The organism is Roseibium sp. AWQ4_254 (genome assembly GCF_056161025.1).
In genome coordinates, this window is the sequence record NZ_JBSWYH010000002.1 from 1 (window position 1) to 57,671 (window position 57,671).

Annotated in this window: 44 protein-coding genes and 1 tRNA gene (1 of these 45 running past the window's edge); 16 read left to right on the forward strand and 29 right to left on the reverse strand. The window is 57.8% G+C overall.

All coding sequences use genetic code 11. The features are described 5' to 3' along the window. Positions 1-197, forward strand: a 197-nt coding sequence (locus ACXAIC_RS01820; protein WP_475173018.1) for a transposase, incomplete at its 5' end; no start/stop codon positions are given. Positions 198-536: 339 nt separating this feature from the next. Here the strand turns inward: ACXAIC_RS01820 and eno are convergent. After that, positions 537-1,811 (reverse strand): phosphopyruvate hydratase, encoded by a 1,275-nt coding sequence (gene eno / locus ACXAIC_RS01825; protein ID WP_475173019.1) that lies wholly within the window; start codon positions 1,809-1,811, stop codon positions 537-539. Between the two features lie 137 nt (positions 1,812-1,948). Beyond that, a complete protein-coding gene (kdsA, locus tag ACXAIC_RS01830) occupies positions 1,949-2,794 on the reverse strand; it encodes a 3-deoxy-8-phosphooctulonate synthase (protein WP_475173022.1) in 846 nt (281 codons plus the stop codon). Between the two features lie 379 nt (positions 2,795-3,173). On the opposite strand from kdsA, the gene galU reads away from it, so the two are divergent. Both galU and ACXAIC_RS01840 read left to right on the forward strand, forming a co-directional pair. Further along, complete coding sequence (galU, locus tag ACXAIC_RS01835; RefSeq protein WP_475173023.1) at positions 3,174-4,067, forward strand: UTP--glucose-1-phosphate uridylyltransferase GalU; 894 nt, start codon at positions 3,174-3,176, stop codon at positions 4,065-4,067. 275 nt (positions 4,068-4,342) lie between these two features. Next, positions 4,343-4,780, forward strand: coding sequence for a DUF4864 domain-containing protein (locus ACXAIC_RS01840; RefSeq protein ID WP_475173026.1), 438 nt, complete (start codon positions 4,343-4,345; stop codon positions 4,778-4,780). A 14-nt stretch (positions 4,781-4,794) separates the two neighbouring features. Here ACXAIC_RS01840 and tgt read toward each other — a convergent pair whose 3' ends face one another. The 5 genes from tgt to coaD all read right to left on the reverse strand — a co-directional run bounded on the left by tgt (position 4,795) and on the right by coaD (position 8,829). After that, positions 4,795-5,946 (reverse strand): tRNA guanosine(34) transglycosylase Tgt, encoded by a 1,152-nt coding sequence (gene tgt / locus ACXAIC_RS01845; RefSeq protein ID WP_475173027.1) that lies wholly within the window; start codon positions 5,944-5,946, stop codon positions 4,795-4,797. Between the two features lie 8 nt (positions 5,947-5,954). Then, positions 5,955-7,025, reverse strand: coding sequence for a tRNA preQ1(34) S-adenosylmethionine ribosyltransferase-isomerase QueA (gene queA / locus ACXAIC_RS01850; RefSeq protein WP_475173029.1), 1,071 nt, complete (start codon positions 7,023-7,025; stop codon positions 5,955-5,957). Positions 7,026-7,226: 201 nt separating this feature from the next. Next, positions 7,227-7,700, reverse strand: a complete 474-nt coding sequence (locus ACXAIC_RS01855) for a peptidylprolyl isomerase (RefSeq protein ID WP_475173031.1) — start codon at positions 7,698-7,700, stop codon at positions 7,227-7,229. A gap of 44 nt (positions 7,701-7,744) precedes the next feature. Beyond that, positions 7,745-8,284 (reverse strand): peptidylprolyl isomerase, encoded by a 540-nt coding sequence (locus ACXAIC_RS01860; RefSeq protein WP_475173033.1) that lies wholly within the window; start codon positions 8,282-8,284, stop codon positions 7,745-7,747. Between the two features lie 38 nt (positions 8,285-8,322). Beyond that, positions 8,323-8,829, reverse strand: coding sequence for a pantetheine-phosphate adenylyltransferase (gene coaD / locus ACXAIC_RS01865; protein ID WP_475173035.1), 507 nt, complete (start codon positions 8,827-8,829; stop codon positions 8,323-8,325). 475 nt (positions 8,830-9,304) lie between these two features. On the opposite strand from coaD, the gene ACXAIC_RS01870 reads away from it, so the two are divergent. After that, positions 9,305-9,718: a phosphopantetheine adenylyltransferase gene (locus ACXAIC_RS01870; RefSeq protein WP_475173036.1), complete on the forward strand. Its 414-nt coding sequence runs from the start codon at positions 9,305-9,307 to the stop codon at positions 9,716-9,718. Positions 9,719-9,847: 129 nt separating this feature from the next. On the opposite strand, the gene gyrA is transcribed toward ACXAIC_RS01870, so the two are convergent. After that, positions 9,848-12,664 (reverse strand): DNA gyrase subunit A, encoded by a 2,817-nt coding sequence (gene gyrA, locus ACXAIC_RS01875; protein ID WP_475173037.1) that lies wholly within the window; start codon positions 12,662-12,664, stop codon positions 9,848-9,850. Positions 12,665-12,878: 214 nt separating this feature from the next. On the opposite strand from gyrA, the gene ACXAIC_RS01880 reads away from it, so the two are divergent. After that, positions 12,879-13,520, forward strand: coding sequence for a MarC family protein (locus ACXAIC_RS01880; RefSeq protein ID WP_475173040.1), 642 nt, complete (start codon positions 12,879-12,881; stop codon positions 13,518-13,520). Positions 13,521-13,527: 7 nt separating this feature from the next. Here ACXAIC_RS01880 and ACXAIC_RS01885 read toward each other — a convergent pair whose 3' ends face one another. The 3 genes from ACXAIC_RS01885 to guaA all read right to left on the reverse strand — a co-directional run bounded on the left by ACXAIC_RS01885 (position 13,528) and on the right by guaA (position 16,149). Continuing rightward, on the reverse strand, positions 13,528-13,914 hold the full coding sequence (locus tag ACXAIC_RS01885) for a hypothetical protein (protein WP_475173041.1): 387 nt from the start codon (positions 13,912-13,914) through the stop codon (positions 13,528-13,530). A gap of 71 nt (positions 13,915-13,985) precedes the next feature. Next, complete coding sequence (locus ACXAIC_RS01890; protein WP_475173042.1) at positions 13,986-14,519, reverse strand: hypothetical protein; 534 nt, start codon at positions 14,517-14,519, stop codon at positions 13,986-13,988. A gap of 73 nt (positions 14,520-14,592) precedes the next feature. Continuing rightward, positions 14,593-16,149 (reverse strand): glutamine-hydrolyzing GMP synthase, encoded by a 1,557-nt coding sequence (gene guaA, locus ACXAIC_RS01895; RefSeq protein WP_475173044.1) that lies wholly within the window; start codon positions 16,147-16,149, stop codon positions 14,593-14,595. A gap of 250 nt (positions 16,150-16,399) precedes the next feature. On the opposite strand from guaA, the gene ACXAIC_RS01900 reads away from it, so the two are divergent. Beyond that, positions 16,400-17,608: a tetratricopeptide repeat protein gene (locus tag ACXAIC_RS01900; RefSeq protein ID WP_475173046.1), complete on the forward strand. Its 1,209-nt coding sequence runs from the start codon at positions 16,400-16,402 to the stop codon at positions 17,606-17,608. A gap of 188 nt (positions 17,609-17,796) precedes the next feature. Here ACXAIC_RS01900 and ACXAIC_RS01905 read toward each other — a convergent pair whose 3' ends face one another. The 4 genes from ACXAIC_RS01905 to ACXAIC_RS01920 form a co-directional block, all read right to left on the reverse strand. Next, complete coding sequence (locus ACXAIC_RS01905) at positions 17,797-19,086, reverse strand: RsmB/NOP family class I SAM-dependent RNA methyltransferase (RefSeq protein ID WP_475173047.1); 1,290 nt, start codon at positions 19,084-19,086, stop codon at positions 17,797-17,799. 49 nt (positions 19,087-19,135) lie between these two features. Next, positions 19,136-20,638, reverse strand: coding sequence for an IMP dehydrogenase (gene guaB / locus ACXAIC_RS01910; RefSeq protein WP_475173048.1), 1,503 nt, complete (start codon positions 20,636-20,638; stop codon positions 19,136-19,138). A gap of 181 nt (positions 20,639-20,819) precedes the next feature. Then, positions 20,820-21,527, reverse strand: a complete 708-nt coding sequence (locus ACXAIC_RS01915) for an RlmE family RNA methyltransferase (RefSeq protein ID WP_475173050.1) — start codon at positions 21,525-21,527, stop codon at positions 20,820-20,822. Then, positions 21,524-23,182: a Ppx/GppA phosphatase family protein gene (locus ACXAIC_RS01920; RefSeq protein ID WP_475173417.1), complete on the reverse strand. Its 1,659-nt coding sequence runs from the start codon at positions 23,180-23,182 to the stop codon at positions 21,524-21,526. Before ACXAIC_RS01920 ends, ACXAIC_RS01915 begins: the two co-directional genes overlap by 4 nt. A gap of 335 nt (positions 23,183-23,517) precedes the next feature. Here ACXAIC_RS01920 and ACXAIC_RS01925 point away from each other — a divergent pair. Next, positions 23,518-23,591: transfer RNA gene (locus ACXAIC_RS01925), tRNA-Gln, on the forward strand. A gap of 220 nt (positions 23,592-23,811) precedes the next feature. On the opposite strand, the gene ACXAIC_RS01930 is transcribed toward ACXAIC_RS01925, so the two are convergent. Then, positions 23,812-24,447 carry a TetR/AcrR family transcriptional regulator gene (locus ACXAIC_RS01930; protein ID WP_475173051.1) on the reverse strand — a complete coding sequence of 212 codons (636 nt, stop codon included), beginning with the start codon at positions 24,445-24,447 and terminating at the stop codon, positions 23,812-23,814. An 83-nt stretch (positions 24,448-24,530) separates the two neighbouring features. On the opposite strand from ACXAIC_RS01930, the gene ACXAIC_RS01935 reads away from it, so the two are divergent. Both ACXAIC_RS01935 and ACXAIC_RS01940 read left to right on the forward strand, forming a co-directional pair. Continuing rightward, positions 24,531-26,576 (forward strand): oxidoreductase, encoded by a 2,046-nt coding sequence (locus tag ACXAIC_RS01935; protein ID WP_475173052.1) that lies wholly within the window; start codon positions 24,531-24,533, stop codon positions 26,574-26,576. A gap of 573 nt (positions 26,577-27,149) precedes the next feature. After that, positions 27,150-27,734, forward strand: coding sequence for a VPLPA-CTERM sorting domain-containing protein (locus tag ACXAIC_RS01940; RefSeq protein WP_475173053.1), 585 nt, complete (start codon positions 27,150-27,152; stop codon positions 27,732-27,734). Between the two features lie 91 nt (positions 27,735-27,825). Here ACXAIC_RS01940 and ACXAIC_RS01945 read toward each other — a convergent pair whose 3' ends face one another. Genes ACXAIC_RS01945 through dctP form a run of 4 tightly spaced genes read right to left on the reverse strand, consistent with a single transcriptional unit; the run spans position 27,826 to position 31,719 of the window. Then, the gene (locus ACXAIC_RS01945) at positions 27,826-28,764 is read right to left on the reverse strand and encodes a dihydrodipicolinate synthase family protein (RefSeq protein WP_475173055.1); all 939 of its coding nucleotides are present in this window, start codon (positions 28,762-28,764) and stop codon (positions 27,826-27,828) included. Between the two features lie 44 nt (positions 28,765-28,808). After that, on the reverse strand, positions 28,809-30,104 hold the full coding sequence (locus tag ACXAIC_RS01950; protein WP_475173057.1) for a TRAP transporter large permease: 1,296 nt from the start codon (positions 30,102-30,104) through the stop codon (positions 28,809-28,811). Then, positions 30,101-30,667: a TRAP transporter small permease gene (locus ACXAIC_RS01955; protein WP_475173058.1), complete on the reverse strand. Its 567-nt coding sequence runs from the start codon at positions 30,665-30,667 to the stop codon at positions 30,101-30,103. The genes ACXAIC_RS01950 and ACXAIC_RS01955 overlap by 4 nt, the downstream gene beginning before the upstream one ends. A 32-nt stretch (positions 30,668-30,699) precedes the next feature. Beyond that, positions 30,700-31,719 (reverse strand): TRAP transporter substrate-binding protein DctP, encoded by a 1,020-nt coding sequence (dctP, locus tag ACXAIC_RS01960; RefSeq protein WP_475173061.1) that lies wholly within the window; start codon positions 31,717-31,719, stop codon positions 30,700-30,702. A 506-nt stretch (positions 31,720-32,225) separates the two neighbouring features. Here dctP and ACXAIC_RS01965 point away from each other — a divergent pair. Then, the gene (locus tag ACXAIC_RS01965; RefSeq protein WP_475173064.1) at positions 32,226-32,885 is read left to right on the forward strand and encodes a GntR family transcriptional regulator; all 660 of its coding nucleotides are present in this window, start codon (positions 32,226-32,228) and stop codon (positions 32,883-32,885) included. Between the two features lie 350 nt (positions 32,886-33,235). Here ACXAIC_RS01965 and ACXAIC_RS01970 read toward each other — a convergent pair whose 3' ends face one another. Both ACXAIC_RS01970 and ACXAIC_RS01975 read right to left on the reverse strand, forming a co-directional pair. Further along, positions 33,236-35,458, reverse strand: coding sequence for a peptidase domain-containing ABC transporter (locus ACXAIC_RS01970; protein WP_475173065.1), 2,223 nt, complete (start codon positions 35,456-35,458; stop codon positions 33,236-33,238). After that, positions 35,455-37,113, reverse strand: coding sequence for a peptidase domain-containing ABC transporter (locus tag ACXAIC_RS01975; protein WP_475173066.1), 1,659 nt, complete (start codon positions 37,111-37,113; stop codon positions 35,455-35,457). Before ACXAIC_RS01975 ends, ACXAIC_RS01970 begins: the two co-directional genes overlap by 4 nt. A 270-nt stretch (positions 37,114-37,383) precedes the next feature. Between ACXAIC_RS01975 and ACXAIC_RS01980 the strand changes: the two genes are divergently transcribed. Next, entirely contained in the window at positions 37,384-42,342 is a 4,959-nt protein-coding gene (locus ACXAIC_RS01980) for a cadherin domain-containing protein (RefSeq protein ID WP_475173068.1), read from the forward strand. A 59-nt stretch (positions 42,343-42,401) separates the two neighbouring features. Here ACXAIC_RS01980 and ACXAIC_RS01985 read toward each other — a convergent pair whose 3' ends face one another. Further along, a complete protein-coding gene (locus ACXAIC_RS01985; RefSeq protein WP_475173070.1) occupies positions 42,402-43,640 on the reverse strand; it encodes an HlyD family type I secretion periplasmic adaptor subunit in 1,239 nt (412 codons plus the stop codon). A gap of 288 nt (positions 43,641-43,928) precedes the next feature. Between ACXAIC_RS01985 and ACXAIC_RS01990 the strand changes: the two genes are divergently transcribed. Then, positions 43,929-45,143 carry a zinc ABC transporter substrate-binding protein gene (locus ACXAIC_RS01990; RefSeq protein WP_475173071.1) on the forward strand — a complete coding sequence of 405 codons (1,215 nt, stop codon included), beginning with the start codon at positions 43,929-43,931 and terminating at the stop codon, positions 45,141-45,143. Positions 45,144-45,434: 291 nt separating this feature from the next. Here the strand turns inward: ACXAIC_RS01990 and ACXAIC_RS01995 are convergent, their stop codons facing one another. Next, entirely contained in the window at positions 45,435-47,330 is a 1,896-nt protein-coding gene (locus tag ACXAIC_RS01995; RefSeq protein WP_475173419.1) for a L,D-transpeptidase family protein, read from the reverse strand. Positions 47,331-47,912: 582 nt separating this feature from the next. Continuing rightward, positions 47,913-48,467 carry a single-stranded DNA-binding protein gene (locus tag ACXAIC_RS02000; RefSeq protein ID WP_475173074.1) on the reverse strand — a complete coding sequence of 185 codons (555 nt, stop codon included), beginning with the start codon at positions 48,465-48,467 and terminating at the stop codon, positions 47,913-47,915. 458 nt (positions 48,468-48,925) lie between these two features. On the opposite strand from ACXAIC_RS02000, the gene uvrA reads away from it, so the two are divergent. The 4 genes from uvrA to trmFO all read left to right on the forward strand — a co-directional run bounded on the left by uvrA (position 48,926) and on the right by trmFO (position 54,744). Then, positions 48,926-51,856, forward strand: coding sequence for an excinuclease ABC subunit UvrA (gene uvrA / locus ACXAIC_RS02005; protein WP_475173076.1), 2,931 nt, complete (start codon positions 48,926-48,928; stop codon positions 51,854-51,856). A 347-nt stretch (positions 51,857-52,203) separates the two neighbouring features. Next, positions 52,204-52,356, forward strand: coding sequence for a DUF1127 domain-containing protein (locus ACXAIC_RS02010; protein WP_475173078.1), 153 nt, complete (start codon positions 52,204-52,206; stop codon positions 52,354-52,356). 480 nt (positions 52,357-52,836) lie between these two features. Beyond that, positions 52,837-52,986, forward strand: a complete 150-nt coding sequence (locus ACXAIC_RS02015; protein ID WP_475173080.1) for a DUF1127 domain-containing protein — start codon at positions 52,837-52,839, stop codon at positions 52,984-52,986. A 339-nt stretch (positions 52,987-53,325) separates the two neighbouring features. Beyond that, positions 53,326-54,744 carry a methylenetetrahydrofolate--tRNA-(uracil(54)-C(5))-methyltransferase (FADH(2)-oxidizing) TrmFO gene (gene trmFO, locus ACXAIC_RS02020; protein ID WP_475173082.1) on the forward strand — a complete coding sequence of 473 codons (1,419 nt, stop codon included), beginning with the start codon at positions 53,326-53,328 and terminating at the stop codon, positions 54,742-54,744. Positions 54,745-54,800: 56 nt separating this feature from the next. Here trmFO and ACXAIC_RS02025 read toward each other — a convergent pair whose 3' ends face one another. The 4 genes from ACXAIC_RS02025 to secD form a co-directional block, all read right to left on the reverse strand. After that, positions 54,801-55,664, reverse strand: a complete 864-nt coding sequence (locus tag ACXAIC_RS02025; protein ID WP_475173084.1) for a phytoene/squalene synthase family protein — start codon at positions 55,662-55,664, stop codon at positions 54,801-54,803. Positions 55,665-55,767: 103 nt separating this feature from the next. Next, positions 55,768-56,145 carry an Mth938-like domain-containing protein gene (locus tag ACXAIC_RS02030; protein WP_475173087.1) on the reverse strand — a complete coding sequence of 126 codons (378 nt, stop codon included), beginning with the start codon at positions 56,143-56,145 and terminating at the stop codon, positions 55,768-55,770. Between the two features lie 139 nt (positions 56,146-56,284). Next, positions 56,285-57,235, reverse strand: coding sequence for a protein translocase subunit SecF (secF, locus tag ACXAIC_RS02035; protein WP_475173088.1), 951 nt, complete (start codon positions 57,233-57,235; stop codon positions 56,285-56,287). A gap of 15 nt (positions 57,236-57,250) precedes the next feature. Next, positions 57,251-57,671, reverse strand: partial view of a protein translocase subunit SecD gene (gene secD, locus ACXAIC_RS02040; RefSeq protein ID WP_475173090.1) — the 3' portion only. It continues 1,193 nt past the right edge of the window; only the last 421 of its 1,614 coding nucleotides appear in the window; the start codon falls outside the window, past its right edge; it ends in the stop codon at positions 57,251-57,253.

Sequence of the window (57,671 nt, forward strand, 5' to 3'; positions counted from 1 at the left end):
CGATTGAGGCGCTCAACTCGAAAATCCGGCGTGCGGTACGAACCCGCGGCCATTTCCCAAGTGATGACGCGGCCGCAAAATTGATCTATCTCGCGCTGAATGCTACTTCTCAGGAGTGGAAGCGCTCAGTCCGAGAATGGCACGCCGTGAAAAGCCAGCTCGCAATCATGTTCGAAGACCGCTTCCTAATGGCGTAATCAAAGCGCCAGGGCACAGAATTCCGGACAGTCTCATCGAAATGGGTCGGGCAGCAGCCTTTGGTTGTGTTTTCCAACCCGTCTGACGGTGTTGCGATGTCTGAACGGCCAACCAAGGCCATCTTGCACACCGCGCCTTGCCTGCAAGCTGGAAAATGCCATCAAGTAGGTCTCTATCGAATTTGATTGGTATGATCCATCGTTCTGGCGCCAAATCTTCTGGCTTCGTCAAGTCTACGCCATCTGCCCGAGCTGCGGCCAGCGATGCAAAAGGCAAAAAAACCCCGCCGGAGCGGGGCTTTTCATATCGGGCATCTTTGGCCGAGACGGGACGGGGCTTTAGCCCTTCAGGACGGAGCGGCCGGCATAGACTGCCTGCGGCCCGAGTTCTTCCTCAATCCGGATCAGCTGATTGTATTTGGCGAGCCGGTCGGAGCGGGCCAGAGAACCGGTTTTGATCTGACCACAATTGGTCGCAACAGCCAGATCAGCAATGGTTGCGTCCTCCGTTTCCCCCGAGCGGTGCGACATGACGGCGGTATAGGCGGCTTTATGGGCAGTTTCGACAGCGTCGAGGGTCTCTGAGAGGGTGCCGATCTGGTTGACCTTGATCAGAATGGAATTTGCGACCCCAAGATCGATGCCTTTGTTGAGGCGCTCGGAGTTGGTGACAAACAGATCGTCGCCGACGAGCTGGCAAGTATTGCCGATCAGATCCGTCGTGGCTTTCCAGCCATCCCAGTCGTCTTCTGCAAGGCCGTCTTCAATGGAAATAATCGGATAGCGGGATACAAGATCCCCGAGATATTTGGCCATTTCTTCAGGTGCGAGCGTCTTGCCTTCGCCTTCCAGAACGTATTTTCCGTCCTTGAAGAATTCGGTCGAGGCAGCATCCAGAGCAAGATACACATCTTCACCCGGCTTGTAGCCTGCGGTTTCGATGGCTGTCATGACAAACCCGATGGCCGCATCCGTGGATTCCAGATTGGGGGCGAAACCGCCCTCGTCTCCCACATTGGTGTTGTGGCCAGCCGCATTCAGGGATTTCTTCAGGGTGTGGAAGATTTCCGAGCCCATGCGCACTGCGTCAGAGAACGAGTCTGCGCCCACCGGCATGATCATGAATTCCTGGAAATCGATCGGATTGTCCGCATGGGCGCCGCCATTGATGATGTTCATCATCGGAACCGGCAGGGTTCTGGCTGAAGTGCCTCCGACATAGCGGTAAAGTGGCAGGCCGGATGCCTGGGCCGCAGCCCGTGCAACGGCCAGGGACACGCCGAGAATGGCATTGGCGCCAACGCGCGCCTTGTTGCTTGTTCCGTCCAGACCGATCATGGCCTGGTCTATCTGGAGCTGGTCCTCGGCGTCCAAACCGCCAACCGTTTCAAAAATTTCGCCGTTGACGGCTTCCACCGCCTTGGCAACCCCCTTGCCCATATAGCGGTCACCGCCATCGCGCAGCTCGACCGCTTCATGCGCGCCGGTGGAGGCGCCGGAGGGGACCGCTGCCCGGCCGAATGAACCGTCTTCCAGGAAGACATCGACTTCAACAGTCGGATTGCCGCGGCTGTCAAAAATCTGACGTCCGACGATATCGATGATGGCGGTCATGGAAAAACTCCCCTGTCGCATGGACCTTATAGACTGAGCGCCGGCGGAAAGGCCTGCACATGATGGACCGGCGCGCCGGTGTTGATATTGGAGCCTTTCAGCTCCCTCAAAACCCGCGCGGCGGCATGGTTCTGAACTTAACTGGCAGCTGGTGTCGTCTTGACCACGGCGTCAATGGCCTGCAACTTGCGCAGCAAATCTTCAAGCTGATGCATCGGCACCATATTGGGCCCGTCAGACGGGGCCTTGTCAGGGTCCGGATGCGTTTCGATAAAGAGACCGGCAATGCCGACAGCCACCGCCGCACGGGCCAGAACCGGCACCATCGTCCGGTCACCGCCGGTCGAGCCCCCCTGCCCGCCCGGCTGTTGAACCGAATGGGTTGCGTCGAAGACAACCGGGGCACCTGTTTCCGCCATGATGGGCAGAGCGCGCATGTCGCTGACGAGGGTGTTGTATCCAAAGCTCGCTCCCCGTTCGGTCAGGAGCACATTGGGATTTCCGGATCCGGTGACTTTTGCCAGAACGTTTTTCATGTCCCAGGGGGCCAGGAATTGCCCTTTCTTGATATTCACGGCCTTGCCGGTGCGGGCGGCAGCGATCAGGAGATCTGTCTGACGGCACAAAAAGGCCGGGATCTGAAGCATGTCGACTGCGTCCGCGACGGGCGCACATTGCTCTGCGGAATGGACATCCGTCACCACAGGCATTCCAAAGGTCTCGTGTATTTCGGCGAAGATCGGAAGGGCTTCCTTCAGCCCCACTCCGCGTCCTCCGCTCAAGGAAGTCCGATTGGCCTTGTCAAAGGAGGATTTGTAGACGGTTTTGATGCCGAGCCTTCCGGTAATTTCCTTGATGGCGGCAGCACATTCAAGCGCGTGGGCTCTGCTTTCCAGCGCGCAAGGCCCGGCGATGAGGCTGAACGGCGCTTCATTGTCAAAAGAGACGTTTCCAACTGCAACAATGCGGTTTGCTTCGGCCATTCCTCACCTTGCATGTCTCGACGGCGGTGACCGTCCGTGTATCCAATTGCCGCTCGGCACCAATTGGGTGTTCCATAGCCTTCTTTTGCGTACGCTGCAACCGCAGCTCTGTTGCCAGGATGAAACTTGTTTCAAACGTTTAAAAGTCTTTGTAATCAGATACTTTCCGGCTTATCTCACACACTTGCCATAGTTTCATGCTAGGCTGCCATGGTTGACTATGCGGGGGTAATGCCATGTTGAAATTAACCGTGATCCCATTTTGGGTGTCCCGGTGCTGATCTAAACCTGCCAAGAACCCTGAGTTTATTGTCCCCAAGGTCAGTTTGTGACCAGATTGGGGGAGTGACCTTTGCCAATCAGTATCGAAAGGCCTGATATGAACAAGCCCATTCGTAAAGCCATTTTGCCTGTCGCCGGGCTAGGCACCAGATTTTTGCCGGCCACAAAGGCCGTGCCCAAGGAAATGCTTACAATCGTCGACCGGCCGATCATTCAATATGTTGTCGATGAGGCCAGGGCCGCCGGAATCGAGCACATTGTGTTCGTTACCGGTAGAAACAAGCATGTGATCGAAGACCATTTCGACATGGCTTATGAGCTGGAGGATACGCTCAAGGCGCGCAACAAGACGGCCGCGCTGGAGCTGCTTGAAAAGCACCGTCCTCAGCCCGGCTCCACCAGTTTCACCCGCCAGCAGGCCCCTCTTGGCCTCGGTCATGCCATCTGGTGCGCCCGGGACATTATCGGGGAGGAACCTTTCGCGATCCTCCTGCCCGATGTCATCATCAAATCGAAGGTGAGTTGCCTTAAGCAGATGGTTGATCTTTATGATCAGACGGGGGGCAACATCATTGCGGTGGAAGAAGTTCCCGAAGATCAGACCCATCAATATGGCATTGTTGAATTGTCGGAAACGATCAACGTGAATTCCAGCCGGATCTCCAATATGGTCGAAAAACCGGCTCCTGGCACGGCACCGTCCAACCTGATGATCACGGGCCGCTACATTCTGCAGCCGGACATTTTTGAGTTGCTGTCCAATCAGGCAACCGGCGCTGGTGGGGAGATCCAGCTGACCGACAGCATGATTTCCCTGATGTCCAAGCAGGTCTTCTCGTCCCTGAAGTTTGAAGGCCGCAGTTACGATTGTGGCAACAAGGCCGGGTTCTTGAGTGCAAACATTGCTTTCGGAATGGACGATCCCAAGCTTGCCGAAGAGCTGGTGCCGTTCATGCAGGGCATGATTCAGCAGCCTTTGGCCGCTGAATAAGAAGGGTTCTGACCCTCTTTCAAAGAAACGGCCGGACTGATCCGTCAGTCCGGCCGTTTTCATGCCGTTCTGCAAGATGGCCTTCTGTCCCGGCAGGATCTATTGTGATCCGGCTAAGTCAAAGAACTTACGAGGTGAATTTAAAAACGACTGGTTTTTCAGCATAAACAGTCTGAAATTTAAGCGGTCACAATGGTGGATAAAGCCAAGCTTTTCGATCCGCATGCCTGCAATCATCGTAAACTTTTCAAGTAACCTTTGAAAAGGAGACGGCAATGGCGGTGTACAAGCATTTGCGGAAGATCCTGGCAGGCGCATCCGTTGCGGTGCTGGTGATGTGCGGATCAGGCCTGGCTGAAGACAAGGTGGATAGCCGGACGTTTCAATCCATCATAAAGGATCAGATGAGCGCCTTTGCTTCGGGCAATGCCCGTGCCGCCTTTTCATTTGCCACCAATGGACTGAAACAGCGGTTTCAATCCCCCGAACTCTTCATGGAAATGGTCCGGCAAGGTTATCAGCCGGTCTATAACCCCAAAAGCGTCACCTTCGGACGCTCCAAAATGACCCAGTTTGGCCCAACCCAGGAAGTCTATGTGGTGGGACCCAAGGGTCAGAACTGGCTCGCGCTCTATAGTTTCGAGCAACAGGGTGACGGCAGCTGGCGCATCTCAGGCTGCTACCTGACCAAATCCGACGGGTTTGCAGCCTGAGGCTTTCAGACGGATCAGAGTGCGGGAATGTCGCCCCGGGCCCAGTCTTCCTTGGTCCGGGCATAGAAATCCTCGAACGTGCCGGCTTCGATCGCTTCGCGCATACCCTTCATCAACTGCTGGTAATAGGCGATGTTGTTCCAGGTGAGCAGCATCCCGGCAAGGCCCTCGCCTGCCCGCACCAGATGGTGCAGATAGGCACGGCTGTAGGTGCAGGTTGCCGGACAGTCGCTGAGTTCGTCCAGTGGGCGCGGATCTTCCTGATGGCGCGCATTTTTCAGGTTCACCTTGCCATAGCGGGTATAGGCCAGCCCGTGGCGTCCGGCCCGGGTGGGCATGACACAATCGAATTGGTCTATCCCCCGTTTCACGCTTTCCAGAAGATCGTCCGGGGTTCCCACGCCCATGAGGTAGCGCGGCTTGTCCTCAGGCATGACAGGGGTGGTGATGTCGAGCATGGCCAGCATGACCTCTTGCGGTTCGCCCACCGCCAGCCCGCCCACCGAATAGCCTTCAAAGGGAAGCTTACCGAGTTCTTCCGCTGAACGGATACGCAGATCCGGCTGGTCTCCGCCCTGCACAATGCCATAGAGCCCTTGCCCCTTCGCTGGACCGCCCATGGCCTCGAACTGGGTTCTTGAGCGCTCGGCCCACCTGAGCGACAGTTCCATGGCCCGCTGCACTTCTTCCTTCGGGCTCGGGAGCTTGATGCACTCATCCAGCTGCATCTGGATATCTGAGCCCAAAAGCCCCTGGATTTCCACGGACCGTTCCGGAGTCAGATGGTATTTGCGCCCGTCAATATGGCTTTGGAACCGGACACCATCTTCATCCAGTTTCCGGAGCTGTGCCAGGGACATGACCTGAAACCCGCCGCTGTCGGTGAGGATCGTATGCGGCCAGTTCATGAATGTGTGCAGGCCGCCTAGTTTGGCCACCCGCTCTGCCGTTGGCCGCAGCATCAGGTGATAGGTGTTGCCCAGCACCACGTCCGCGCCGGTCTCCCGCACCTGTCCCGGATACATGGCCTTGACGGTTGCCTGTGTTCCAACAGGCATGAAGGCCGGTGTGCGCACCACCCCATGGGGCGTGGTGATCTCGCCGCGCCTCGCCATACCATCCCTGGCCAGAAGTTTGAAGCCGAATTGCTTTTGAGTTTCAGGCATGAGTGTCCTCAGGGCGTCGTCTTGGGAAACAGCAAAGACGCATCGCCATAGCTGTAAAACCGGTAGTGCTGCTGAATGGCATGGGCATAGGCCTGGCGCATTGTCTCCAGGCCTGACAAGGCCGACACCAGCATGAACAGGGTTGATCTGGGCAGGTGAAAATTGGTCATCAAGGCATCGATGACCTTGAACCGGTAGCCGGGCGTGATGAAAATCGAAGTCTCCCCTGCAAAGGGGACGATGTGACCGCTCTCTTGCGCAGCGCTTTCAAGGATCCGCAAGGAGGTCGTACCGATGCTGACGACTTTGTTGCCCCGTGCCTTGACCGCCTGAAGGGCTGTTGCCGTTTCTTCCGGCACCTGCCCCCATTCGGCATGCATCTTGTGGTCGCTGGTGTCGTCCGCCTTGACGGGCAAGAAGGTGCCGGCACCCACATGAAGCGTGACCCGGTGGCGTTCGATTCCGCGTTTATCAAGGGCTGTCAGGAGCTCCGGGGTAAAATGCAGCCCGGCTGTCGGAGCGGCCACAGCCCCGTCCTTCGTGGCAAAGATTGTCTGGTAGTCGCGCCGGTCTTCAGCGTCTTCAGACCTTTTATGGGCAATATAGGGGGGGAGCGGCACGTGGCCGACAGCTGCGATGGCCTCATCCAGCTGCGGCCCTGAGGCGTCGAACAGAATCAGGATTTCGCCGCTGTCCGTCTTGTCCGCAACTTCCCCCGTCAGAGACGTTGTGGGTCCCTCGAACACCAGCTTGTCGCCGAGCTGCAATTTCTTTGCCGGTCGGGCAAAGGCGCGCCAGCGGTCCGGACCGGTGCGCATGTGAAGGGTCAGGCTGATCCCTGCGCTGATGTCAGCGCGCAGCCGCTTTCCTTCCAGCTGTGCCGGAACGACTTTCGTGTCGTTAAAGACAAGCGCGTCTCCGGGCTGCAGCAGGGCTGGAAGATCCCGCACACCTGCGTCGCGCAAGGGGGCTGCGTCTCCGGGCCGAACCACCAGCATGCGGGCCGCATCGCGCGGCCGGGCGGGCCGCAGCGCAATGCGCTCATTGGGAAGCTCAAAATCAAAATCGTCTACGCGCATGGGGCAGATGCCAATCGAATTTTCAGAGGCTGGTGGACCAAAAGCGGCCAAGTCTGCAATTTGCCAGGCAGCCAGTGAGCGGCTCTTAAAGGCGCAACACAAGGCGGTCAACCGCTGAGCCGCTTGAAGGGGCGGCTTTTGAAAGCAAAAACAGCGCGAAGAAGCCCTCCGCGCTGTTTGAAACGTCAGGATCTTTTGTCTTTAGGCTGCGTCGGCAGCGACTTTCAAAGACACGATATTGTCCGGATTGGAGACCGGCTCACCGCGTTTGATCTTGTCGATATTGTCCATGCCGTCGATCACATTGCCCCAGACCGTATACTGACCGTCTAGCCAGGGTGCATCGGTGAAGCAGATGAAGAATTGGCTGTCGCCGGAATTCGGGTCCATGGCACGGGCCATGGAGCAGGTGCCGCGCACATGTTTTTCTTTGCTAAATTCGGCCTTCAGTTTCTGGCCGGAGCCACCCGTGCCGGTGCCTTGCGGGCAGCCGGTCTGGGCCATGAACCCATCAATCACCCGGTGAAAGACAATGCCGTCGTAAAAGCCCTCCCGCACCAGCTCCTTGATCCGGGCCACGTGGCCGGGTGCCAGGTCCGGTTTCATTTCGATCACAACGGAGCCCTGGCTCGTTTCCATGAGAAGGGTGTGTTCAGCATCCTTGATTTCGGCCATGTCGTACTCCTTGAGGTCTTTTAAACGGGCCAGTGATATCGGTGTTATTGCGTGTCTGCGGCGACTTGCATCTTGATGATCTTGTCGGGATTCGCAGGCGGCTCGCCGCGGGTGATATTGTCGATATATTTCATCCCGTCAACGACCTGCCCGAAAACAGTGTATTGGCCGTTCAGCCAGTCGCCGTCATTGAACATGATGAAAAACTGGGAATTGGCACTGTCCGGGCTGGCGGCGCGGGCCATACCAAGGGTTCCGCGCCTGAACGGCGCCTTGGAAAATTCCGCCTTTAGATCGGGCAGATCGGAGCCGCCCATTCCGGTACCGGTCGGATCGCCGGTCTGCGCCATGAAACCGTCAATCACCCGGTGAAAGACAATGCCGTCGTAAAACCCTTCCCGGGTCAGTTTCTTGATCCGCTCCACATGTTTGGGGGCAAGATCCGGGCGCAGCTCAATGACGACACGTCCATCCTTGAGATCGAGATATAGCGTGTTTTCAAGATCGGCAGCCTGGGCCATTGTCACGGCCGGCAGGATCAGTAGTGCCGCCAGAAGCGAGCAAAGAGCGAGTATGCGAGACACTGGAAACTCCTGATTGTCAGAACAGAAATGCAATGTGTTCACGGCGCGGGTCTGGCGCGTTCGCGCACAGGGTCCGCCACCGGCGCCGGCACAAAGGCGGCAATTTCGCCACCCATTTTGGCGATCTGACGCACCAAGGTGGCGGTGATGTGGCGGACATTGGGCGAAGCTGGCAAAAACACGGTGCGGATATCGGGTTCGAGGGTGGCGTTCATCCCGGCCATCTGCATTTCGTAATCCAGATCCGTGCCGTCCCGAAGTCCGCGCACGAGATAGGCCGCCCCCTGCTCCCGGGCCGTGTCTATGACCAGATTTGAAAAGGAAATCACTTCGATCCGCCGGGCTTCATCTGCGGCAAATTCCGCTTCGGCGGATGCATGGATCAGGCCGACGCGCTCTTCAAAGGAAAACAGCGGCGATTTTCCGGGGTGAATGCCAATCGCCACCACGACCTTGTCCGCCAGGGCCAGTGCCTGATGGAGAATATCCATGTGTCCGTTTGTCACCGGATCAAAAGACCCTGGATAGAGCGCAATGCGTGTCATGGCCAATTCCATACCCTCCATGTGAACCGGCGACAAGAAAAACCCAAAGAGAATATCTGTCTCTGCCGTGCACACTCACAAGGAACTGTATTATCCGGCATGGCCAGGCCAGGGTGGCGGCGACGTTGTCAACCAAAAGGATCTATTTCTTCAGCTGTCATCCAGTGTATGCCGTCTGCCGGTTAAATTTTGCAGGTGTCTCGCCGATTGTCTGTCAGCTTGCCAACAGGCAGCCCATGCACGGCCTTTGCCGAAGACAAGTCTGGTCCACATTCTCTCGGGTCTCCTGAACGGGATGCATCCGGATTGTCTTGTCGCCGTGGTTAGAGTTTTGTGGGCGGAAGCGGCTGCAAACAGCCGGCTTTCAGGTGGCTTTGGCGACAGGCGCACTTTTGTGATGGCGATCACATCTCACTTTACAGAGCTGGTCCAAGGTGCACGCATCGAAACAAGGGCGTGAGCAGGAGCCAGGACCATGAGGAGTTTCAAGACAATCCCCGCACACAAGCGTGAGGCAAACGGGCACTCGTTTCAATTCGAAGGCAAGGCGTTTCATCCGTCTTCGCAGATCAAGATGGTGGCCATCTTTGTTGTTGCGCTGGCCACTGTGATTGCAGCCGGTTTGATCACTCTGCACCCGAGCAATGCATCTCATGCGGAAGGCCTGACCAGTCTGGCGACCCAAGGCCTTGCATCGACCAAAACGGACCGGGTACATGGCAAGGCACGTGCGAAAAACTGCGCAGCCCAGACCTGGGGTGCATGGAGCGACGACTGCGCCGCCGCCCTGACCGGTGCGGGTAAAGTCCGTACGGTGTCTTTTGTGACAGTTGAGAAAGCAACTCCAACCGTGAATGAGACCATTCTGGCGCGCTATCCGTCCAACTAGTGCAAACCTGTCTGAAACCATAGAACGCGGCAAGGTCATCCAAACAGACCTCCCAGAACGACAAACAGCGGCGCAGATTTCTCTGGCCGCTGTTGCCGTCTTCAGCGCCTTGGTCTCAGCGCTGGCTGCTCAACTCTCGGGTGTTTCGGGTCCGCTGCCATCTCCAGCCTCCTGGGTCCCGTCGTCCGGATTGCCTTCAGCGTTGCCACCTTCTTCGCTGCCTTCGGGCAGATCATCCTCGTCGTCGACTTCCGAGATGCCTTCAACGGCAACCACTTTTTCATCTGAGGCGGTCTTGAACACAATCACACCCTGGGTGGCGCGCCCGGCAATCCGGATCCCGTCGACCGGACAGCGGATCAACTGGCCGCCATCGGTAACCAGCATGATCTGATGACTGTCTTCGACCGGGAAGGAGGCGATCAGCCCACCATTGCGGTCGTTCACAGCCATGGCCGTGATGCCTTTGCCCCCCCTGCCCGTCACTCGGTATTCAAAGGACGATGTCCTTTTGCCATAACCGTTTTCCGAAACCGTTAGGATGATCTGCTCAGCTGCGCTCATCTGGGCGTAGCGTTCCTGAGGCAGATCTCCGGCCACGACACCGTCTTCATCGGCGCCATTGCCATTCTCGTCGGTTTCGCCGCGCATGGCTCTGGAGAGCTTCAGATAAGCAGCCCGCTCCTCGGCATCCACATCGATGTGATGCAGGATCTGCATGGAGATGACCCGGTCTTCATCAGCCAGACGAATGCCACGCACCCCGACGGAGTTGCGGCCTGCAAAAACACGCACATCCGTGACGGGGAACCGGATACACTGGCCGGAATTTGTGGTCAGCATGACGTCCGCATGTTCTGAACAGGTGTCGACACTGACAATGCCGTCGCCTTCGTCCAGTTTCATGGCGATCTTGCCATTCCGGTTGATGTTGACGAAATCGGACAGTTTGTTGCGCCGGACCGTGCCGCGCACGGTGGCGAACATCACATCAAGATTTGCCCAGGTGTCCTCATCTTCCGGCAGCGGCAGAATGGAGGTGATCTGTTCGCCCTGTTCCAGAGGCAGCATGTTGACCAAAGCCTTGCCGCGTGACGTCGGGCCGCCAAGCGGCAGACGCCAGACTTTCATCTTGTAGCAAATGCCCCTGGAGGAGAAGAACAGAACCGGCGTATGAGTGTTGGCCACGAACAACCGGGTGACGAAATCCTCGTTCTTCGTTGCCATGCCGGACCGGCCCTTGCCGCCCCGGCGCTGCGCCCGGTAAGTAGCCAGCGGCACGCGTTTGATATAGCCGCCATGGGAGACGGTGACGACCATGTCTTCCCGCTGGATCAGGTCTTCATCATCAAAATCCGCGCCGCCTTCCACGATTTCCGTGCGCCGGGGGGTTGCGAATTCTTCCTTGATCTCCAGCATCTCGGTGCGGACGATCTCCTGAATCCGGGCACGGGAGCGCAGAATGTCCAGATAATCGGAAATCTCGGCGCCGATCTTCTTCAACTCGTCGTCGATTTCATCGCGGCCAAGGGCTGTCAGACGTTGCAGACGCAGATCCAGAATGGCCCGGGCCTGCTCCTCCGACAGCTTGTAGGTGCCGTCTTCCTGAACCTTGTGGTGGGGATCGTCGATCAGCTGGATCAGCGGTTCGACATCATGGGCTGGCCAGTCCCGCTCCATCAATTGCGCCCGGGCGGTTGCCGGATCGGGTGCGGTGCGGATCAGGTGGATAACCTCATCGATATTGGCAACAGCAATGCCAAGGCCGACCAGGATATGGGCCCGGTCCCTGGCTTTCTTGAGCAGATAGCGGGTGCGCCGCTGAACCACTTCTTCCCGGAAAGCGACAAAGGCGGTGAGCATGTCGGAGAGGTTCATCTGCTCCGGCTTGCCGCCATTCAGGGCCACCATATTGGCGCCAAACGAGGTCTGCAGCTGGCTGAAACGGTAGAGCTGGTTCAGCACAACATCGGGCACCGCGTCCCGTTTCAATTCGATCACCACCCGCATGCCGGAGCGGTCACTCTCGTCGCGGATGTCGGAAATACCCTCAATGCGCTTATCGCGCACCAGTTCGGCGATTTTCTCGATCATGGTCGATTTGTTGACCTGATACGGGATTTCCGAAACGATCAGGGCGTTGCGGTCCTTGCGCACCTCTTCGATGTCGACCTTCGCCCGCATGGCGATGGATCCGCGCCCGGTTTCATAGGCATTGCGGATGCCGGACCGGCCCAGGATCGTGCCTCCGGTCGGGAAATCCGGGCCTGGGACGATGTCCATCAGCTCGGCCAGGGTCATCGCTGGATTTTCCATAATGGCGATGGCCGCATCAATCACTTCACCGAGATTATGCGGCGGGATGTTGGTCGCCATCCCCACGGCGATGCCGCCTGCTCCGTTAACGAGAAGGTTGGGGAATTTTGCCGGAAGGACAACGGGCTCGCTTTCCGAATTATCGTAGTTCTCCTGAAAATCGACTGTTTCCTTGTCGATGTCGTCCAGAAGCTTGTGAGCCACTTTTTCCAGGCGGCACTCGGTGTAGCGCATGGCCGCGGCCGGATCACCGTCAATGGAGCCGAAATTGCCCTGCCCGTCAATCAGCGGCAGCCGCAGCGAAAAGTTCTGCGCCATCCGCACCAGGGCATCATAGATCGCGCTGTCGCCATGGGGGTGGTATTTACCCATCACATCCCCGACCACACGGGCCGACTTGCGGTAGGGCTTGTTCCACTCATAGCCGTTTTCATGCATCGAATAGAGGATGCGGCGATGGACCGGTTTCAGCCCGTCGCGGACATCGGGAAGCGCGCGGGACACGATCACACTCATTGCGTAATCGAGATAGCTGCGCTTCATTTCGTCGACGATGGAGACCGGTTTGATATCGGACGGCAAACCGTCAGAAGGGGTGCTGTTGTCCTGGTCAGCCAAGGATGAACTCATTTCATTGTTATAGCTGCTTCTTTTATAGCCGATTCAAGGCTTTGCACCAAATTCGCAGCCTTTTTCCGCCTAAGTATTCTGTGTTCAATATCAATATGTTATGACCTCTGTACACAGGCGGCTAAAATGATTTGGCAGAACGGTGCTGCCCTTGCAGCCAAAGCACTGGAATCACCTCTTGCCCGGAGGCGGAAAAGCATAGCGGGAGCAGTGGATGCTGGACTATTTCATCAACGCATTTGCCATGCTTTTTGTCACGATTGACCCGGTCGGTCTGGCCCCGATGTTCCTGGCTGTGACCGCCGGCATGAGCGCGGCGGACAGGCGCCGGGTGGCCGTGCGCGCCACACTGACGGCGGCCGGAATTCTGCTGGTTTTCTATGTCTCCGGCCAGACCGTGCTCAATGTCCTGGGCATTTCGGTGTCGGCCTTCCGGGTGGCGGGCGGAATTCTTCTGTTTCTGATTGCCATAGAAATGATTTTTGGCAAACGGCAGGAGCGCAAGGCGGAAACGGCTGAAAAGGCGGTCGAATCCCAAGGCCATCACGGATCAGTCAATGAGATCGCCATCTTTCCTCTGGCAATCCCGCTCATCTCCGGCCCGGCCACCATCTCGGCCATCATTCTTCTGTCCAGCCAGGCGCCGGACACCATGACCTATGTGGGACTTGGCGGCGTGATTGCCGTCATTTTGCTGAGCTGCATGGGCGCGTTTCTGCTGGCAGACAAAATGGAACGGCTCCTGGGGGACACCGCCCAACTGGTGATCACCCGGCTTCTGGGTGTCCTTCTGGCCGCCCTCTCGGTGCAGTTTGTGGCCGATGGTGTCTTGGCGCTTGTTCAGGTCCAGGCGTAAGACGGGTTTATTCCGGCAGTTCCAGTTCGAACGTCTTGTCCGAAAAGCCATTCACCGTGTCCCGCGCGCGGATGATGACATGATCCAGTCCTTCAGGAACGGGAACGCCTGACAAGGACCTGGTAAAGGGCTGCTCGTCCACATGGGGGTGCAGAAGAACGCGCTGCCCAAGAACCTCTCCCTCCGGCGTCTCCACCTGCCACAGATCCGCATAATGGTCCCAACCGGTATCTGCATGTTCCAGCGTTACCGAAAAGGTCCATGTTTCACCGGTCTTACTGGCCTTGGCCGCCAGAATATCCACATCATCTGCCAAGGCAGCGGCACTGGAGAATGAGAGCCCCAGGGAAAGGGCAATACCGCAGGACGCGGCAGGTGTCAGTCGATGGATCATCGAGGGTCCTTTCGGGTTCAGATCGCTCCAATCCTTGAAGCTTTTGTTCGAATCCGAAAGTCACGATCCCGTCAGGAATGCGCGTCGGAGGGGCACTGAACGTAGGCGGCAAGGTCCCGCAATAGTAAATGCACCTCCCGTTCTGCCGTCTCCAGCTGAAATGCACGCAGGCTCTGTTCCGTCCAGCCATCTGAAGACAAGTGCTCTTGCAGCGTCGTGAGTGCCGATACATGGTTGGGGGCCAGGGGCAAGCTGGCGGCTGTTTCCAAAAGACCCAGAAGAGCATGGATTCGCCTCAAGACGGACAACGCCTCGCCCATCGCCGGAATAAGAGCCGTATCGTCGCGCCAGTGGCGGCCGCCAAACACTTCCTGGGTCACCCGCTGACCGGCACCCTGGCAATCATAGGTGATGCAGCCTTTGAAACCGGCTTGCTCCCGCGTCTCGAAAATCGAACAAAGCCCTGTTGGCGCAAGGTTCGGGCAGACCTCTCCGGCCCCTTTGTCGATCCCGAAGGATTCAGATCGATCAAAGGCAAAGACCACACAGCAAAGCGAGGCGCAGGCGCTGCAATCGGGGGTTAGACTGACCGGTGATGGTGCCATGAGCGTTGCCTAGCTGGCCACCCCGTTTCGAACGAAGCTGATTTGCCGTTCAAAGCCCATATCCGGTGCGGGATCACTCCCACTCGATGGTGCCGGGAGGCTTAGAGGTGATGTCGTAGGTGACCCTGTTGATGCCTTCCACCTCGTTGATGATACGTGTGGCCGTTTCTCCCAAGAATTCATGGGAGAATGGGTAATAATCCGCTGTCATGCCGTCGACCGAGGTGACGGCGCGCAGGGCGCAGGCATAGTCATAGGTGCGGCCGTCGCCCATCACACCAACGGTGCGCACCGGCAAGATGGCGACAAAGGCCTGCCAGATCTCGTCGTAAAGACCGTGTTTGCGGATCTGGTCGATATAGACTGCATCCGCCTTGCGCAGAATATCGAGCTTGCTGCGGGTGATTTCGCCTGGGCAGCGGATGGCAAGACCCGGTCCGGGGAACGGATGGCGGCCGATGAAACTGTCCGGAAGACCAAGTTCCCGGCCAAGTGCCCTCACCTCGTCCTTGAACAGTTCGCGCAGCGGTTCCACCAGTTTCAATCCCATTTTTTCCGGCAGTCCGCCGACATTGTGGTGGGACTTGATGGTTACAGACGGACCACCGGAAAAACTGACACTTTCAATCACATCCGGATAAAGCGTGCCCTGGGCGAGGAACTCGGCTCCATCGATTTCGTTCGCATATTTCTGGAAGACGTCGATAAAGAGTTTGCCGATGGTCTTGCGTTTTTGCTCCGGGTCGGAGACGCCGTCCAAGTTCGAGAGAAACAGCTCGGATTCATCCGCGTGGATAAGCGGAATATTGTAGTGATCCCGGAACATGGAGACCACCTCGTCCGCCTCGTTCTGACGCAGCAAACCATGATCGACAAAGACGCAGGTCAGTTGGTCGCCAATGGCCTCGTGAATGAGCACGGCGGCCACGGAACTGTCGACACCACCGGACAGGCCGCAGATGACCTTCTTGGCGCCTACCTGGTCCCGGATCTTGGCAATCGCATCTTCGCGGTAGGCGCCCATGGTCCAATCCCCCGAAAACCCGGCCAGACGGACAAAATTCTCATAGAGCTTGCGCCCATTGGGCGTGTGATGCACCTCCGGATGGAACTGAACTGCATAGAAATGCCGTGCGAGGTCTGCAGTGATAGCAAATGGCGCATTCGGCGAAGTCCCATAGACCTCAAAGCCTGGTGCGATTTCGCTCACGTGATCGCCATGGCTCATCCAGACTTGCTCCTTGTCCTCAAGGAACCAGCCGTCGAGCAAGGGCAGTTTTGCCTCTTTCGGCGTCACAAAGGCGCGGCCGAATTCGGCTGTGCCCTGCCCCCGGTCCACCTTGCCGCCAAGGCAGTGCATCATCACCTGCTGGCCGTAGCAGATCCCCAGGATCGGCACACCCAGATCAAACACCGTTTCCGGAGGCATCGGCGCGCCCTCGGCGAAGACCGACGAAGGACCTCCGGAGAAGATGACTGCCTTTGGACGAAAGTGTTCCAGAAAGCTGTCAGTCACATTCTGGAACGGGTGAATTTCGCAATAGACGTTCAGTTCGCGCAGGCGGCGGGCAATGAGCTGGGTGACCTGGGACCCGAAGTCGATGATGAGGAGGCGATCATGATCAGTCATGGGCCGCTTCTAACCGGGTTCACCGCCAAATTGAAGCCGGTTTGTACACTTTGAGGGACCCCGCACAGGATTTTTCGCGCAATACCGACAGCCTTTTGGTCCGTAAACCGTCTTGGAGTGGTGACAAGCTGTGTACGGTGAAATTTCCGTTTTGAACCCGGAGCGGCGCTCCACTAAGCTTACCGAAACGTTATCAACTCCATATTGACGGATCGGGCATGAGTCGCGTCATCAGTTTGCCGGAACAAAAATGACCGCTACCGCGCGCTCAACCTATGAAGAAGCCCTCGCACTGGAACAGTCCGGTGACATTGACAAGGCCCTTGTCTCCTACCTGAAAGCCCAGGAACTGTCGCCGCAGGATACTGAAATTGCCTATCGCACCGCCTCCGCACTTCTGAAATCCGGTCATCTGGATGAAGCCCAGTCGCAGCTGCGCCGGATTGTCTTTGCCGAACCTGACAATCTCAAGGCCCGCGCCAGCCTGGGCAATTGTCAGCTGTTGCTCAACGAGGTAGATCTTGCAGTCCAGAACTTTCAGGATGTCTTGGCGCAGGACCCGGACAACCGGAATGCGCTTTATGGCCTGATCAGCATCTATCTCAATCAGGACAGGGTTCAGGAGGCCGCCGGACTGGTGAAGCGGCTGGTCACGCTTTTGCCAGGGGTCGCGGCGGTTCAGGCGCTTCTGGCAGAAGTGCAGTCGAAAACCGGTCAGACGACGGCTGCCATCGCTGCCTACCGAAAGGCGCTTAAGCTGGACCCTTCAAATCTGGCACCCTATCTGGGTCTTGCCGGGGTGCTTTTGCAGCGCAAACGCTATCAGGACGTGGTCGAGCTGATGTTGCGGGCCCATGCGCTTGCGCCGTCCGACCCCAAACCGCTTGAGTTTTTTGCCGATGCCTTGGCCGGTTCCGGGGCGCTGGAAGACGCCCTGGAGTCCCTTGATGCGGCGCTGAAGCTGGAGCCAAAGTCTGCAGAGCGTCTTGTCAAACGCAGCGTGCTGTGCCGGAAACTCGGCCGGCAGACCGAGGCCCTGGCCGCGGCTTTGACGGCCCATGATCTGGCTCCGGAGACCCCGGAGCCGTTGAACGCGCTAGGCGCTGCACTGGCGGCCCTGAAACACATGGTCCAGGCCCGCTCTGTGTTGACCGGATTGTCAAAGGGCGAAGGCCTTGCTCCCGATGTCAGAGCCTTCACGGCGGCCCTGCTTGCCTCAGAACCGCAAGCCGCGCAGGAACCGGGGCAGGACAATCCGTCCCTATCTGTTGACGCGTCAACGGCCTTGGGGGGCGCCAAAGCCAAAGCGCAGCACGTTCCAGACGAGACCCAGAAACCGCTGACATCCGAGCCATCCCCTGAGGTATACACAGAGCCCAAGGAACCTGTAGCTGTTCTGGAAGACGATGTGCTGCCCAATGTGCTCGGACTTCAACGCCGGGACCGGTCCCGCAGCTAAGGCCAGTCGCGTTTTAACTGGTTTGCCTTTTGCGGCTGGAGATCAAAGACGTCAGCGAAAATGCCGAAACGGTTTCAAATCTGTTGAAGCCGGCGCGCTGTGGCGCCGTATCTTTTCAAAAGCAGTGTCGGCGGATATTCGCCCGTATGAGGCCGCGCGATCGTGGGCTTCAGGCCTGATGAACGCTGTCAAGCGGTCCGCTCGAACATGGCAACATAGAACCCGTCGGTTCCGCTGGAGGCGGGGGTCAGCAGAATGGCGCCCGTGTCGCTCACATAGCGGGGGGCTTGTTTCTCCGGCAGGCGCTGCTTCCAGATCCCGCTTACGGAAACGGGTTTGAAAGCGGTGTTCTGGGTTAAAAACCAGTCCGCCTGGGCCTGGTTCTCCTGCGCCAGAACGGAACAGGTCACATAGACGAGGCGACCGCCCGGTTTTACGTATTTACTTGCATTCACAAGTACATGTTTTTGATCGTTGATGCGGTCTGTGAGCGCCTTTTCGGACAGTTTCCATTTGGAATCCGGTCTGCGGCGCCAGACACCGGTTCCCGTGCAGGGCGCGTCGATGAAGACGAGATCCATCTGGCCGTCAAGATCGTCCAGCGAGGAGCTGGCTGGATCGCGGACCTGAATGTTGCGCACGCCCGCCCGTTGCAGCCGTTCATGGATTGGTGCAAGGCGCAGGCGGTCCGCATCATAGGCGTAGAGCTGGCCCTTGTTCTCCATGGCTGCAGCCAGGGCCAGGGTTTTGCCGCCGCCACCCGCGCAATAGTCGAGCACCTGCTGCCCCGGTGCGGCTTCCGCCAGGATCGCTGCCAGCTGACTGGCCTCATCCTGCAATTCAAACCAGCCTTTGCGGTAGCCTTCTTCCGCTTGCACGTGGGGCATGCGGCCAAGACCCGGCTTGGCTTCGATCCGGATGCCGATGGGGGAAAGCTCCGTTCCAATTGCGCCCGTGTGGGACAGCCGCTTGATCAGTTTGTCGCGCTCTGCCTTCAGCGTGTTGGTGCGCAGATCCACGGGTGCCCGTGTGGCAAGCGCCCTGCCCTCAGCAACCGCCGCCTCTCCAAAGACCGACTGGAAGTCCGGCCACAGCCAGTCGGGAACATCTGCCTGGGCAGAGGGGCTCATTTCGACGGGGTCTGTGGCCTCCAGCCGGGTCTTTTCCTCGGTGCTCAGAGCTTCTGGTGCGTGAGGGTCCTGGAGCGCTGCCATCAGTGCCTCAACACCTTTGTCCCAGGTGAGCGCATAAGTCGCCAGAACAATCGCGCGAGGAGCGTTCTCTCCCATGCGGGCGGCCAGCGAGGCCCGGTTGCGCAGGGCGTCAAAGACAAGATTTCCGATCACCGTCCGGTCGCCGGAACCGGCGAAGCGGTGTGAGGTGCCCCAGTCTTTCAAGGCAATCTGAACCGGTCTGTGACGGGCATCCACCTCACTCAGGACCTCTATTGCAGCCGCGAGGCGTCCGCCATCTTTCATGTCATACCTTCGATTTCAAAATGCCTTGCGATCCGGCCTTATGAGCGGATCAAACGTTTGATGGATAGTTTGGGCTTTCGCGGGTGATGGTCACGTCATGGGCGTGGCTTTCGCGAAGCCCAGCACCGGAAATCTGGACAAACCGGGCCTTTTCCTGGAAGTCCCGAATGGTTTTGCCGCCCACATAGCCCATGGCCGCGCGCAAGCCCCCGGCCAGTTGGTGCAAAACGCTGCCAAGCGCGCCCTTGTAGGGCACCTGCCCCTCAATGCCCTCAGGCACGAGCTTGAGGCTGTCGCGCACTTCGGCCTGAAAATACCGGTCTGCGGAGCCACGGGCCATTGCGCCGACAGAGCCCATGCCGCGATAGGATTTATAGGATCGTCCCTGGTGCAGATAGACCTCACCCGGGCTTTCTTCGGTGCCGGCCAGCAGGGAGCCGACCATGACCGATCCAGCGCCTGCCGCAATAGCCTTGGCAAGGTCGCCGGAATATTTGATGCCGCCATCAGCCACCACAGGCACACCCTGTTTCTGGGCTTCATTGACGGATTCTATGATGGCGGTGAGCTGCGGGACGCCGACACCGGCTACAATCCGGGTGGTGCAGATCGAGCCGGGTCCGATCCCGACCTTGACCGCATCCGCGCCCGCATCGATCAGTGCCTTGGTGCCCTCGGAGGTTGCCACATTTCCCGCCAGCACCTGAACCGCATTGGAGAGTTTCTTGACCCTGGTGACCATGTCCAGGACCTTCTGGGAATGGCCATGGGCGGTATCAACCACCACCATGTCCACCCCGGCATCAATCAGACGCTCGGCCCGTTCAAAGCCTTCCGTGCCAACGGTGGTCGCTGCAGCGACCCGCAGCCGCCCCTGGGCGTCCTTGGACGCATTGGGGTTGAGCTGAGCCTTTTCCATATCCTTTACGGTGATGAGGCCGATGCAATTGCGGTCCTCATCCACCACTAGAAGTTTCTCAATCCGGTTCTGATGCAACAGGCGCTTGGCGTCTTCCTGGCTGACATTGTCGCTAACGGTGACCAGATTGTCGCGGGTCATCAGTTCGTGGATTTTCTGCCGGTCGTCGGAGGCAAAGCGCACATCGCGGTTGGTCAAAATGCCAACCAGCTTGCCGGTGATCTGCCCGCCAGTGCCGCCATTTTCCACCACCGGAACACCCGAAATGCCGAAGCGCTTCATCAGATCAAGCGCGTCTTTCAAGGGGGCGTCGGGCCCGATCACAAGGGGGTTGACGACCATGCCGGATTCAAACTTCTTCACCATCCGCACTTCCTCGGCCTGCTGGTCGAGGGTCAGATTGCGGTGGATAACCCCGATGCCGCCAGCCTGGGCCATGGCGATGGCCAGGCGGCCTTCGGTCACCGTGTCCATGGCCGAAGACAGGATCGGGATGTTCAGCTCAAGGTCCCGGGTGACCTTGGTTTTCAGGTCGACCTCGCCTGGCATGACTTCCGAATGGCCGGGGATCAGAAGGACATCATCGAAAGTCAGAGCTTGCTGTCCGGTAGACGGAACAAAGAAGGACACCATGGCCAATTCCCCTTTTGAAAAATAGTTCAGCGCGCAGTCCCTGTTGCCAGGTCTGCGTGTGGCGAGTCGCTTCGGCTGTGCCGGAGAAGTTGGCGCGGGTCAATAACATGCAGGTGACAGAATGAAAAGAGCCGTTTGCACATCGCCTGGCACCTTTCCGGTCCGCTCCCGCATCCGGTGTTTAATCCGGGTCGAGATCGCTGCCGCGAAAGCCTTTTGCGATCACATAAAGTTCCGGGCTTTCCTTGCGGCTTGCCGGGGGCTTCAGATGCGCCACCGACTTGAACTCGCGCTTCAAATCCTGCAGCAGCGCATGTTCCGTTCCGCCACGGAACACCTTGGCCAGAAACGAGCCGCCGGGCACCAGGTTGCGCCGGGCAAAATCAATGGCGATTTCGAACAGATGGGTCGTGCGCAAATGATCCGTCTGTTTGTGGCCGGTGGTCGGTGCAGCCATATCGGACAGAACCACATCCGGCCGATGCCCGTCCAGGGCTTCCATGAGCGCCGCGGGTGCATCATCGTCGAGAAAATCCTTTTTCAAGAAAGTCGCGCCGCGCACATGGTCCATATCCAGATAATCAATGCCGACCACTTTGGGCGCATCCAAGGTGGACTTCACGCGCTCAACAGCCACCTGGCACCAGCCTCCGGGGGCGCATCCCAGATCCACCACCCGGTAACCAGGTTTCAAAAGCTTGTGCTTGTCATCAATTTCGATGAGTTTATAGGCGGCGCGCGAGCGGTAGCCATCTGCCTTGGCCCGGCGCACGTAAGGATCGTTCAACTGGCGCGCCAGCCAGCGCGTGGACGATTCCCGGCGCCCTGCTGCGGTCTTTACCTTGACGTGCAGACCCCGGTCGCCCGATCCCTTTTTTGAACGGCTCATGCTCTGTTCCTCTGCCGCCGCCGGGACGAACGTTTGCCGGACCTTTTCTGGCTCCAGACCCCGTCGGCGGCCATCAATTCTGTCAAAATGCCTTCACGCAATCCCCGGTCGGCCACGCGCAGCCTGGAGCAGGTCCATTTGCGGCGGATTGCTTCCAGAATCGCGCAGCCTGCCAAAACCAAATCAGCGCGGTCCGCACCAATACAGGGATTTTCCACGCGCGCCTCATACGGCATGTCCCGCAACTGATCAATCATCGTGGACACGTCGCGGTCGTCGAGCCAGGTGCCGTCCACCCGGCGCCGGTCGTAGCGCCGCAATCCCAGATGCACACCGGCCAGAGTGGTAACGGTGCCGGACGTGCCGAGCATGTGCACCTTTCCAGACCCAATGGCCTCCGACAGGGTGTCTGCCAGCCCGAAGCCTGCCAGATGCCCGGCGGCATCAGCCACCATGGCTTCAAAGATCTGCGGGGTCACATGAACGCCGCCATGCTGCTCGGCCAGATTGACCACACCGACGGGAAGCGAAATCCAGGACCGGATGAAGCGGGTCAACGCATAGCCCTTCGCACCGCAGCGGTTGCGAAGATCAAGCCAGACGATCTCGGACGAGCCGCCGCCAATGTCGAACAGGATTACCCCATCCGCGTCATGATCCACCAGCGATGCGCATCCGGCGACCGCGAGCCGGGCTTCCGTTTCCCGGTTAACGATTTCCAGGGCCAGTCCGGTTTCCGCCTGCACCCGGTCAATGAAATCGGCACCGTTCTCTGCCGCCCGGCAGGCTTCGGTCGCAATGAGCCGGGACTTTGTGACCCCCTTTTCTGCCAGTTTTTTGTGGCAATTGGCCAGGGCCTCAATGGCCCGGTCCATCGCCGCCGCGCTGAGCTGCCGGTTCGAGCCAACCCCTTCCCCCAGCCGGACGATCCGTGAATAGGCATCGACCACACGGAAGCCCCGGTCTTCGGGACGGGCAATCAGCAGACGGCAATTGTTGGTGCCCAGATCAAGCGCCGCATAGAGGGGCGCCGATCCGTTATTAGCCCTGGCCCGGTGTCCTGGGCCGCGCCGGTGTCCCGGACCCGCCCCTCCGTCCCGATGTTTCCGGGCCGGTTTGGCCGCAAGATCGCTGGCCGTGCCGTTTGCAGTCTCCGGGGACGCCTTCGGGACTTGTACTGTTGCGCTGTCAACGCCTTCTGGCGGCACGCCCTCTGCCGGTTTGCCTTTTCCAGCTTGCCAGCGGCGCCTGCCCCTTCGGTTGGCGGCCTTGCGCCCCTTTGGGCTGGTTGCCTGGTCCGGACCAGTCCTTTGGGCAGGCCTCTGTGAAGCACCGGCCACGCTCCTGTCATGGAGCCCCGAGCCTGCGGACGCGTCCTGCGGCAGTTCCTGAGGGCGGTGGCGGCGTTTTTTGCGCGGTTTGGACGGGCCGGATGAAGCGCCCCCGTCTTGCCCGGGACGCCCCTTGGCAAGTTCGCTTTTGTCGACGGGTCCGGAGAGGGTGAGGCCTGCCAGGATTTCCCCTGACCGGGGACCTGCCGCCGGCTGTTGTGCCTGGCCGGGCGTATCCCCGTTGGTTTCTTGGGCAAACCGGCGCTTGCGCCGCCGCCTGTTGCCTCTCTTTGGCTCGCTTTGAGCCTTGGTCTCACCGGACACGTCAGCGGCACGTCGCCCGGTTCCGGGCGGTTCCTGACCTGACTCAGTCACTTCTTTACCTTTCAGGCCAAGCCGCGCCCGGTCTCAGGGCCGCAGAATCTCTGGCCAGTTCTGTCGTTGGCAAAACTGTAACAGGTTGACAGTCCGTCGGAAAGCGCCCGTTTGAAATCATCCTTACGCGCCGGCTTTTGGGCGCCATTTTAAAATTTCACAAAAAAGTCGAAAACGGCACTTGATCATCGAACAACGTTAGATGTATACGCGATCCACCGGACGGCGCTGAGGAAGGTTTCGCTCCTCGCTTCGTCACACGGCCGGATCTGAACTGGCCAAGTTGGGGAATAGGTTAACGGTAGACCCGCGGACTCTGACTCCGTTAGTCCTGGTTCGAATCCAGGTTCCCCAGCCACTCTTTTCTTGTAAGTCTTTGATTTAGCGTCACTCGGTCCTGTTTCGTGATCCTCCGTTTTTCTAAACGTAACGGCGGACCACTTCAAAGGGGAGGATCAAGCTAGTTCAAAGGTCGTGCGGGGCGCGGTCTTTTGTTACGGTGAAAACAAAGCTCCGCAATGCGGGACGATACGGTATTGCGCGGCGGCTGCGCCAAGGTCTGCTTCTGTTGGTTTTGTTCACGCGTCTTGTGTCTGTATTCGAGCGTGCCTCTTTAAAAAGTCCTGAACCTCGGCGACAGTCGCGCGCACACCGGAGAAAAGCTCAACATAATGCTGGACGCGCGCAAGGCGCTCTGTTGGGTTTTCACGCACATCCATCGAGATGTACCCGATCTGTGAGTAAATCACGGTCATTCCGCGAACCTCTGATTGTTCCTTGGAGTATCCAAATCGCTCGAAAATCTGTGACACGGCGGTGATACGCTCTGTATCGGCCTGATCGATCTTGGCTTGAAGCGCGGAGTTTGTGCGCCCCCAGTTGCGGATCGCCAAATCGAGGGGGGCATCAAAAAGCGTGCGATCCAGCCAACAATCCATCAGGTTTAACAAGGCCTCGGACACAGAGGCCGCATCTCTGCGGCACATGGCAACCAAATTACCGGTGTTCTTGTCCTCCCATCGCTCGATCATCGCGCCATGCAGGGCGGCTATGTCATCGAAAAACCAATAGAAACCAGTGCGGGTCAGGTTCAGGCGGCGTGCCAATGTCATGACTTTGACCGCCTCTATGCCGTCTGAAATCAATACGTCATAGGCGGCTTCGAGCCAGATGTCCCGGGAGCCACGCTGCTTTTGAAGGGTGTCTGTTGCCATCCGGAAATGATCTGACGACTTGACATATATGTAAAGACCCGCTTTCTTGACATCAGTGTCAAGTTTTAGCCCGAGGATTTCTAATGGCGACCGATCCGCTCCTCCAGCCGTTCCAACTCAAGCACCTCACATTGCGTAACCGGATCATGACAACGAGCCATGAACCGGCCTATCCTGAGGATGGAATGCCCAAAGAGCGGTATCGGGCCTACCATGCCGAGCGTGCCAAGGCTGGGGTTGCGCTAACGATGACGGCAGGCTCCGCTGCGGTCTCCAAGGATAGCCCTCCCGTATTTAACAACATCCTGGCCTATAAGGATGAGGTGGTTCCGTGGATCCAAAGCCTGACGGATGGTTGCCACGAACATGGCTGCGCAGTGATGATCCAGCTGACGCATTTGGGCCGCAGAACGGGGTGGAACAAAGGCGATTGGCTGCCTTCTGTCTCGCCTTCGAAACATCGCGAACCTGCGCACCGGTCTTTCCCGAAGCGGATTGAAGACTGGGACATTGATCGGATTATCCGAGACTTTGCCGATGCTGCCGAACGGATGAAGGCAGGCGGCATGGACGGAATAGAATTGCAGGCTTACGGCCACCTGCTGGATCAGTTCTGGTCGCCTCTGACGAATGATCTGGTTGGGCCATATGGTGCAGACACACTTGAAAACCGACTGCGGTTTCCAATGGATGTTCTGGCCGCTATTCGCAAACGCGTCGGGTCCGAGTTCATCATTGGCCTGCGGTACACAGCGGATGAGGCGCAAAAAGGTGGCATCACGGAAGAAGAAGGGCTGGAGATTTCGAAACGGCTTGCTGCAACGGGCCAGGTTGACTTCCTAAACGTGATCCGGGGGCGGATCCACACGGATCCCGCGATGACAGATGTGATCCCGGTCCAAGGTATGAAAAGCGCGCCGCATCTGGATTTTGCAGGCCGGGTCAAGGCCGCTACCGGCATGCCAACCTTCCATGCCGCACGCATTCCCGACGTCGCAACGGCGCGCTATGCGGTGCAATCAGGCCAACTGGATATGGTTGGCATGACAAGGGCGCATATGGCAGATCCGCATATCGTCCAGAAAATCGTGGAAGGACGTGAGGACGATATCCGGCCCTGTGTCGGCGCCACCTACTGCCTCGATCGCATCTACCAAGCGGGCGATGCGCTGTGCATCCACAACGCGGCGACAGGACGGGAACTGACCATGCCGCACGAAATTACGCCGGCAGACACGCCAAAGCGCGTTGTGGTGGTCGGTGCCGGTCCCGGCGGATTGGAAGCGGCGCGCGTCGCTGCCGAACGTGGCCATGATGTGACCGTCATTGAAGCGCAGTCAGATCCCGGCGGACAGGTTCGCCTGACGGCGCTGAGTGCCCGGCGTAAAGAAATGATCTCGATCATCGACTGGCGCATGTCACAATGCGCCGCTCGGGATGTTAAGTTCCATTTCAATCTCTGGGCCGAGGCGCAAGATGTGCTCGCGTTTGAGCCTGATGTCGTGATCATCGCCACTGGCGGCCTGCCCAATACCGAACTGTTTGAAACAGGCCAAGACGCCGATCATGTGGTCACGTCCTGGGACATTATCTCCGGCGACGTAAAGCCGGTTGGGTCTGTGCTGATCTATGACGAGGCTGGGGATCACGCCGCGTTGCAAGCCGCTGAGGTTGTGGCAGAGAGCGGATGTCAGGTCGAGATCATGACGCCTGATCGCACGTTTGCGCCCGAGGTCATGGCCATGAACCTTGTGCCCTACATGCGGTCTTTGCAGGAGAAGGATGTGACCTTCACCGTCACCCGTCGCTTGCTCGGCGTGGCGCGCGATGGCAATCGGCTGTCGGTGCAGATCGGAACCGACTACAGCGATCTTGTCACAGACAAAACATACGATCAGGTTGTGGTGAATTACGGCATCTTGCCGTTGGATGATTTGTACTTCGACCTTAAGCCACACAGCACCAATTTGGGCGAGGTCGATTACGATGACCTGGTCGCGGGCACATCCCAGTCGGTCTCACGCAATTCCGAAGGCACGTTCCAATTGTTCCGCGTGGGGGACGCGGTCTCCTGCCGCAATACCCATGCAGCGATCTATGATGCGCTGAGGCTGATGAAAGACATTTAAACGCAATAGAACAGACTGCCGCCGAGACGGCAGTTGACGTTCACGCAAAACGCAGCACCGATCAACTTGGGCTCGGAGCTGACCTTCGTCCGCGCTCTGAACAAATGTTCAGAGCGCGGACGAAGTGGGAACTCGCTGCGTCTGCACCAAAATCTGCAATTGGAGGTTCAACTGCGCGTCTTGGGTCTGCAAAGGTCGGGATCTGTTCAGTTGCAAGAGAGCCATGAAGGCAGCAAAACTCAATGAGCCGTCGCCTGAAAACGAAAATGCGAGAGATATGAGACACGACCCTGCCTCACGGGATTTGAAGGCGAGAAGTTAGATTCGCACCATTACCCACTTACGCTTTTCGAACTATTTTATACTTTGTTTTTCGCTTTATGTACAAGTTGAACTTTCTTTTGAATTAATATTTGTATTTAAATTACTTTGATTGTATTTGATTTTTTGCATATCGGATTCATTCTCCCTCAGGGTACTCCCACTAAGTGCCTTAGGGAAAGAAACGCATTGCGAAATACGGCGTCCCGCGAGTGGGATGCTGAGTTGAGGTTTTTTAAAAGGGTCCTGAAGATGAAATACAGTCTTCTGTCAGCGGTTTTCGCTGTGTTTGCTCTTTTGATGACGCCGATGTCCGCATCGGCTGTCACCTGGAGCGTTTCCAATGTGCCGGTCGGCACAACAGTTTTCGACAACCCGGTCGGCACTGAAATTGTCGGCGACGTCTATAACAACGTAACGGGTACGTATTCGGGTGTGCGCACGTCTCCTTGGGGCGACAGCACGTCTCCCTATTCTGCGGTTTCCGGATTTGGTGCGGTTGCATCCTACTATTTCGATAAAGCTCAGAACTCTCTGTCCTTTATCTGGGGCACCCCGGATGCGGATCCTTATGGCCGGAACACAGTCGCCTTCTGGTATCAAGGGTCGATTGTTGCCATTCTGACCGCCTTTGATCTCGGTCTGTCTTTTGGTGACGGCACCAAGCTGGTGAACTTCGCCAACTTGAAATTCGATCAGGTCTATTTTGCCAATCTCGGCGCTCCGGCTTTCGAATATGCAAACATGCAGACGACACCGGTTCCCCTTCCCGCCTCAGCCCTTTTGCTGCTCGGCGGTCTTGGCGGTTTGGCTCTCACCCGTTTCCGCCGCTCATAATAACCCCGTAAATAGCCCACCTTTAGGACGGTTGCCTGGCAACCGTCTTTTTTTTGCGTTTAAGGTGATCTGGCCATCAAGATATTCGGCTTCAGGCCGCGTCTTTTAACATGGCAATGCGAGAGCGGAAGGTTTGTGCCCCTTCCAAGATGTGATCCAAAACAGCTTCCAGCGCCCAGAATCGCTCGTGTATGTCAAAGGTCACGGCCCGGCAGTCTGTGTGCGCGAATGTGCCAAGGCGTTGATGGAACCGTTTGGCGATCTTAGGGTAGCCCATTGGTTCGCACATGGCGGCAAGGGCCATAAAGTGCGCGAGATCAGAGGCAATATCGGGGTGATTGGCGCCGTGATCCTGTATCCAGCGGTAGAGATCCGGATGGAAATTGTTCATCACACCGCAGAAACCCTTCCCGCCAGCCTGCATGGCCGGCCATGCAAGCGCCGCATTGGCATTGTTGATGGCCAAGGGCGTGCCTGAACACAGGGAGATCCGGCGCTTCAGAACATCAAGATCGCAAGAGACGTCTTTTAGGATCGAAAACCGGCCGCTCTGCGCGCAAAAGGCAATGTGGTCATCGCTCAGAAGACGGCGGTAGGGTGCTGGACATTCATAAAGGCCGAGAGGCACATCGTCGGGAAGTGCCGCCATGAGTTTTTCCAGGCGGCTTTGCAAAACGGTGCCGTCTTCGTCCTGTCCAGCCAGCCGGTTGGTCACGAAGACCGCGCAGTCAATGCCGGTTCCGGCGATGGCTGTCATTTCAGCGATCTGGTCGTCCAAAGCATCTGAAATGTGGCCTGATGCTGCAATCGGAACCCGGCCAGCAACTGTCTTGACCGTGAATCTTGCCAGATCGACCCGCTCCTGGAGAGACAGGAACTGCATTTCCGACGACTGGCAGACAGCAAACAGGCCTTCCGAGCCGTTGCTGATATACCATTCCAGAAGACGCTCATAGCCGTCCCAGTCAATCTTGTTGTCCGGCGTGAAGGGTGTCAGCACAACCGGCACGATTCCAGCTATGGACTGCATGGCAGGCCCGTCCTTTCTTTCAAGAGATCAATGGCACCGCGCGCTTATCCGGGATACCCAAAGACACGCGGCAGCCACAAAACAATGTCCGGCATGAGGATCATCGCAAGCAGAGCCAGGATGAGTACCCCGAGAAACGGCCAGATTTCGCGGATCATTTCCACCAGAGGAATGCCGGTGACGGCATTGATGACAAATAGCAGCATACCGTAGGGCGGCGTGATCAGGCCGATCATGCAATTCACCACTGCAACGACGCCGAAGTGAACCAGATCAATGTCCAGTTCCCGGCAGGTGGGGATGAACAGAGGTATGATGACAAGAATGATCGTGGTTGCATCCAGAAGGCAGCCGAGCAGCAGGATCAGGATGTTGACGGCGATCAGGAACATCAGCGGCGAGACATCAATGCCGACCATTGCCTTGGCCAGAAGCGTTGGAATATTCTCGGACGCGACGATGTAATTGAGAATGAGAGCGCCGCCGATGACGATCCCGACTGCCGCTGAGGACCGGGCGCTTTCCACAAGGATGCGGTAAAAGGCCTTGAGCGACAGGGCGCGGTAGAAGACCGCCGCAAGGATGAGCGCGTAAAAAGCTGCCACCGCCGCTGCTTCGGTCGGTGTCGTCACACCGCCATAGATGCCGTAAAGCAGGATGGCGGGCATGAGCAGCGCAGGAAAAGCGTTGACTGTCAGCTTGGGCAATTCGCGCAAGGGAACGGGCGTATCCACCGTAGCACCCCGGCGGCTGGAAATGTAAAAATTCAGCGCCATCATCAAAACGGCCATCAACAGCCCCGGAATGATGCCGCCCAGAAACAGGTAACCGATGGAGGATTGGGAGACCAGTGCATAGAGGACCATCGGAATCGACGGCGGAATGATCGGGCCAATCGTGGCAGAGGCTGCCGTCACAGCGGCAGCAAAGCCTCTCGAATAGTGACCTGACTTCACCATCATCTCGATGATGATCTTGCCGATCCCTGCGGCATCGGCTACGGCAGATCCGGACATGCCGGAAAAAATCAACGAGGCGACAATGTTGACATGGCCGAGCCCACCCCGGAACCGGCCAACAGCAGCCACACAGAAATTGAGCAGGCGTTCGGAGATCGTCCCCGCATTCATGATATTTGCAGCGACGATGAAGAGTGGCACAGCCAAAAGGATGAAGCTGTTATAAAGCCCATCCATGATCACCTTGCCGGCAACACCAACGCTTTGTCCTGCCAGGCCAAGATAGACAAAGGCCCCCAGCAAAATGGAATAGGCAATCGGCGCACCGATACCGGCCAGAATCACGATCGTGAGCAGGCACAACAGAAATTCAACGCTCATGACCGGCTGGCCCCGTCCTGTGTTTCTGCCTGATCTTCCTGAACGCCGTGGCGCAGCGCCTGCCAGACGGCCCACCCGAACCGCAGGGCAACCACACCCAGGAAAAGAATATAGACGGCATAGATGTCGCGCATGCGCAGACCATCGCCGAAGAGCTCCGACAAGGTGGCGGTCTTCTTCAGGCGCAGAATGTAGAATTTGGCCCATGTCGGTTCCAGGGACCATAGCAAACCGGCTGAAATGGCCGTTCCGCTGATGATGAGAAAGACCCGGCGCAGGCCCGGCGACGCCATTCGGTAGAACAGATCGAACTGCACCTGGTCGCGGGACCGGACAATGAAGGCATTGCCGAAAAAGACGATCCAGACCCAAAGCGCCGTGCAAAATTCAAGGGTCCAGCCGTAGTGGCCCGGCTCCAGGAGGGGGAAGGTCTCCCCTATCCAAGGAAGCCGGGCCGAATAACGGATAGCGATCTGCAGGATGAAGGTGGCGAACATGGCAGCCATCATCAAGGCTGCCAGGCCTTCGGCCGTCCGCGTTATCCATTTGACTACGGGTTTCATGCGGCCTACTCGCCACCCTCTCCTGTTGCCGGTTACTGACCGAGCGCGTTGATCTGGTCGAGAACGCCGTCAGGCCAGGATTCTGCAAATTTGGAGCCGACATACTGGGCCTGCACATGCTCCCGGAAAGCCTTTACGTCCGGCTCGTAGATGGAGAGGCCCTGCTCTTCGAGGAACGAGACCAGTTCAGTCTCTTTCTGAAGCTGCTTCTTGCGGGCGCTGTCGGCCGCCGCATCGGCTGCCGCCTGAAGTTCTGCCTGCTGGTCTGCAGACAGGCCATCCCAGACCGCCTTGGAAAAGGCGATATAGTTCAGGTCCACAAGATGGGAGGTCAGAACGATCTGGTTGGTGACTTCATAGAATTTGGCATCCACCACAGTCGGCAGCGGGTTGTCCTGACCGTCCACAGATGCGGTTTGCAGCGCCGTATAAACTTCCGTAAAGGCCATCGGGGTCGGATTGGCGCCCAGAGCCTTTCCCAAGAACTGCCAGGCATCAGAGCCGGGCATGCGCAGGTTGACGCCGGCCAGATCCTTGGGCGTCATGACGGTCAGCTCATCTTTGGTCTGGCGCAGGTTTACCTGACGGCGGCCCAGATACATGACCGAAAGCAGCTTGACGCCGAGTTCGTCCTCAACCTTCTTCTTGAAGGGATCCATCAGCGGATCATTGAAAACAGCAACCTGATGGGCAGCGCTCTGGTGGACGTAACCGGTGGCGAAAATAGAGAACTCCGGGAAGAAATTCGCCAGTTCCTGCGCCGATGTCAGGGACATTTCGAGATCGCCAGAAGCAATGGCTTCGAGCTCGGAGCCTTGCGCAATCAGCGACGCATTGTAATGAGGTTCATAGGTTGCGAAATCCGATACGGCAGGCGCAAACACATCCGCAAGGGCGATTGTGCGCTGGTCCGTATCGCTGGCCGGGGTCGACATCCGCAATGTGACCTTGTCCTCAGCGGCAGCAGAGAAGCTGGTAAGCGGAACAAGGGTGAGCGCGGCTGCAGTGGCCATGGCCGCACCAAACCGGCGGCGTGTAATGACTGTCATCATTTCCTCCCTGAGACATGTATCGCAAGAGCCATCTAGCGCCGCTCCCTCTCTCTCCTCAAGCCTTAAGGACCGGCAGCTGGTCAGATTGACAACTCTTTCTGAGAAATTGCGTCTAACATGTTAGTGATATGTCAGCAAGTGAAAAGATCGGACGCCTTACTGCTCCTTCTCGTCAGATCACCTAGATATGATTGTTTTGGCAGTTTATTTTGATCTTTCCGGCGGGCGAATAGCACCAAATTCAGCCTCGTCACTCTGACGGAGGTTCTGATTTTGTAACGCCTCATCCAACAATGGCTTGCTTGCCATCATCGTGGCATCACACTAACCTGTTACGGCGACTGCGCCTGTTGTCAGGCGTGGTCTTTGGATTGAACCCGGATTTTGAACCTGTGGGGCATGGGTGAATTCAACCGTGGGGACCGTTTTAAGCATGTGTTTGACCCTGGAGGCTATGTGACGAGAACCATCCAGATCCTTTGCAGCGGATACGGAGCGGCGCCCGAATGACAGATCAGGGGCTGAAGACGACGCTTCGCTGGGAAGCCTACAGGTCGTTTACCGAGAAGCTGCTTGCGCGGGACATTCTGCCCGGGCAATTCGTGTCGCAGCGTGAGCTGGTCGAGATGACCGGCATGCCGCTCGGGGCCATTCGTGAACTGGTTCCGCGCCTTGAAGCAGAGGGAATCGTCAAGACCGTGCCCAAACGGGGCATGCAGATTGCCCATGTGGATGTCGACCTTATCCGGAACGCCTTTCAGCTGCGCATGATTCTGGAATTGGCCGCCCTGAAGGAGTTTTGCCGGAACGAGAGCCCAGGATCGATTGCAAAAATCCGTGCGGAGCACGAAGAGATCCTGGCAGAAGCCCGCAAGGAGGTAACCCCTGCCCTTTTGGACCGGGCTCAGGCGGTTGATTGGGGGTTTCATGACCTTGTCATTGACCGGCTTGGCAATGACCTCCTGTCAAATGTCTACCGGGTCAATTCCATAAAGATCCGGATAATCCGCGGCCGGGAAACCCGTATTCTTCCGGATCTGATCGAAGTGGTTGTCGGCGAACATCTCAAGATCCTGGATGCCCTGGAAACCCGGGACGAAGACCGGGCGGTTGCGGCGCTGGAAGATCATATCGACAGTGCCCGCAAACGTGCGTTGAGACTGTAGGGGGCATACCCACTTTCCTCAAGCTGTTCCAAAGCATCCGGCCCGTTTTATCATTGACAAATCGGGGTCGGCGCTATCTGGAGGGTGCCCGTCAGCTGACAGCGGAGGCAAAGCGGCGGAACGCCGCAAAAAGTGCAGCAAGTGGCGCTTCCTCCCGTTTCTTTCGGCTTTTCATATCGCGTCCATTTACATAAGTGGACATTTTACGCGCAAACTCGAAAAAGCGGGAGGTCGGGTTCAGGGTGGAATGGGCTGCGTGTGGCTATGCAGACCGGCGGGACCGGCGTGTGGTCCGGCGCCGCCAACTGACGGTTTGATGTCAGGATCCTGCCGTGAAGAACCGCATGTATCTACCCGGCCCTGGGCGTTTGCTGTCCCATCAAAGCCGGCACAACCTTGTCAGGGGCGCCCATCATGGCGATCTGGCCGCCCTGGAACAGCACGACCCGGTCCGCCATCTTCATATGGCTCGGCCGTTGGGTGTTGATCAGAACCGTTGCCTTGCCCCGAAGGGCCTGCAACACCGCCATGAACCGCCGGTCCCCGTCAAAATCCAGATGGGTGCCGGGATTGTCGAAGAGATACAAGGGAACGGTCTTTACCAAGGCCCTGGCCAGGACAATCCGCTGTTTCATATTGTCCGGCAGCCGTTTGACCGTCTCCGTATTCAGGCGGGTTTCAAGCCCGTCAAAATGGGTCTCCAGATAGGACAGCAGCCCGAGCTTTTCCGTGATGTCGTAAAGTCTCTCGTCACTTGCACCGGGCTCGCAGAGCAGCAGATTCTGTTTGACGGTGCCGTAGAAAAAGTCGAGATCTTCCGGAGCATAACCGATCCGGCTTCGCCATTCCCCGGCATCCAGTTGGCGCACATCGAGGCCATCAAAGAGAATTGATCCCACCTGCGGCTGAAACAGGCCTGTGACGGCCTGAAACAGAGCCGACTTTCCAGATCCACTGGGGCCCGTGATTGCGACCATTTCCCCCTGCTTGATCGTCAGGTCGACACCCTTCAAGCTGGCTTCCGTGCTTCCGGGATAGCGCAGCACCAGGGAAGAGATCTGAAGGTCTCCCTGAAGGTCGCGGGTGATCTTGGGCAGATAGCCTGGTTCCCGCTCCAGCGGCACTTTCATGAGAGCGTTGATCTGCTCAAGAACCGTTCGGCTCTGGGCAAGCTGTGTGATGCTTAAAAAGGCCTGGTTCATGGGATTGAGAACCCGCCAGGCCATGGCCATGGTCGCGATGAGCGCACCGAGGCTCATATTGCCTTCCATCACCTGCATGGCGCCAATACCAAGCACCAGAACACCGCAGATGGTCATCAGAGTCTGGGAAACCGTTTGCAGCAGAAAGGTCAGGCTGCGGGCATGAACGTTGGATTTGTTGAACTGTGCCGACAAGGCGGAAAACCGGTCAAGCCAGGCATCTTCCACGGACAGGTTTCTGAGCGCACGCTGAAACCGGAAGGTTTCGATAACGTGTCTGATGAACCGGGTTTTCTGCTCTCCGACAGCGGTGACTTCCCGCTGGATCCTGGGCAGAACATAGACCGCAATCAACCCGTAGACGAGCAGCAGCGCCAGAGGTGGGAAGGCCACCGGCCCACCGATCAGAAAGATTGCAACGATGAAGATCAGCGTGAAGGGGATGTCGACAATCGCGTTCAACAGCGGGCTTTGAAAGATGTCGCGCACACTGTCGAAATAGCGCAGCCGCATGACTTGCATGCCGACCGGAGCTTCCGACAGCATCGCATAGGGCAGATGCAAGATCCGTTGAAACGCTGCATTGCCCACGATTGCGTCCACGCGGCCACCCAGATAGGCCTGAAGTCTGTTCTTGGTTCTTCTGAGCACCAGTTCACACACAAGAATGATCGCTATCCCGGCTGCCATAGTCAGCAGAACATCGAACGCCTTGGCGCCCATGGCCTTGTCATAGATCGCCATAATGAACAGCGGCGGTCCCAAGGCAATGACGTTCAGAAGAAGTCCAATCCCCAGTATGGCCAGAATACTGGCGCGGAACTGTTTGGCTGCCGCGGAGGACCAGCTTCTGGCCGCACCCGTCTTTTCGGCCGGGTCACGATCTTCCGAAACGAGGAAAAGCTCGGCCTTTCGAAGGGCTTTGGGCGTGAGGAGAGCGGCCTTTTCGGAGGCTCCAGAATAGGCCCGGAAATCCCCTTCCGGCGTCTTGCTGGCCAGAACAAGAACGTCGTCCCCGGTGGCACACAGACACGGCAGCTGATGGTCGGGCAACGTTCCCAGGTCACCGTGAAACGGAGTTGTCACAATTTTGACCCGGCTCAGAACCTTGCGCAGGTCCTGAAGGGTGTCAATGCCGTCAAAATGCGGCAGCGCCTCGAACAATAGCCGGTCATTGCCCTGCCACGACATTTCGCGCAGGAGAGGAACAAGGCATTTTCCTGCCGGAGTTGTGCTATTGCTCAGATGAGAGAAAGCGGTCGACTGGCCAGCCGTTTCCCGCGTCAAATCATCGGACAGGTCTTCCCATTGCCGGTGAACCGGATTCGTCGAGGGCTCCAGGTCCAGAAGATCAAAAAGCGCGCGTGTCAAGCTGACAATTCCTTGCTAGCAGTGCCGGTCCGGCTCTTAGGCTCTGATACGCTTCCCGGCTTCAGATCCTGGAGCTGTCCGTTTTCCACGAGGAACTGCCGGTCGGCGACGGCCCGCATCGAGGGGCGCTGGCTGACCAGAATCACGGTCAAATGCCCTTTCAACTGTTTAAGAGCCTCCAGGAGCCCCTTTTCTGCGGACTGGTCAAGCAAGGCATTCGCCTCGTCTAGAATCAGGATTTTGGGCTCACCGCACAGCGCCCGGGCTATGCAGATTCGCTGAAGGATCGACGTGGGCAGCTTGCCTCCGAGATCCGCCCCCAGCTGCGTGTCATACCCTTTTGGCAGCAGATGAATGTCCTTTTCCAACCCGATGAGACGGGCCGCCATGCGTGCGTGAGCAATGTCGGAAATGGCACCAAACATGGTGATGTTATCAAGAAGCGTGCCGTTGAAGATAGCCGCCTTGCTGTCCACATAGGCGATTGAGCTGCGCATGGAATCCTTGTAGGGACCCGAAAAATCGTGCCCGCCAATCAGGACATGTCCTTGATCGGGGCACCGGTCCCCTTTCAGTACCTTCATCAGGGCTGTTTTGACGCCTCCGTCAGAGCCGCTGACACCAACGATCTCTCCCGGGGCGACCGTCAGATTGAGATCTGAGGCAATGCGGCCGCCTGACGGGCCGTTCAGCGACACATTCACCAATCGGATTGAACCATCGGAGCCGTTCTCAGGAACCTTTCCAGAGACGACCGGTGGCAGGTCGAACAGGGCCACGACCTGGCTATGGTCGTGGCGTAGCCGTTGCATATCGGTCAATTGGTTGATGGCCCTTAAAAAGGGCTGCACGAACTGCCCGGCCAGCAAGGTGCTGGCGGCAACGCCCCCAATGCTGAAAGTTTCCTCAATAACCATAACGGACCCGAAAAGAACAACGCAGACGGTCGTCAGCGTCGCAAAGAGCGACGAAGCATCCCGGGCCTGCCCAGCGAGTTGCATGTAACGGGCGCTCAAACGGGCCGTTTCCCCCTGCAGCCGTTCGAAGCGGCGCATAATCAACGCTTCCATGGCCTGGGACTTCAGGGTTCTGGCCCCGGTAAGCGCCTCGATGATGAAATCGGACTTTCTGTCGTCCTGATCGGCCCGGTCGGAGATGACGTTTCGCAGCGCCCGGTTCCGGTTGACGGCAAATAGACCGAAGAGGACCAGGAGACACAATGGAACAAGCGCCAAAGGGCCTGCAATGAAGGTCAGTACGGCCAGATAGACGCCACCAGCAGGCAGATCGATGGACAGAAGCCGAGCCTGGTCCCCGTAGTGATCGGAGACCGATTGCAGTGAGCGTAGCCGGTGCGTATGCACGGAAACCGGCGTTGCTGCAAAGTCTTCCGGATTGGCATGCAAGACCCGCCGGATCAGTTCCTTATGGCTGTGGTGATTAAAGCTGGCGCCCAGCCGGCACACGACGGCTGTTCTTGCGATCTTGATCAGGCCATCAGCGATCAGCACAAAGATGACACCTGCCATCAGGACCAGAAGCGTGTCTGAGGACTGGTTGGGCAACACCCGGTCATAGACCTGCAGAATCGCAAGGGGCATGGCCAGACCGAGGATGTTGGCAAGGATCGACGCGGTCACGACATCGGATGGCAAACGGGGAGCCGAAATCCACTGCCCACTCGGTGAATGTTTCACCCGGATCATGGGAACAGTAAAGGAAGAAAAGATCGATTTCAGCATTAGTTAGCCAGAGTTGTGCACCTATCATCCAACCTGCGCTGTCTGGTTTAACAAACGTTTACCCTACCCCCTCTTTGAGAGGCTAATTTCAAATAACCAACAGATTATCCGGATGATTTTTCGCTTTGTTAACGGCGCCGTCGTTCAGTGGTAGCAGATAAAAATGTGCGGACAGGCAAGCGAATGGCAAATGACACCGGAAATCGGCCGAATGGCCGGCATCAGGGCCAAAACAGCGAAGATAAAGCATCAACCCTGACTTCGGATCATTATCTCCAATCCGGCTTGATTGATACGCGGGACCGGCAACTGGATCCAGCCAGCGATTATCACCTCGCACAGGGCAATGATGATTCCAACGAATACATCGCTTCGAACCTGCATCTGGGGGGCGTCGACGGTGAGCCGTATCATGTCCCCCCCCTGCCCGCGCCGGCTGGCCGGGATGTCCCTGAAGCGGACCTCCTTGCCTTTGATCCTGACGATTTGGCGCCTGGGGCCGAAAACGGACTTTCTGCCGATCTCGTGTTTGACGAACCATCTGCGAACGGCCAGACCATACGCTCTGAAGCCCCCCTCGATACAGAAGACCTTGAGAACCTGGCCCCTGCCGCAGCCGTTGGGATGGTCGACGCTCCAGGGTCGAGCGCGCCGCCGGTCTCTCTCGCCGAGGAAGCCGCTGGCACCTCTGGCGCGATGATTGATTCTGGCGCGGCTCCAGCCCCTTCGGAGCGAATGGACCCGCTGCAGTCCTCAGCAGACGGAACCGGCCTTCAAATTGACCTCGAGAACGATGGCGGAGACGGTGCCGAAAGCGAATCCAGCCGGGAAGAGACAGTCACGCCGTCTCAGTTGTCTGCCGTTGCGGATGCGGATGGGTCGGACAATACCGTTACCGAGACAGCAGCGCCTGGAACTGCCACTGGCATTACGGCACAGGCAGACGCCGGTGGCAGCACCCAGGTGACCTACAGCCTCCAGGAGGACGCGGCTGGTCTGTTCTCGATCGATCCGGTAACCGGTGTCGTGTCTGTCGCAGGACAACTTGATGCGGAAACGGCTGCCAGCCATACGATCACCGTTATTGCCCAATCGTCTGACGGGCAAACCCAGACAGAGAGCTTTACAATCTCTGTTGGCGATGTGAATGAAGCGCGCATCTCCGATCTGACCGACACCACCCTGAGCGCGAACGAAATCTCGGAAAATGCGCCCGCAGGTTCAACCGTTGGGGTTACGGCTCACGCGGAAGACAGCGATGCAACCGACACGGTCAGCTATGAGATCAATGACGCCCGGTTTACGATTGATGCAAATGGTCATGTGACAGTTGCCGATGGTGCCGTGTTTGATGCTGAGACCGAAAGCCAGGTCACTTTTACTGTTATGGCTACGTCAAGTGACGGATCTTCGAGTTCCGAAGATTTCACGCTGAACGTTTCTGACTACAACGAATATGCTGCAAGCGATGTTGTCGATACAGGTGACGCGGCAAATGCGGTTTCTGAAGATGCTCAGGCCGGTGACGAAGTTGGGCTTACGGTCCATTCCGATGATCCGGATGCCACAGACACGGTTTCCTATACCCTCGATGACCCCCGGTTCGCGGTCGATGAGGAGGGCGTCGTCACCGTTGCGGAGGGAGCCGTCTTCGACGCAGATACGGAGAGCTCCATTGATGTGAAGGTTACGGCAACCTCTTCGGACGGATCCCAATCGGAAGAAACCTTCACGATCGATGTTTCGGGACCGGCCAATGCAGCCCCGACCAATATTCAGCTGGTCACGGATACGAGCGATCTGGTCCGCAATGGCAGCTTTGAGGAGTTCGACGTCGGGTCTGGATCGTTCATTCAAACAGAGACCGATCCGTCCGGGGCGTGGGCTACCGATAGCTCAATCGAAGTCTGGGACCGCAAGAATGGTATTGAAGCAACCGAAGGCGATCAGCATATCGAGCTGGACTCCGGCAATGAGGTAGACTCCATTTCCCAATCCATGGAGACGGTTACCGGACAGGTCTACACCCTTTCCATGGATGCACAGTCCCGTATGGGCTCCTCTATGAGCACTGTTGAAGTCTATTGGAATGGTGAACTTGTGGACACGTTCGACCCGGCAAAAGGCTCCTGGTCCACGTATGAATTTCAGGTCGTTGGCACGGGAGGGAGCGACCTTCTTGAACTCAAAGAAAGTGCAGGCGACAACGTCTCGATCGGCGCCTTCATAGACAATGTCACGCTCAAAGCCCATGACATGACAGTTGCCGAAGGCGTGGATGGCGCGGTTGTCGGCACGCTCACCACCACAGATCCGGACCAGGACGACACGCATAGCTATACGGTGTCCGATGACCGCTTTGAGGTGGTTGAAGACACCTCCGGCCAGCAGATCCTGAAGCTGAAAGACGCCGCGGACCTGGACCGGGAAGCCGAAGAAACCGTAACGGTCACCATAACCTCCACGGATGAAGGCGGCCTGAGTGTTTCGGAAGACTTCACGATCACCGTTGCCGACATAAACGAATTTGCCGTCTCGGCTTTGACCGACAGTGATCCCTCGGCAAATACAATCTCCGAAACAGCCGCTGCAGGCGCGGACACCGGGATCACGGCCGCAGCATCGGATTCAGACGCAACCGATACTGTGTCTTTTTCGATCGATGACGACCGGTTTGACGTCGGCTCGGATGGCAAGATCACGGTTGCCGACGGCGCTTCTTTCGACGCAGAGACCGAGAGCACGATTGATGTCACGGTCACGGTCGTCTCCTCAGACGGGTCCTCGTCTCAGGAAACCTTCACAATCTCCGTTTCGGATGTAAATGAAAGCGCTGTCTCCGATGTGACCGACACCGACAGTGCTGCCAATACAATCTCAGAGGATGCGTCAGGCGGCGCAGACACGGGCGTCACCGTTTCGGCATCTGATGACGTTTCAGACACGGTCACCTATTCCATCGACGACAGCCGCTTTGCCGTTGCTGAGGACGGCACGGTCACAGTGGCAGACGGCGCCACGTTCGACCATGAAAGCGAGCCGGTAGTGTCGTTCACCGTCACGGCCACGTCATCGGACGGGTCCCAATCCACGCAGTCGTTTGACATTGGGGTTTCCGATGTAGCTGAGACCTATCAGATTGCCGCCGGCAAGGATCAATTCACCGACGATGGTGTTTCGGAAACAACAATTACCGGCACGGATGGTGCAGAAACGATAACGGCGCATGAAGATGGCAGCACCATCTATAGCGGCGCCGGAGATGATGTGATCCATGGTGGGGACGGCAATGACCATATCGAATTCGGGACTGGTGCCGATACGGTCTATGGCGGCGCGGGCAATGACTTCATCGATGACGCCATGGGCGTCCAGATCAGTGATTCCGACAATTACCTTGACGGTGGCGCCGGGAACGACCGGATTTATTCTGGGGATGGGAACGACACGCTGATCGGCGGTGACGGCAAGGATGTTTTGACAGGTGAAGGCGACGATGACCTTCTGTCCGGGGATGGCGGAGATGATCTGCTGCGTGGTGGTACGGGGACCGATACCGCGGTGTATTCCGGGAACCTGTCCGACTACACGATCACAGACGACAATGGTGTTTTCACGGTCACCGATAACCGGGACGGATCACCGGACGGGACCGACACGGTCATGGGCGTTGAGAATTTCCGGTTTGCTGACGGCACCTATTCAGCGGACGAGCTGCAAAACAGCGCGCCGACGGCCCTCAAGGTCTCCGGCACCTCCGCCCTGGGTCTGGATTCCACAGGCCTTGCCAGCGGCACTGTCGTCGCGGGCATCGAGACCGTTGCGGACGCGGATGCAGGCGATTCTTTCCATTTCAGCTTTGTTCAGCAGGACAATGACCTGCTTGAAATCGACCCTGTGACCGGGGAACTGTCGCTTCGCCAGGACTTTGACGGCGGGACGGCTCTTACTGAAAATGTCACCGTCAAGGTGACGGATTCGGGAAATGCTGCCTACGAGGAAACCATTAGTGTTGCGCTTGGCACCAATGACAATGATGCGCTGAACGGCAGCGCTCAGGACGACATCGTCTATGCCTTCGGCGGCAATGATACCGTTGATGGTGGCGGTGGGACTGATTGCGTGGTCCTGACCGGCGCGCAAAACGACTATTCCGTCCATGAGAACACGGATGGCAGCCTGACCCTTGTCGATACGCGTGAGGGCTCACCGGATGGGACCGTGATGGCCTCGAATGTGGAGACCTTTGCTTTCTCAGATGGCGACGTTGCGGCGGGGGACCTTGCTATCACCCCTGGAGCACCGCTCTTGGATGCGGACAGCAGCGGCAACTCATTTCATGAACTCGCTGAAGCTGGAACGAAAGTCGGGGTCTGTGTCGCGTCTTTGACCTCTGATGACGGTGCTTCCAGCTACGCCGTCAGCGATGACCGGTTTTCCGTGGATGCGGACGGAAACGTCGTCGTTGCCGATCATGCTTTTTTCGACAGCCAGAGCGAAAGCAGCATCGACGTCACCGTCACCGCATCTGCAGCGGATGGTTCAGTTTCAACCGGAAGCTTCTCGCTTAGAGTAACCGGTGACTACGATTGCGACTATGCCGAAAATGATATGGGTGGCTCATTCTATGGCTCTGGCCAATCCTTCCACGTTGACGGTGCCGGCGGAAGCGACACCCTTCAGACCGGCGACCAAAATGACCGAATCGAAGGTGGCTCCGGGGGAGCTGCAGATCAGATCATCGGCAATGGCGGCCGGGATCTCCTGATGGGTGAAGGCGGCGCGGACTGTATTTCCGGCAACGCAGGCAATGACATTCTGGTCGGTGGGGCTGGCGATGACAGCCTTCACGGCGGTGACGGATCTGACTTGTTCATGTACGGGCTTGGGGATGGCAATGACACCGTCTATGGCGGCGCTGGCAGCTGCTGGACTGATGTGATCGACCTCGGCGGTGATGCCTGTGTGTCTTCCGCAGGAGACTATTGCACGGACTGGACGGTGACAGTGACCACTGGAACTGTGGAAAACGTCATCACCGAAGAGGGCCGCCTGGAGCTGTCCCAGGATGCGAGCGGTACAGTCGACTTTGCTGATGGCAGCAAGATCGACTTCGCTCAGGTGGAAGAAATCCGCTGGTAAACGGCACCGGTACCATTGCGGAGACGAACAGGTCTCACGGACAGGACAAGAAAGCCCGGTCAGCGTTCGCTGAGCGGGTTCCCAATGGCGCGGGTCACCGGCTTCAGCATGTATTGCATGATGGACTTCGAGCCGGTGATGATCTTCGCGTCGACCACCATGCCCGGTGAAATCGTATCAGCCTCAGCGCCTGTACCAATCTTGTCTGACGGTAACGGAATCTCGGCCTTGAAGTAGTAATTGCCGTATTCATCCCGGAAGCTGGAGGCTGACACGACCGAAACCTTGCCTTTGACCGTACCCTGAATGTTGGGATCGAAAGTGGTGATCGCAATTTCCGCTTCAGCGCCCACGTCCACATGCCCGATGTCTCGGGGGGAAATGCGCACCTCTGCCACCAGATCACTGCTGGTGGGCACGATTTCTGCAACCACGTCACCCGGCGCCAGAACACTACCGGCCCCTTTCAGGTTCAGAGCCTTGATATGCCCGCTGATGGGCGCGCGCACGAACAGACGTTCAAAACGGTCTCTCTGCTTTTCCGCTTCGAACCGCAATTCACTGCGCTCCTGAGCCACCCGGCTGCGTTCTTCGGCAAGCTCTTCTTCGGCAGACGCTATGGAGCGTTCAAGCCCCGCCTTCGCCTCGTCCAGCAGCGCCTCGGCCCGGCCCTTGCGCCCAACCAGTTCGCTCAATTCACTTTGAGCCATCTGCAGCGCCGACTTTGCGTCCAGAAACCGGCGCTTGGACGTGTAGCCCTGATCATAGAGTGATTGCTGGATCGCAAATTTTTCCTGCTCGATCTCGACCTGGGTTCGTTGGAGCGCGATGCGTTCAGAGACACTTGCGATCTCGGCCTGTTTTTCGCTGACCCTCGCCTTCAGCACCTGCTGCTCCTGGTCGAAGGCCTTTTTCCGCGCCTCGAGAGCGGCCTGCTGGGCTTCGCTGAATTTGGCGGCGCCACCCAGGCGGAGCCCCGTGCCGTTCAAAGGTTCCAGGGCAAGGCGCTGTTCTTCCCGCGCCAGAAACCGCAGCCGGTCCTGCACCCGTTCCAGATCGCTGGATGTCGCTGTTTCCTGCAGCCGCACGAGCGGGGTGCCCTTTTCAATCAATTGGCCTTCTTGAACCAGCACTTCAGCAACAATGCCACCTTCAAGGTGTCCAACGGTCTGCACTTTGCCGGCCGGTATGATTTCCCCGCTTGCCTTGGCCACCTCCCGAACCTGACCGACCATGGACCAGCCGAGAAAGGCGGCGGCTCCAAGTGATAATACCTGCAGAATACGGCGATAAACCACCGGTGGCGGCCCCTGTTCCAATTCAAGAGGTCCATCCAGTGAATACTCTTCCCAGGATGATTTTCGAAATACCATAACGCCCAAACTGCACATGAGACCAAGTACCTGGACCTTGCGTCATTAAAGTAAACAATCCTTGAAACAACGGGTTAACCACCTGGGTTCCCACAGAACCTGCCTCTGCCGGTTGTCCCTGTCCGCATTCCTGCCGCCCGGCGCTTGCGTGTCTCCCGCCCGGACGTTATAGAATTACGCGTTACAAGATTACATGCATGGATACGAACTCCAATGACATCTCAGACAAGGTTCCCTCGCCCCGCTTCGCCCTTCAAGAGCATTCTCTCTCGTACGGCGCTGACCGGGTCCCTACTTCTGGCCGCCGGTGCCACTCCGGCTTTTGCGGACGCCCCGAATGTCGTGACAACGATCAAGCCACTGCATTCCATTGCCTCCGCGGTGATGGAAGGCGTTGGCGAGCCGCACATCATCATTGACGGTGCGGCCTCGCCGCATGGCTTTGCCCTCAAGCCCTCCCAGGCGTTCCTGTTTCAAGGGGCGGATGTGGTTTTTTGGATCGGCCCGGAACTGACGACTTCTCTAGCCAAACCGATCAGCTCCATGGCCGCAAATGCCGTAACGGTTGAACTGCTTGAGGCCGATGGCATTTCGCAGCTCCCATTCCGGGAAGGGGCAAATTTTGATGCCCATGATCACGGGGATCATGAGGGCCATGATCATGGCGCCCATGAGACCCATGAAGACCATGAAGATCACGAAAAGCACGCTGATCATGACGACGGTCATGACCATGAAGAACATGCTGAACATGAACATGACCACGATCATGGCGAAGAAGCCCATTCCGAAGCACAGGGTCACGATCACGACCACGCTCACGAAGAGCACGCCCATGGTGATCACGGGCACGATGGCGATGATCACGAAGAGCATGCGGGCCATGATCACGCTCATGACCACCACGGCAAAGATCCGCACATCTGGCTGAACCCGGATAATGGCATCGCAATTGCCAAGGCCATGGCAGCAACCTTGTCAAAGGCTGATCCGGATCATGCGGCGCTATATCAGAAAAACGCCGAGGCGTTTGCAGACCGGATTGAAGCTCTGGAAGCAGAAATTGAGGGCACATTGACACCGGTGGCTGGCAAGAAATTTGTCGTCTTCCATGACGCCTATCATCACTTTGAGCATCATTTCGGCCTCGAGGCGAGCGGTGCAATCACGATCTCTCCGGAAACTGTTTCAAGCGCCAGCCGTGTTGCGGAAGTGCAGGAGAGGATCAAAGATCTCGAAGTGACCTGCGTGTTCCAGGAACCTCAATTCGACGCCAAGCTTGTGGATGTGGTTCTGGAAGGCAGCGATGCCCACAAAGGTACGCTCGACCCGCTGGGAACCGAGTTGACCAATGGCCCGGATCTTTATCCGCAGCTTCTGGGCAATATTGCCGCGTCCTTGAACAAGTGCCTTTCCGGCCACTCTTGAATCGCTGGCAGGCGCAGCACGCTAGAGCCTGCCGCATAAGTCCGGATTAAAATTGCTTTGTCTTTCGCGTTGAAATCTCTGATCTCAGGCCGCGAAAGACAAACCAAAGCGGAGCCGATTTGCTCTCGTCCGGTAGAACAGCAAAACCCCCGGCGTCTCCGCCGGGGGCCTTAAAGACGTTCAGCGTCGGCACAATCCGGCGCTTTGTGTGTTCAGGCCCGTTTTTGAGGGCAAAGTCTGTGAATTCGGATCTGTCTCTTACCTGTTGAGGCCCTTTCAAGCGTGGCGCGCCTACCCGTCTTGACGGGCCTTGGCGCGGGCCGCTTCTGTCTTGTCGATGGCCTTCAAAAGATAGCGGTCCCGGTCATAGACGTCGGAATAATAGCCCATCCCACTGCCATCGGCTTCCGGCCATGCGGTGAAGTAGGACACATAAACCGGGATGTTGCCGGTGACTTTTTCCTGCTCGTTCTGACCGGACGCGATCCTTGACGACACATAGTCCTTCGATTTGCCAAGCACGGCAGCTGCCATGCCCTTGGGGTCCTGCAGGCGGATACAGCCGTGGCTGAAGGCCCGCACGTCTTTTTTGAAGAGGCTCTTGGACGGCGTGTCGTGCATATAGATATGATGCTTGTTCGGGAACAAGATCTTGACTTCCCCAAGGGCGTTCGACCGGCCCGGATATTGCCGCACATTCACTGATTGCTGCTTGGCAGCCACCGCATACCAATTGACAGATGCGGACGAAATCTGCCGACCGCCCGGGGTCGTCACCTCATAGCCTGCCCGGTCCAGATAAGACGGATCATTGGCCAGTTTGGGCAGCATTTCATTGACGATGATGGAATAGGGAACGCCCCAATAGGGATTGTATTCCACCACTTCGATCTTGTCGTAGAAGAAATTGGTCTGGTTCGACTTCTTGCCCACCACAACACGCATGGAATAGGGCTCTTTGCCAGCCTCTGTATAGGTGGCCGTGAAGGCCGCCTGGTTGATGAAGACCTTATGGGGACCGAGATGTTCTGGCAGCCAGCGGCTCCGCTCCATGGCGAGCTGAACCTTGGCAATCTTGGCCGCGTTGGTTTCCCCCACCATCGCCTTGATGGTGTTTTTGCCGACGATGCCGTCAGGCGTCAGGCCGGCATCTTTCTGAAAGGCCTTCACAAGGGCGACCAACTCCGGCGTATAGACGTCACTGCCGTCATAGGCCTCAAGCGTCTCGGCATGAACGGTCTTCAGCACATCGGACCCGTTCTTGGCGACTGCAGCAACAATATGCTTCATCTCGGGGCTCGACTTGCCCGCTTTCAGAAACGTGCCGGGTGCGATGACAATCTGTTCCTTGTCTTCGTCTTCCGCTTTCAAGCGTTTCAGTTCTTCAGTCAGCCTGCGGAAATGATCGCTTTGCGGCTGTATGGACTGAAGCGCGGTTGCTACATCATTGGCCGCAGCCAGATCGCCAAGCGCAGCGGCCAGGTCAACCTTGTGCCGGGGCAGATCATGATATTGGGAAATCCGGTTCGGATCGACGCGGCCGCGCTTTGCATCCAGCACATAGGTCAGAGCGGCAGCGCTGAGCCTCATCTCAAACCGCATCAGAACGGCGGCCCGGTCCGCGTCGTCAACGCCGCTGAGATCGGGAAGCGGCACAAAATAGTCTTCAGGCACCAGTCCGTATGAGGCCGCGTCACCCAGTTCCATCCGCAGCCGTTCGGCTTTCAGGGTGACGCCATTGGCATCCACCCAGAGAAAATCCGGATGCTCCCGGTAATAGGCGATCAGCGCCTTGCCCACGTCCGGAAGGACTGTCAGGGATAGGCCTTTGAGGCTTGGGCGGGCTTTGTCAAACGCCGTCAGAACTTCAGCCGCCGGCAGGGCATCGCTTCCCGTGAGAGCCGTTTCCTGCGCTTCGATACCCTCGGTGGCAGTCGGCTGGACTTCTGCAGTCTTCTTTTCAGAAAGTGGCGTCAGCGACACTGGCTTGAGCACATCCGCCTTGTAATTCAGGTAGCGCGGAGCGGACACCTTGACTTTGGCCGCTTTCTGGCGGAGCTGTTCTGCACGCAGCTGTTCCTGCTGAATTCGTTGCCGTTCCGGATTAAACAGACGTTGAAAAAAGCCCTGAGCAGACGCCGGACCGGCCATAGACGCGCAGATTCCTCCCGCCAGCACTGTCACCATGAGACAGGCTTTCAGGGATGTGCCAGCAGCCCATTGCAGCTGTTCCACTTTGCCGGTCTTGCGGGTGGCATCTGACCGTGTTTCTTGTTTCATATTGTTCGCCTGCATCGCGTAACCCTAAAAAGTCGCGGCCCCGGTAACCGGTTCAACGTGTCAGTAACACTGTCCGGGCGCGGAACCGCCAGCCCACTCTCCTTAAAATTGTCCCGAATCCTGAACGGGTCCGGTTCAACTTTGTCCGCGATGTGTAGCGCTGGAACCCGGTAAAATTAAGCCGGTGCAGCAATTCCGTCCGCGAACCGCAAACTGATTGTTACTATATCAGGATTGATGAAGGGGTTAAGGGCAAGGCTCATACACATATTTTGAAATCAAATCGGTGTGACGAATATGTCGCGTGCCTCTTGTCTGTTGCGTTGAAATCTTAGAATTTCTAACCGCAAGTGGCCGATCCGAGTGAACGCAATTTGCTCCAGGACCCGGGCGCATCGGCGGCAGTCGGCGTATTTCTGGCAGCGCCGCTTAAGGTGCGGAAGCCGGGTTTTTCCCGGCTCCCTTGGCCTCCACGACCAAAGTTTGCGGTCAGAACGGAATTTCGTCGTCCATGGGGCCAGCACCGCCGCCACCGCCACTGCCGAAGCCGCCGCCTCCAGATCCGCCGCCATAGCCGCCTCCGCCGCCGGAGCCGCCACCATAGCTTCCGCCGCCACCGCCGCCGAAGCCGCCGCCACCTTGGCTGTCATTGCCATAATCCGGCAATCCGCCCCCGGACTGGCCGCCTTCGCCACGGCCATCCAGCATGGTCAGATTCGAATTGAACCCCTGCAGAACGACTTCGGTGGAATACCGGTCCTGCCCGGACTGGTCCTGCCATTTACGGGTCTGCAGCTGGCCTTCAAGATAGACCTTCGAGCCCTTGCGCAAATACTGCTCGGCCACCTTGCACAGACCTTCATTGAAGATCACCACCCGATGCCATTCGGTTTTTTCCCGGCGTTCGCCAGAATTGCGGTCCCGCCAGCTTTCGGAGGTAGCAATGCGCAGATTGGCGATCGGCCGGCCGTCCTGTGTCCGGCGGACTTCCGGGTCGGCCCCGAGATTGCCGACCAAAATAACTTTGTTGACGCTGCCCGCCATCCTGCACTCCTGTTTGTTATGGCTTGTCCAGTTTCCGGTGCGGTCTGAAACCTTCTGCCGGGTAATCTGAGCCTTTATAGCGGCTAGAAACCAGAACCGTAGCGGTCCGCCAAGCGCCCTGCCTTCATTTTTGTTCCCAAGAACCCATTTTCCACAAGGCAAGCCCTCTCCGCCACACCAGATTGACCGTGCCTCCCGGCCTGTTCTGAGGCAGCTTGCAGTTCCGTCCTCTTTTTCGCATCTTGTACTTGTTTTGTTCTTATCATTTCTGTAAACAGGTTTCAATTGCATCTCAGTTTTCATGGTGTTTCTCAACGGCCACGTCTTCCTCTACTGGATGTTGCCCGGTTCGGTGCTATATCGAGAAACGGTTTCAAGCACCGGCAGAGCTGTACTGGGACCAAGGCAAACGAATTGGCGGGCCGCTTAGGGCGGCCCAGACGGCAGGAACCACAAGCATGTCGACATCTGGCGGCGACCGGACAGACGAAACCTGGAAAAACGACCCGACGAAAATGATCAGCATTCGAGGGGCCCGGGAGCATAATCTCAAAGGTGTTGACCTTGACCTGCCGCGCGACCGGTTGATCGTCATGACCGGTCTGTCCGGTTCGGGCAAATCCTCACTCGCCTTCGACACGGTCTATGCGGAAGGCCAGCGCCGCTATGTGGAGAGCCTCTCCGCCTACGCCCGGCAATTCCTGGAAATGATGCAAAAGCCCGATGTGGACCAAATCGACGGTCTGTCCCCGGCCATTTCCATCGAGCAGAAGACAACGTCCCGCAATCCCAGATCGACGGTCGGCACGGTGACCGAGATTTACGACTATATGCGGCTGCTGTTTGCCCGGGTTGGGATTCCCTATTCCCCCGCCACGGGTCTGCCAATCGAAAGCCAGACGGTCAGCCAGATGGTCGACCGCGTAATGGAGCTGGAAGAAGGCACGCGCCTTTATCTGCTCGCACCGATGGTGCGCGGCCGCAAAGGCGAATACCGCAAGGAACTTGCGGAACTGATGAAAAAGGGCTTCCAGCGGGTCAAAATCGACGGAACGTTTCACGAGATTTCCGAAGCCCCTGCTCTCGACAAGAAATTCAAGCACGACATCGATGTGGTCGTGGACCGGATCGTCGTGCGCGACGACATTTCCGGCCGGCTGGCCGATTCTCTGGAAACAGCCCTGAAGCTGGCAGACGGCATTGCGGCTGCCGAATTTGCAGACAAGACGGATGCCAAGGGGGATCCGGAAAGGCTGATTTTTTCCGAAAAATTCGCCTGCCCGGTTTCCGGGTTCACCATTCCGGAAATTGAACCGCGCCTATTTTCCTTCAACAACCCCTTTGGCGCCTGCCCGACCTGTGACGGGCTTGGCACAACGCTGGCCTTTGAAGAAGATCTCGTGGTCCCCGACCACTCCCTGTCCTTGCGCGAAGGGGCGGTCCTGCCCTGGGCCAAAACCGGCTCCACCTCGCCCTATTATTCGCAGACCCTGGAAGCGCTCTGCACCCATTTCAAGGTCGCCATGTCGACCCCTTGGAAGGATCTTCCCCAGGAAGTTCAAAATGCGGTTCTGCATGGCACCGGCAAGACCAAGGTTGAATTCGTCTATGATGACGGAGTGCGCAGTTACAGGACCGAAAAAGCCTTTGAAGGAGTGATCGGAAACATTGAACGCCGCTGGCGGGAGACCGAATCCACCTGGGTGCGCGAAGAACTGGCCCGGTTCCAGTCTGACCATGCCTGCCCGGCCTGCGGCGGGTTCCGGTTAAAACCCGAAGCCCTGGCAGTTAAGATTGCCAGCAAGCACATCGGTGAAATCACCGAATTGTCTATCCGCGAGGCGCGGGACTGGTTCGATGGCCTTCCGGCCCAGCTGAATGACAAACAGTCGGAAATCGCCGGGCGGATCTTGAAAGAAATCCGAGAACGGCTGAAGTTCCTGAACGATGTCGGCCTCGATTATCTGACCCTGTCCCGCTCCTCTGGCACTCTTTCAGGCGGCGAAAGCCAGCGCATCCGGCTCGCCTCGCAGATCGGCTCCGGCCTGACCGGCGTGCTTTATGTGCTGGACGAGCCGTCCATCGGCCTGCATCAGCGCGACAATGCCCGGCTTCTGGAAACGCTGAAACATTTGCGCGACCTAGGCAACACGGTGATCGTTGTCGAGCATGACGAAGACGCGGTTCTGACGGCCGACTATGTCGTGGATGTCGGCCCGGGCGCCGGGGTCCATGGCGGTGAGGTGGTGGCCAAGGGCACGCCCCCGGAGATCATGGCCAATCCGAAGTCTCTTACCGGCGAATATCTGTCCGGCGCCCGCACAATTGACCGAGCGGATGGACGGCGCAAGATCAACAAGAAACGGCAATTGTCCGTCCGCGGCGCCCGCGGTAACAATTTGAAGAACGTGGACGTGGATGTACCTCTCAGCACCTTCACATGCGTTACGGGCGTTTCCGGCGGCGGCAAGTCGACCTTCCTGATCGACACACTTTACAAGGCAGCAGCCCGCAGGCTGAACGGTGCCCGGGACAATCCTGCCCCCCATGATCGAATCGACGGGCTGGAAGTGCTGGACAAGGTGATTGATATCGACCAGTCACCAATCGGCCGCACCCCGCGCTCCAATCCGGCAACGTATACGGGCGCCTTTACACCGATCCGGGAATGGTTCGCCGGCATGCCCGAGGCGAAAGCGCGCGGCTATCAACCGGGCCGCTTTTCCTTCAACGTGAAGGGAGGCCGCTGCGAGGCCTGCCAGGGCGACGGAGTGATCAAGATCGAGATGCACTTCCTGCCGGATGTCTATGTCACTTGCGATGTCTGCAAGGGCAAACGCTACAACCGGGAGACACTGGAGGTCCAGTTCAAGGGCAAGTCCATCGCCGATGTTCTCGATATGACCGTAGAAGAAGCCGCCGGATTCTTCTCGGCGGTTCCGGCTGTGCGGGACAAGATGGAAACACTCGCGCGTGTGGGCCTCGGTTATATCAAGGTTGGCCAGCAGGCCACCACCTTGTCCGGCGGTGAAGCGCAGCGGGTGAAGCTTGCCAAAGAGCTGTCGAAGCGCTCCACCGGACGGACGCTCTATATTCTGGATGAGCCGACCACTGGGCTCCATTTCCACGATGTTGCCAAATTGCTCGATGTGCTGCACGAGCTGGTGGATCAGGGCAACACGGTTCTGGTGATCGAGCACAATCTCGAAGTCATCAAAACGGCGGACTGGATTATCGACCTTGGGCCGGAAGGCGGAGATGGGGGCGGTACCATCGTTGCCACCGGCCGTCCGGAAGATGTTGCCGAGACCCCGGAAAGCTATACTGGCCAGTTCTTGAAAGAGGTGATGCACCGCCGGCCGCAGCGCCGCCCGGATGCAGCTGAATAAGCGGATTGCGCTCTGCGTTCTGATATGCCGCCTCCACAGCCCCCATAGGCGTGTGGTGGCAGCACCGCAGCAGGCGAGCCGGGGCGGCCCGCAACTGCCTTAAAAGGCCTTTCATGAAGTTTTTTTCTTGTGAAGAAATGCCTGTGTGCATTGCACACAGGATTCTGCACTTGAAAAACGTCTCTTTTTTGGCCGATTTCCGCCGCTTTACGATTCTTTGTTTTGCATTGCACAAATTGCATGTCTGTCATGCGAAGTTCGCACTTCTTTTATTTTAGAGGGTGAATTATATATTTCTCAACAACGACGCAGCCAACAAAGCGCCGCGCTCTTAAAGGAATAAGAAAATGTTAGACACTGTGCGCAAAAAGTACAGCAACTGGGTGAATTATCGCCGTGCGGTTGACGAATTGTCCCGCCTCTCAAATCGCGAACTGCAGGATCTCGGCATCTACCGCAGTGATATCAAGTTCGTGGCCCGCCGTTCAGTGAACGGCTAAGAAATTCAGATCGCGTCCGAGGGCACCCTCCTCCCAGCCTAAGGACGTGTGACACGCGGGGCATCCTCCTCCCAGTCCCGCCACGTCGAAACGACGCCCGCCAGTACCTCCTCCCACTGGCGGGCGTTCGTTTGTCCGGCTCCAGGCTTTCCTTGATCTTCGCCTGACAGGCTCCTGTCTTTGGACCGCCCCAAATCCCGCCTCTTTATTCTCGGAACCTGGCCTGCGCGCTCCGGCCTTGTCCATACCCGCATTTTGCAGATGCGAAGTCAGTTGCCTTCAGCTATGCTCAAAATGAGTAACAGCCCGGTAAATACTGCATTAACCCTTTGATGTGATGCATTTTCTGCATATCTGCCGCGCGATTCCCCCTCTACCTCGCAGTGCACAATTTTCCTATCTTGCTTCCTGTAAGAGATGAATGGGCCAGACACCGATCCGCGGTGCTATGGCCATGAGAGAGCTAGAAGGCCTAAAATCATGATCGACTCTGTTGTTCGCAAATTCAACAACTGGAAGCGCTTCCGTCAGACTTATGACGAGCTGTCCAGCCTGACCAACCGCGAACTCGACGACTTGGGCATTGCCCGCGCCGACATTGCCCGCTACGCACGTCAGGCAATAAAGTAATAAAAGTTTCGCAGCTGGCAGACGCCTCCTCCCAGTCTTTCAGCTGCATCTCCTTCTGACTAAGTGCAGAGGGTTTTAAAAAGCGTCTGCCGGTTCTCCTCCCTCCGGCGGGCGCTTTTCTTTTGTATTCAGGCTACAGCCTCTATCGTAAACCGGGTTTCATTCGCCAGGCTCCCACGCCGTCCGGTCATGGGTTTTGGACCCGCAATTCCGCGGGCAACGGCCGCAAATTGTTGCAGCCTATGGGCTTTGCCTGTAATCAGGATCACAGTAGACAGGCCGGATTTGCTGCTTTTTAGCAGCTCATTAGAGGGCCGGCTTCAACTTCAAGGAACAAGAATGAGCCCGATCCACGTAATCGGCGGCGGCCTTGCCGGGTCTGAAGCTGCCTGGCAAATCGCCCAGGCGGGACTGGATGTTGTCCTGCATGAAATGCGGCCCGTGCGCAGCACAGAGGCCCACCAGGGTGAGGGACTGGCGGAACTCGTCTGTTCGAACTCTTTCCGTTCCGATGATTCGGAGCAAAACGCGGTCGGGCTGATCCACCATGAACTGCGCCAGCTCGGATCCCTGATCATGGCCTGCGCCGATGCCCACCAAGTTCCCGCCGGCAGCGCGCTGGCCGTGGACAGGGACGGGTTCTCCGAGGCGGTCACAAATGCGCTCGCAAACCATCCACACATCACCATTGCGCGTGGAGAAGTTGCCGGGCTGCCGCCATCGGACTGGGACAGGGTGATTGTTGCCACCGGCCCCCTCACCTCACCGGCCTTGTCAGCAGCAGTCCTGGACGTCAGCGGCGAAGATGCACTTGCATTTTTTGATGCAATTGCCCCGATCGTGCATTTCGAGAGCGTCGATCTGTCAAAGGCCTGGTTCCAGTCCCGCTATGACAAGGTCGGTCCCGGAGGAACCGGCAAGGACTATCTGAACTGCCCCATGGACAAGGAGCAATACGAAGCCTTTATCGATGGGCTTCTGGCTGGAGAGACCGCAGACTTCAAGGAATGGGAAGCCAACACGCCCTATTTCGATGGCTGTCTGCCGATCGAAATCATGGCCGCGCGCGGCCGGGAAACCCTGCGCCATGGTCCGATGAAACCGATGGGCCTGACCAATGCGCACAACCCGGACGTAAAGGCCTATGCAGTCGTCCAGCTGCGTCAGGACAACGCTCTGGGCACGCTCTACAATATGGTCGGATTTCAGACCAAACTGAAATACGGCGCTCAGGCCGATATTTTCCGGATGATCCCGGGACTTGAAGCCGCGCAATTCGCCCGGCTTGGCGGTCTGCACCGCAATACGTTCCTGAACTCCCCGAAGGTGCTGGACGGGTCCTTGCGTCTGAAAGCCGATCCGCGCCTTCGCTTTGCCGGGCAGATCACGGGCTGCGAGGGCTATGTGGAGTCGGCCAGCGTGGGGTGTCTGGCCGGTCTGTTCTCTGTCATGGAGGCCCGTCAGCAAAACATCGTGCCTCCGCCGGACACAACGGCGATGGGTGCGCTGCTCGGTCATATCACCGGCGGGCATATTTCCCGGGAAGACGGAGCAGGCAAGCCCGGCTCGTTCCAGCCGATGAATGTCAATTTTGGCCTGTTTCCACCAGTAGAGGCTCCCAGCCGGGATGAAGACGGCAAACGTCTGAAGGGCAAAGACAAGGCCCGGGCGAAGAAGCTGGCAATGACAAACCGGGCGAAATCAGATTTTTCTGTCTGGATGGCGGGACTTGGGCTGTCCAGGGACGCGGCTGAATAATCTAAGGGCCGAAATACGGCGGCTTTCAGAAAGACCCGTTTGCAGTCAGCGCCCTATTACAGCCTCGCAAGCGGGGCCTTCGCGCCCCGCCAGATGATCCATTGCCGCCGCACTTGCGACAGGTCTGCCACCTGTTTCAGCGGATCAAACGAATCTGCTTCCATGCGTTTCAAATAAGGCTCGACCAGCACAAGCGGCAAAAAGGCGTTGGCGCAGTGACCAGGCACGGTTTCCTGCGCCGCCTTGACCCGGCCCAGATGGTGCCGGACATGCGCTCGCATTTCCGTCAGCGCTGCTTTCAGCGCGGCTGATGTGGTGCCTTTGAACAGGCTTTCCGGGTCCAGCCCATGGCGCTCGATCACATCCTTGGGCAAATACATCTGCCGCCGGGCTGCGTGCCAGGGCAGCGCCCGCATCAGGCCGGTCAGGCCATAGGCGACGCCCGCATGGCCTGCCGCTGTCGCGGTTCCCGCGTCCTTGCCCCCATTCAGCACCAGGCAGGCCAGTTGAATGAGGCCCGACACAGTTTCACCCGTATAGCCTTCCAGATCATGCAGGCTGGGCATCGGATCATGGTAGAGATCGAAGATCCGGGCTTCACTCATGGCTATCAGGCCCTGGCGTGGCAGGCTGTAGCTGGTGAGTGTATCAAGCAGCGCATTCGCCACCGGATTGGCAGCTGCCACACCATGTTCAGTCCCCTCCAGAAGATCCCGCCACCATTGCAGCCGCACTTCTCCTGGCAAAGGTTCGGAAACCATCTCCTGCACTCGGGCCAGTTCTGCGCTATAGGCATAAAGGGACAGGATCGCGTTCCGGTAGGGGGCAGGAGCCAGAAGAGCGCACAGATAGCGGTCCCGGTCATAGAGACGGACTGTTGCTGCTGCCTGTTCGAAATCCGCCGTCACGCCAGCCCTCACTCATGCTCCACCGGACTGCCGGCCTGTCCTGGCCTTTGTCTGACATCCCATAGTCACGCCCCCAAAGGCGCTCCCCCAATCTTTATATGGCCCTTGCCGTTTGTCAGTCGACCGCCAGAAGCGCTGCGGCCACCGCCCGTTCTTCAGACAAAAGCACATTGAAGGTGCGCACGGCCGCCCCGGTTGACATGGGGTCGGCCAGGATCTGCACGTCCCGGAACCGGTCCTTTAAGGCTGGTTGCAACGGAACCAGATCTGTGCCGGTGCCCACCAGAAGCACCTCGATCTCGGCCTGTTCCGCGAAGATGAGGTCAAACGCCTCGGCGTCTAAACCGTTGATGCTGCTGACCGGCCAGCCATAGATCCCGCTCGGCAGGCACAACAGACTACCGCGGTGAGACATGTTTGCGAAACGGAAGCCCCCATCGCCATAAGCGTCCAGCGGCGCCCGGCCCGGGAAATGGGCGTCCCTGATCTCCATGGCAAAGATCCTCTAGAAAGGCCTGCGGCCACCTTGCCCCGTGGGGTGTCCCCAGAAGGACGCAAGGTGGCCAGCCGCCAGAACAACGGACAAAGGGCTGATGCTCCCCGGCCCCGGGGCGCGCATCATAGTCTTGCGGTCAGGCCGGTGCCTTAGCCTTCGAGCCTTTCTCGCCATCCCCATCCGTCGGCGACATGGCTTCCGGCCGAAGGTTCAGAAGAATCAGGAACGGTGCTGCCAGGAAGATCGACGAATAGGTTCCGATCACGATGCCGAAAATCATCGCCAGCGTGAAAGACTGGATAACTTCCCCGCCAAAGGCATAAAGCGCGAACAGGGCCAGCAGCGTCGTCAACGAGGTCATGGTCGTCCGGGACAGGGTCTCGTTGATCGACTGGTCCAGAAGGTCCAGAAGCGGACGCTTCTTGTATTTCCGCAAATTCTCCCGGATGCGGTCATAAACCACCACCGTATCGTTGAGCGAATAGCCGATAATGGTCAACACCGCCGCGATACTCGACAAGGTGAAATCGAGTTGCAGCAGCACAAACAGGCCGACGGTAATGATCACGTCATTGGCCGTGGTCAGGATCGCGCCAACGGCAAATTGCCATTCGAATCGGAACCAGATGTAGACCAGAATGGCAAAGAGGGAGGCCGCGACCGCAAGCGCTCCGGCGGTCGCCAATTCACCGGAAACGCGGGGACCAACCACTTCAACCCGACGGAAATCAACGTTGTCGTCCTCAAACACGGTCCGGATTCGCTGAACAACCGATTGCTGGGCCAGTTCGCCGCCCGGCTGTTCCTCCACCCGGATCAGCACCTCATCCGCCGCACCGAATTCCTGGACCTGAACATCGCCCAGATTGAGGGTGGACAACTCCGCACGGATGGCACCGACATCGGCCGGCCCATCCGTCTTGAGTTCGATCAGCGTTCCGCCCTTGAAATCGATGCCGTAATTCAGGCCTACGGTGAAAAAACCGGTCAGCGAGGCAATTACAAGCAGGATGGACAGCGGGAAGCTGACCTTCCTCAGCCACATGAACTTGATATGCGTGTTATCCGGAATAAGTCGTAGCAACATTTTTTGTCTCCCGGATCAAATCGGCAGTTCGGACGGACGGCGGCGGCGGATCCAGAGCGAAACCAGCAGCCGGCTGAACGTGAAGGCTGAGAAAACAGTGGTGAAGATGCCGATGGCCAGCGTAACCGCGAAGCCGCGGACCGGACCGGAGCCGAGCTGAAACAGGATCACGGCCGCAATCAGCGTGGTAATGTTGGCATCCAAAATGGTGCCTAGCGCACGGCTGTACCCCGCATCAATGGCGGAGATGACCGAGCGGCCAGCCCGCGCCTCTTCCCGGATACGTTCGAAAATCAGGACGTTGGCATCCACCGCCATCCCGATGGTGAGCACGATCCCGGCAATGCCCGGTAAGGTCAGGGTTGCCTGGAGGACGGTCAGGGCCCCAAAGATCAGGAAGATATTGGCCAGAAGCGCCAGATCGGCAATTACGCCA

Excerpts from the sequence above, each read along its gene's own strand:
- ACXAIC_RS01955 (WP_475173058.1), bottom strand. The coding sequence starts at position 30,667 with ATGAAACCCGTAGTCAAATGGATAACGCGGACGGCCGAAGGCCTGGCA.
- ACXAIC_RS01855 (WP_475173031.1), bottom strand. The coding sequence starts at position 7,700 with ATGGCCGAAATCAAGGATGCTGAACACACCCTTCTCATGGAAACGAGC.
- ACXAIC_RS02030 (WP_475173087.1), bottom strand. The coding sequence starts at position 56,145 with ATGGAGATCAGGGACGCCCATTTCCCGGGCCGGGCGCCGCTGGACGCT.
- ACXAIC_RS02015 (WP_475173080.1), top strand. The coding sequence starts at position 52,837 with ATGATCGACTCTGTTGTTCGCAAATTCAACAACTGGAAGCGCTTCCGT.
- ACXAIC_RS01950 (WP_475173057.1), bottom strand. The coding sequence starts at position 30,104 with ATGAGCGTTGAATTTCTGTTGTGCCTGCTCACGATCGTGATTCTGGCC.
- secF (WP_475173088.1), bottom strand. The coding sequence starts at position 57,235 with ATGTTGCTACGACTTATTCCGGATAACACGCATATCAAGTTCATGTGG.
- tgt (WP_475173027.1), bottom strand. The coding sequence starts at position 5,946 with ATGCCTGAAACTCAAAAGCAATTCGGCTTCAAACTTCTGGCCAGGGAT.
- ACXAIC_RS01870 (WP_475173036.1), top strand. The coding sequence starts at position 9,305 with ATGAGGAGTTTCAAGACAATCCCCGCACACAAGCGTGAGGCAAACGGG.
- guaB (WP_475173048.1), bottom strand. The coding sequence starts at position 20,638 with ATGGTGTCCTTCTTTGTTCCGTCTACCGGACAGCAAGCTCTGACTTTC.
- queA (WP_475173029.1), bottom strand. The coding sequence starts at position 7,025 with ATGCGCGTAGACGATTTTGATTTTGAGCTTCCCAATGAGCGCATTGCG.
- uvrA (WP_475173076.1), top strand. The coding sequence starts at position 48,926 with ATGTCGACATCTGGCGGCGACCGGACAGACGAAACCTGGAAAAACGAC.
- ACXAIC_RS02000 (WP_475173074.1), bottom strand. The coding sequence starts at position 48,467 with ATGGCGGGCAGCGTCAACAAAGTTATTTTGGTCGGCAATCTCGGGGCC.
- ACXAIC_RS01995 (WP_475173419.1), bottom strand. The coding sequence starts at position 47,330 with ATGGTGACAGTGCTGGCGGGAGGAATCTGCGCGTCTATGGCCGGTCCG.
- ACXAIC_RS01935 (WP_475173052.1), top strand. The coding sequence starts at position 24,531 with ATGGCGACCGATCCGCTCCTCCAGCCGTTCCAACTCAAGCACCTCACA.
- ACXAIC_RS01840 (WP_475173026.1), top strand. The coding sequence starts at position 4,343 with ATGGCGGTGTACAAGCATTTGCGGAAGATCCTGGCAGGCGCATCCGTT.
- kdsA (WP_475173022.1), bottom strand. The coding sequence starts at position 2,794 with ATGGCCGAAGCAAACCGCATTGTTGCAGTTGGAAACGTCTCTTTTGAC.
- ACXAIC_RS02010 (WP_475173078.1), top strand. The coding sequence starts at position 52,204 with ATGTTAGACACTGTGCGCAAAAAGTACAGCAACTGGGTGAATTATCGC.
- ACXAIC_RS01905 (WP_475173047.1), bottom strand. The coding sequence starts at position 19,086 with ATGAAAGATGGCGGACGCCTCGCGGCTGCAATAGAGGTCCTGAGTGAG.
- ACXAIC_RS01980 (WP_475173068.1), top strand. The coding sequence starts at position 37,384 with ATGGCAAATGACACCGGAAATCGGCCGAATGGCCGGCATCAGGGCCAA.
- ACXAIC_RS01940 (WP_475173053.1), top strand. The coding sequence starts at position 27,150 with ATGAAATACAGTCTTCTGTCAGCGGTTTTCGCTGTGTTTGCTCTTTTG.
- galU (WP_475173023.1), top strand. The coding sequence starts at position 3,174 with ATGAACAAGCCCATTCGTAAAGCCATTTTGCCTGTCGCCGGGCTAGGC.
- gyrA (WP_475173037.1), bottom strand. The coding sequence starts at position 12,664 with ATGAGTTCATCCTTGGCTGACCAGGACAACAGCACCCCTTCTGACGGT.
- ACXAIC_RS01885 (WP_475173041.1), bottom strand. The coding sequence starts at position 13,914 with ATGATCCATCGACTGACACCTGCCGCGTCCTGCGGTATTGCCCTTTCC.
- dctP (WP_475173061.1), bottom strand. The coding sequence starts at position 31,719 with ATGATGACAGTCATTACACGCCGCCGGTTTGGTGCGGCCATGGCCACT.
- ACXAIC_RS01900 (WP_475173046.1), top strand. The coding sequence starts at position 16,400 with ATGACCGCTACCGCGCGCTCAACCTATGAAGAAGCCCTCGCACTGGAA.
- ACXAIC_RS01890 (WP_475173042.1), bottom strand. The coding sequence starts at position 14,519 with ATGGCACCATCACCGGTCAGTCTAACCCCCGATTGCAGCGCCTGCGCC.
- ACXAIC_RS01965 (WP_475173064.1), top strand. The coding sequence starts at position 32,226 with ATGACAGATCAGGGGCTGAAGACGACGCTTCGCTGGGAAGCCTACAGG.
- guaA (WP_475173044.1), bottom strand. The coding sequence starts at position 16,149 with ATGACTGATCATGATCGCCTCCTCATCATCGACTTCGGGTCCCAGGTC.
- ACXAIC_RS01915 (WP_475173050.1), bottom strand. The coding sequence starts at position 21,527 with ATGAGCCGTTCAAAAAAGGGATCGGGCGACCGGGGTCTGCACGTCAAG.
- eno (WP_475173019.1), bottom strand. The coding sequence starts at position 1,811 with ATGACCGCCATCATCGATATCGTCGGACGTCAGATTTTTGACAGCCGC.
- ACXAIC_RS01880 (WP_475173040.1), top strand. The coding sequence starts at position 12,879 with ATGCTGGACTATTTCATCAACGCATTTGCCATGCTTTTTGTCACGATT.
- ACXAIC_RS01930 (WP_475173051.1), bottom strand. The coding sequence starts at position 24,447 with ATGGCAACAGACACCCTTCAAAAGCAGCGTGGCTCCCGGGACATCTGG.
- ACXAIC_RS01990 (WP_475173071.1), top strand. The coding sequence starts at position 43,929 with ATGACATCTCAGACAAGGTTCCCTCGCCCCGCTTCGCCCTTCAAGAGC.
- trmFO (WP_475173082.1), top strand. The coding sequence starts at position 53,326 with ATGAGCCCGATCCACGTAATCGGCGGCGGCCTTGCCGGGTCTGAAGCT.
- ACXAIC_RS01945 (WP_475173055.1), bottom strand. The coding sequence starts at position 28,764 with ATGCAGTCCATAGCTGGAATCGTGCCGGTTGTGCTGACACCCTTCACG.
- coaD (WP_475173035.1), bottom strand. The coding sequence starts at position 8,829 with ATGACACGCATTGCGCTCTATCCAGGGTCTTTTGATCCGGTGACAAAC.